Here is a 57,274-nt window from a genome sequence, read left to right as displayed (position 1 = left end):
AGGGAACGAACCGCATGATGGCCGCCAGCACCCCCCAGAGAATGGCGCCCGGCACGCCGATGAACCACAGCCCCGCCGCCATGGGCAGTCCATAGGTGATGTTGACCACGAACTGCATGCGCAGGTACTTGCCTATGCGCTGCGAGGCCTCGTCCAGCGCGTCGGTGGCCACATGCAGGTTGCCGCCCATCAGGCGCAGCAGCCGGTCGCGCAGGTCATCGCGGTCCAGCAGGATGAGGATCACGAACAGCAGCACGATGCCGGCCGTGGTCACGGGCTCGGCCACTCGGCCCAGCCACTGCAGCATGCGCGCCGTGGGCTTTTGCTCGGGCGACTGGATCTCCACCTTCTGCACGCGGGGCGTGGTGGCGCCGCGGGAGATCTCACGCTCCACCGTGTCATAGGTGCGCAGGGCGCCGTCCCAGGCGCTGGGCATGTTGGCATTCCTGCGCAGGCTGCGCAGCTTGTCGCGGATGGTGCTCTGGTAGGTGGGCAGGTCGGCGCTGAGCTGCTGCACCTGGCTGCCCAGATAGGTACCCATTCCGGCCAGCGTTGCCAGTGCCATGACCACCACCAGCAGCGTCGCCGCCATGCGCGGCAGGCCCCAGCGCCTGAGCCGGGAGACCGCAGGATCGAGCAAAAAGCCGAACAGCAGCGCCAGGGCCAGCGGAATCAGCAGTCCCTGCCCGAAATACAGACCCGCGATGATGATGCTGGCCACCAGCAGGCCGGTGAGCAGGCGCAGCGCAGGCACCATGTCGGCCAGCTGTGCCAGGCCCGGCAGGGCCGAACGCACGCTGCGTGCGAAAGCCGCGTCGGCAGCGGCCGCGTTGCCGGCCGCATCGGCTGCGGCGTTCTCAGCGCCTGGTTTTCTGGAAGGCGCTGGTGTGAGGTCGGGATGTGGATTCATGGGGGGACAGGCATCAGGGCTTGGATACGTGCGTGGATGCTGCCGCACTTGCGCCCATCGTGGGATTGCACAGCGCGCTGCGGGCCGGCCCTGTCAGCGGGCACCGCAATCGCTGGAACTCCGCCGCCGTCGCTGCCACAGCGCGCCAGCTCACCAGCGCACACGCACCACCGTGCCGCCGCCAGCACGCGGCGCCAGGTCCAGCGTAGCCCCTATGGCGTGGGCACGGCGGTGCATGCCTGCCAGGCCCATGCCCTGCGCCTCATCGGGTGTACGCGGCGGCAGGCCGCGGCCGTCGTCTTCCACGCGCAACTCCCAGCGCAGCTCGCGGCGCGCGCCGGGATGGGCGCCGTTCGCCCGCGCAATACCCGGCTCCAGGGGCTGCAGCACCAGCCACAGCGTGCTGGCCTGTGCGTGCTGCAGCACATTGCTCACGGCCTCCTGGGTGATGGCAAGCAGGTGCTGGGACGACTGGCCTCGAGGAAGATCGGGCAGATCGGGCAGATCGGGCAGGCCCGGCTCGGACTGCGGATCGGCCACGCTCCAGCGGATCTGCATGCCACGGCGGTCCAGCACGGGCTGCAGCCGGTGGCGCAGGCGCGCCAGGCGCACGGGCAAGGCGTCCTCCACGGCGTCCATGGCGTCCACCAGCAGGCGCAGGTCCAGCAAGGCCTGCTCCAGCAACTCCTGCGCCTGGCGCTGCCGGGTTTCGCTCGGCTCCAGCAAGGCCATGGCATTCACCAGAAGGCCGCCCACGCCGTCGTGCAGATCGGCGGCAATGCGCCGGCGCTCGGCCTGCACCTCACGCGAGGGCCGGGGGCTGCGCCTGCGCCGCCACAGCAGCAGCCTGCGCAGGCGCGAGGCACCCATCGCACACAGCAAGGCCGTCAAGACCAGCAGGGACAGGCTGCACAGGCGAAGCCACAGCGGAGCCTGGTCGCCCTGCTGCCAAAGCCAGGCGCAAAGCGCCAGCATCTGCAGCAGGCCCAGTGCCAGGCAGACTGCCAATGCGCGAAGGGAGTCCTTCATGGCCATGCGGTGGGAAGCGGCGGCGGGGCGGTCCGCACGGGCCCCTGCGCCGCCAGCCAATCAGAACAGGCCGCGCAGCGATGCAAAGCGCACCGCCTGGGCGCGTGTGCGCACCTGCAGCTTGCGGTAGATGTTCTTGATGTGCGTGTTGACCGTCATGGCGCTGATCATCAGGCGCGAGCCGATCTCGGCGCTGGTGTAGCCGCTGGCGACCATGCGCAGCACCTCGCGCTCGCGGGTGGACAGGCGGTCCGCCTCGTCGGGCGAGCGGCGCTTGGGCTCGGCGCCCTGGGTCTTGTCGAAGCGCTGCAGCAACCTGCGCGCCAGGCTGGGAGTGACGGATGCGCCGCCATTGGCCACCTGCAGCACGGCCTGCGGGTAGTTGCCGAACCAGGAGTTCTTGACGAGGTAGCCCGTGGCACCCAGCTCGAAGGCGCGCAGCACCTGCTCGTCGTTTTCCATCACGGAGATGATGACGGCCTCGGCCGTGGGCCGCACGGTCTTCATCATGTCCAGCAGCTCGAAGCCCTCGCCGTCGCCCAGGTTCAGGTCGACCAGCATCACGTCGAACTCGTGCTGGCGAATGGCCTTGCGCCCCTCTCGAACACTTCCGGCCTGGGCCACGACCAGGGTGCGCGGGTCGTTCATGATTTCCTGGGCAATGACCATGCGGATGTGGGCATCGTCATCGACCAGCAGCACGCGCACGGGCTTGTCGGGCTGGCCGGCCAGATAGTCTGGCCACATGGCGGAACTCAGGCCCGTGCCCAGCATGGCCTGGGCGCGCGAGGAATCGGCGATCAGGGGACGGGCATCGGCGGGAACGTCGGATGGATTCATGCTGTTCTCCTCAAATGTCACGTCATGTATATGACGCAACCGATCACATACGCGCCTTTCACATTAAGAGAAATCGCCACCGATATCCACAATCTTTGACGAAGTTTGTGAAAGATTGCGTAGCTTGCAAATTAACACATTTGTGTGAGAAGCCGGGTCCGTACTTTCTTGATCACCTGACCGGCAGGCCTGTCGGGCCTGGCAGGCCATGCCCTTGCCGATGCCCGCCATCCTCCCCTGGATCCGGGCCCATGACAGCCGCCGGTCCAACGCCTTCCTCCTGCGCCTGCACCGAGCGTATGCAATTCGATACACCAGGTTGTCTGGATGGCCCCATGCCCGCCGGATCAACGGCCTGAAGCGAAGCTGCAACTGCAAATTTTCTGTCGTTACACCTTGAAACTACCCAACTCCATTCACCTCCCCATGCCGCTGCTTTAACGCGATGCAGCCCGCCAGCCAAAGGTTTGGACGGGTAAGTACCCGCCAGGTGGCTCAGCGCTCACGGCTACCCCGTACAAGAGATGGAACGGCAGGGGCACCCCAAGCACATTGGAGTCCAGACAACGAGCTGGGGTCCAGGGAGACAAGGCCGGAAACCTCCGCAAAGTGTCTGAAAAACGGGTGCTTACACACCTCTTCCTGATAGTCCGATCCTTCCAAGGAGCCATCATGAAATCGCTTGCAATTCTTTCCCTGTGCCTGATCGCAACCGCCGCCATGGCAGATCAAGACAACCGCTACAGCAGCAGCTCCAAGATCGAAATCGACGGACCCAGCGTCCAGGTCACGGTGCTGAACAGAAGCGGGGTGCTGAACATGGCAACGGGTGGCGGCAAGGCCTCCCAGAATCTGGCCAGCAATGCGGGCAATGTGTCCATCGACAACGGCGGCAGCTCTCTGCAGATCGTGGCAGCCTCGGGAACCGGCATCATGAACGTCGCCAATGGCTGGGGCGCCGTGGCCGTCAACAACCTCGCCTCCAACTACGGCGAAGTCGACGTGAATGACCTGTCGATTCAGGTCGTGGCGGCCAAGAACTCTGGCATCGTCAACTATGCCGGCAACGGCTCCACCGCAGTGCAGAACATCTCCAGCAACAACGGCTGCGTGACCTGCTACAACAATCGCTGAGCCTGGCTGCCGGGTGAAGGCAACTGCCGGACGGCCCCCAGCCAACCGGCATAGCCTTCCCGGCACCGACCCAGCCCTCCGCACCAGGAGAGCCCACCATGCATAACGCCGCCATTCTCTGCTCGGCTGCCCTGTTGGCCTGGCTCGCCCTCGGAGCGTCCTCCATCCACGCAGCCGCTCCGGGCGAAGACCCGGTGGTACTGAACAAGCCCGTGGACTATCTGAGGCTGCCGACGGCCAAGCCCACGACATCGACGGGGCTGGAAACCGTGACCGACATACCCATCAACATCAAGGCCAAGATAGCGCGCTATGAAGCCATGTCGATGAACAATGCTCCGGGCGTCGCCACAGATGCCGACGTGGTGACCACCACCACGATGAGCAGTGCCGGCATGAAGCGCACCTGCACGCAGGACATTGCCAGCAATACCAACGCAAGCGCATTCAATCGCTACGGGCCACAGACCACCAAGGACCAGATCGTGGTTCTCAAGGGTGATCTGGTCAACGTCTGCCGATAGCGCGGCCGGCGGCCAGCCATCGGGCTGTGGGCCGCCCCGCCACTCTCGTCCCATATTTCCGGCGCCGGCGCCTGTGCGCGCCTGTGCCCTGGCTCGCCGTTTTCCAGCAGAGGTCCATCATGCGCAACAGCCTCCCATCGCCAGGACTTCCCCGCCACGATGCCGCGCCCCGGCCGGCAGACAGCGGCCACGCGGACTACCGAGGGGCTTGGCGCCAGCGATGGTCTGGCAGACAGGGCTGCATGCGTGTTGTCGCCAGCGCCGTTTCAGCCTCCATCGTGCTGCTGTCGGGTTGCGCGCCGCTGGATGCGCGCAAGGATTCCAAATACCTGGAAAAAGTCTATGCAGCCGACCGCCCGGTGGTGCGGCCGGTGCGCTCCATATCGAGCTTCTCCGATTCGCTGATGTGCATGGACAGGATGTTCCGCAACAGTCACATGCCCACGGTGCTGATCACCAGCAAGCAGTTGCCCGACTACACGGGCCGCGTGGCCGTGGCCGCCAAGGAGATGGTGGTCACCGCCCTGTCCCAGATGTCGCGCGTCAGCAGCGCCTTCCGCTACGTGGACTATGAGGTGGACATCGCCCGCCAGGACACGGTGCAGAACCTCACCACCATCTTGCTCAACAACAACCAGATCCAGCTGCAGCGCCCGGCCCTGTATGTGTCGGGCGCCGTGTCCTTCATGGACCAGAACGTGCTGCGCAACAACGTGGACATAGGCACCAGCGCCTCGCGCCTGGAAACCGGCTACAGCGCCAACCGCAGCGGCGCCGTGCTGGGCATGGAGCTGCACCTGGGCGACTTCCGCACGCGCACCATCATTCCGGGCCTGGATTCGGCCAACGAAGTCGTCATCGGCAACGGCAGCCAGGGTCTGGATCTGGCCGGCCGCATCGGCTCCTACGGCGTGCAGTTCAGCGTGGGCCGCGACTATGCCCAGGGCTCGGGCCCGGCCGTGCGCACGCTGGTCGAGCTGGGCATGATCGAACTGCTGGGCAAATGGTCACGCCTGCCCTACTGGCAGTGCCTGACGCTGGACCAGACCCATCCCGACTTCCAGCGCCAGCTGCGCGATTGGTATGAGGAGGGCGGGGCCGGCATCCACCAGGAGCTGGTGCGCCAGTCGCTGATCAGCAAGGGCTATCTGCCTCCCGACGCACCGGCCTTCACCGCAGGCAACCCGCAGTGGCGCGAGGCCATAGGGCGCTTCCAGGCCGACAGCGGCATGGTGGTCAATGGCGTGGTGGACTTCAGCACCTACGAGCGCGCACTGCGAGACTTCGTGGCCGTCAGCGCCGATGGACACATGACGCGCATCGGCTGGAACACCAAGAGCGCGGCACCGGTCACCACCGCCGCCGAGAACGTGGCCGTGGCCACGGGCGACTACCGCTACGGCGCCCCCGCGCCCGACCGCAAGCTGGACCTGTGGCTGGAGAACATCACGCCCACGCGCACCTCCTTCGAGACGGGTGAGCAACTGTTCCTGTCCGCCACCGTGTCGCGCGCCTCTTATCTGTCGTGCTTCATGGCGGGTGCCGACGGCGAGGTGGTAAGGCTCTTGCCCAACGATGTGAACCGCTCGGGCTGGATCACGGCCGCCCAGTCCGTGCGCCTGCCCGACTGGATGAGCCCCAACCCCGGCTATGTGATCAATGCCGGCCCGGCAGGCAAGGAAGGCGTGGCCTGCTTTGCCACCGAGCAGAACATGAGCGACAAGCTGCCCCAACTGCTGCAGAACAAGGCCTTCATCGCCATCCCGGGCATGCGCACACTGGAGGATGTCAACCAGGCCATGGCTAGCGGACTGGGCGCCGACCAGTACACAGGCATGGCCCGCTTCTGGCAAGTGGTTCCGGCCCAGGCCAAGCGCTGATGCGCCTGACAACCGCCCCGTCCACGAACCCACCGGAGGCACACGCCATGCCGTCCCACGCCCACGAACCGCTGTGCGCCGCCCGTGCGCAGCGGCTCGCAACTGCGCTGCGGTTGTCCGTCAGGCTCGTGCTGGCGGGCCTGCTGGTCCTGCCGCCCGGCGTGACGCCCGCCATGCCGGCGCATGTGCAGGCTGCCGCACGCTTCACGCCGGTGGCCCCCATCCGGGTGGCAACCACCGGCCTGTTCAGCGCACAGCCCGGCACCAGCAATATCTCATCCACCTCCGACACCGCCCAGCAACGGGCCCTGTCCCAGCTGCGCAGCCGCGCCGAAGGCAAGGGCGTGAGCCTGGCCACGCAGCGCGAGGCGCAATGGGTGATGGGCCTGCTGGCACTGCATGGCATTGCCATGGCGCAGGACGGGCCGCAGGCCAGGCAATGGTTCGAGCGCGCGCAGCGCGCCGGCCATCCGCTGGCCAGCGCAGGACTGGCCTGGTGCGCCATGGACGGCTGCGGCCAGCCGCCCGACCCACCGGCCGCAAGACCCTGGATCGCCCAGCTGGCCAAGACCGACCCGGCCCGCGCCCAGTACCTGGAATGGCTGCTGGCGCGGCGCCTGGCACCGCTGTCCACGGCCGAACCCGTGGGCGAGGCCTTGGCCGTGGCAGGCACGCCCGACCAGGAACTGCTGCAGCGCGCAGCGCGCTCCGGCAGCCCCGGCGCCCAATTGGAATGGGGCCTGGCCCTGCTCGCGCAGGACGAGCCCGAGGCAGCGCTGCGCCAGTTCCGCGCGGCAGCGGCGCGCTCATCCAGCGCCGCGACCAATGCACAGATGCTGGGCGAGCGCCTGCGGCCCGCAGGCCAGCTGGTGTCGGCGCAGGGCAGCTCCACGCCTGCAGCGCAGGGGCCGCAGGCCATGCAGCGCACGCCGCAGCTGAGTGGAGCGCCCAGCGAGCAGGACATCCAGGTGCGCCAGCCCGTCACGGCCCAGCAGCAATGGGAGCAGGCGCAGCGCTACCACCGCGGCGACGGGGTGCCGGCCAACTACACCGAGGCGCTGCGCCTGTACCAGCAGGCCGCATCCCACGGCCATGTGGCATCGCGTCGCATGCTGGAGCTGATCTACTCGCGCCCCGCACCGGGCGGCGGCGTGGACATCGGATGGATGCAGCAGCTGGCGCGCATAGACCCCATGACCATGCAGCCCATGGCGCCCGTCAGCCCCGCGCCCTACCGGCGCGATCCCACGCCGCTGTTCGACATGGTGCCGGCGCCCTGGCACAGGCACTGAGGCAGGAGCGAGGCGCTACAGCACCACGTCCAGGCCGGTGTCGGCCATCCAGTCCACCGGGTCCTGGCGCAGGACCATGTCGATGTCCAGGCCCAGGGCCACGCCCACTTCGCCGGGAAAGCTCACGGCCAGGGCACGCTCGTCCCACTGCGCCTCGCGCGAGCGGGCGCGCCAGGCAGCGATGTGCAGCACGCAGGCCAGCGGATCGAAGCCCGGCTGGGCCAGCGGCGCGTACAGGTGCTGCAGCGCATCGGCCAGCAGCGGCGGAAGGTTCCAGCGGCGGGCCAGGCCCGCACTGACATGGCTGTATGTGTAGCCGCACAGCCGCATTTCCAGCTCGGCGCGACGCGGGTCCAGCGGGCCGACCAGTTCGGTGATGGTGGCGGCGCGGCCGGGGTCGATCATGTGCATGGCCAGCTCCCCCAGGCCGTGCATCAGCCCTGCGGCATAGGCCGCCGTGGGGCTGGCCTGCACGGTGCCGGCCAGCGCGCGCGCCACGCGGGCGGCTTCCACGCTGTAGCGCCAGAAGGCCGGCATGGCCATGCCCGGCACGGCATGGGCGCCCACGCCCAGCGGTATGCCCCGCACGATCTGGCGCAGCTGCGCGGGCGCCAGCAGGGCCAGCGCCTCGGGAATGCCGGTGACACGTCCCGCCATGCCGAACACCGGGCCGTTGGCCTGTGCCAGCAGCCCGGCGGCCAGCGCAGGGTCGGCTGCGAAGAGCTGGCTCAGCCGGCGCAGGCTGGGCTGCTCGGGCACCAGCTCGCGCAGCAGCAAGGCCACGATGCGCGGCTGCGCCGGCAGGGCCAGGGCCTGTGCCAACAGCGTCTGCAGGTCCAGTGCATGCGCAGCCATCGCGTTTCCTGCCTTGCCGTGCGCGGGACTACTTGCGAGTCTGCAGCTTGGCGAAGGCCGAGGCCATGGCCGATTGCTGCACCGGCTCGGGCGCACGGCGCTGCCCGCCCTGGCTGCCGCGGCCTGCGCTCTCGAAGCGGTTGTCACGGGGGCCGTCGCGCCGCGCCGGTGCCGCATCGAGCTTCATGGTCAGGCTGATGCGCTTGCGCGCCACATCGACCTCCAGCACCTTGACCTTGACGATCTGGCCGGTCTTGACCACCTCGCGCGCGTCCTCGACGAACTTGTGGCTCATCTGGCTGACGTGGACCAGGCCGTCCTGGTGCACGCCCAGGTCCACGAAGGCGCCGAACTGGGCCACGTTGCTGACCGTGCCCTCCAGCGTCATGCCTTCCTTGAGGTCCTTGATGTCCTCCACCCCGTCATTGAAACGGGCCACGACGAAGTCCGGACGCGGATCGCGGCCGGGCTTTTCCAGCTCGCCCAGGATGTCCTTGACGGTGATGGCACCGAACTGCTCGCTCACGAACTGCTCGGCCTTCAGGCCCTTGAGCACTTCGGAGCGGCCCATGAGCTGGTCCACGCTCTTGCCCGTGGTGGCAATGATGCGTTCGACCACCGGGTAGGTTTCCGGGTGCACGCCCGTCATGTCCAGCGGATTGTCGCCGCCGCGGATGCGCAGAAAGCCCGCCGCCTGCTCGAAGGTCTTGGCGCCCAGGCCGGCCACGTCCATCAGCTGCTTGCGGCTCCTGAAGGAGCCGTTGGCATCGCGCCAGCGCACCACGGACTTGGCCACGCTGCCCGACAGGCCCGAGACGCGCGACAGCAGCGGCGCCGAGGCCGTGTTCAGGTCCACGCCCACGGAGTTCACGCAGTCCTCGACCACGGCGTCGAGCTGGCGCGCCAGCTCGCTCTGGTTCACGTCGTGCTGGTACTGGCCCACGCCGATGCTCTTGGGGTCGATCTTGACCAGCTCGGCCAGCGGGTCCTGCAGGCGGCGCGCAATGCTGGCGGCGCCGCGCAGGCTCACGTCCACGTCGGGCATTTCCTGCGAGGCGAACTCGCTGGCGGAATATACGGAAGCGCCGGCCTCGCTGACCACGACCTTCTCGATCTGGCGGTCGGCCTTGCTGGCGATCTTGATCAGGTCGGAGGCCAGCTTGTCGGTCTCGCGGCTGGCCGTGCCGTTGCCGATGGCGATCAGGTTGACCTGGTGCTTTTCGACCAGGCGGGCCAGCACGGCCAGGGAGCCGTCCCAGTCGCGGCGCGGCTCGTGCGGGTAGATGGTGGTGGTGTCCACCAGCTTGCCCGTGCTGTCCACCACGGCCACCTTGACGCCCGTGCGGATGCCCGGGTCCAGGCCGATCACGGCGCGCTGCCCCGCAGGGGCGGCCAGCAGCAGGTCGCGCAGGTTGTCGCCAAAGACCTTGATGGCCACCTTCTCGGCGTCTTCGCGCAGGCGCGAGAACAGGTCGCGCTCGGTGGACAGGCTGAGCTTGACGCGCCAGGTCCAGGCCACGCACTTGCGGATCAGGTCATCGCTGGCGCGCTTGGCGTGGCTCCAGCCCAGGTGCAGGGCAATCTTGCCTTCGGCCAGGCTGGGCTGGCCGGGCTCGGGCTCCACGGGCTGGACCAGCTTGGCCTCGAGGATTTCCAGCGCGCGGCCGCGGAACACCGCCAGCGCGCGGTGCGAAGGCACGCGGCCAATGGGCTCGTCGTATTCGAAATAGTCGCGGAACTTGGCGACCTCGGGGTCGTTCTCGTTCTTGGATTCGACCTTCTTGGAGCGCAGCAGGCCGTCTTCCCACAGCCATTCGCGCAGCTTCTGCACCAGGGCCGGGTCTTCGGCCCAGCGCTCCGACAGGATGTCGCGCACACCATCGAGCACGGCCAACGTGGTCGAGAAATCGGGGCCCGGCTTGCCGTCGTCCAGGGTGGTGGCCGGCTTGCAGAAGGCCTCGGCCTCCTTGTGCGGGTCCAGCGTGGGGTCGGCAAACAGCTTGTCGGCCAGCGGCTCGATGCCGAATTCCTTGGCGATCTGTCCCTTGGTGCGGCGCTTTTGCTTGAAAGGCAGGTAGATGTCCTCCAGCTCCTGCTTGGTGGGCGCATTGGCAATGGCCAGGCGCAGCGCGTCGGTCAGCTTGCCCTGCTCGTCGATGGCCTTGAGCACCGCGCCCCGGCGGTCCTCCAGCTCGCGCAGGTAGCCCAGGCGTTCGTCGAGCTGGCGCAGCTGCGCGTCGTCCAGTCCGCCCGTGACTTCCTTGCGGTAGCGCGCGACGAACGGAACCGTGGCTCCGCCATCAAGCAATTCGACCGCGGCACCCACCTGCTGCGGCTTGACATTCAGTTCTGCGGCGATTTGGGCAATGATTTTTTGCATTCGAGAGGCGCCCCGTGGCGTGGAATCCGGAAAAGCGGCCAAGTGTGCCACACGCGATTCGGGCCGGGCCGCTAGCGGCCGCCCCGCAAATGCAAGCATTTCTTGCAGGCCAATGAATTCAAGGGCTTGCAAAATCAATCCACTGCCTGCTTTTGCCGGGGCCCTGCGGCAGGCAGGCGCCCTCTGCCACAATCACCAGCTTCGAATGCAAGACGATCTGTTCGGTTCTCCCCCACCATCGGCCCCTGCCCCGCCGCCCGCGCCTGCCGGCCGCACACCGGCACCGCGCAAGGCCGCCGGCTCCGTGCAGCTGGCGCCCCAGGCCCTGCAATGGCAGGCGCTGGCGGACCAGCTTGCGCAGGGCCTGCGCATGGGGGTCTCCACCTGGTCCTACCCGGGCTGGGAAGGCTTGATCTGGGATGGCGCCTATGACAAAAGCGTGCTGGCCAAGAAGGGACTGGAGGCCTATGGCCGGCATCCGTTGATGCGAACGGTCTGCGTGGACCGCAGCTTCTGGAGGCCGTTGACGGCCAGCCAGTACCTGGCCTTCGCGGGCCAGGTGCCGGCCGATTTCCGCTTCGTGGTCAAGTGCCCATCCGTGGTTACCGACGCGCAGGTGCGTGACGAGGACGGCAAGGGCATGTCGCTGAACCCGGTGTTCCTTCAACCCGATCTGGCCGTCACCAGCTTCGTCGAGCCCACGCTCGAAGGGCTGGGCGAGCGGCTGGGCGTGCTGGTGTTCCAGCTCAGCCCGATGACCTGGGGCCTGCTCAGCCGCCCCACCGAACTGCTGGCGCGGCTGCAGGCCATGCTGGAGGCGGTGCGCGCGGCGCTGGCCGCCCATCCGCTGGGCGCGCAGATCATCGTGGCGGTGGAGGTGCGCGACCCGGATCTGCTGACGCCGCAGTTGGCAGATACCCTGCGCGCCAGTGGCGCCACCTTCTGCCTGGGACTGCACGGCAAGATGCCCCCCATCGAGGAGCAACTGGTTTTTCTGCGCGGGCTGTGGCCCACCCCGCTGGTCTGCCGCTGGAACCTGAACCGCGAGTTCGGTGCCTACGGCTATCCCGATGCGCAAAAGAAGCACGACCCCTTCGACGAGATCCGCACGCCCGATGCGCACACGCGCGCCATCCTCGCCAAGACCATCGATGGCATCACCAGCCGCGGGCTGCCCGCCTTCGTGACGGTGAGCAACGATGCCGAAGGCTGCGCGCCGCGCTCCATCGCGTTGCTGGCCGAGGCCGTGGTCCAGGCGGAGGCGGCCCGGGTTCAGCGCTTGCCGTAGGCGCGCTCCACGCGGGCCACGCGCAATTCATAGTGCTCGTACCAGGCGTCCTTGCCCAGTTGCTGGGCGACCAGGTGCTCGGCATCCTGCTTCCAGCGCGCGATGGATTCGGCCGTGGACCAGTAGGACACGGTGATGCCGAAACCGTCCTCGCCGCGCGTGCTTTCCGCACCCAGGAAACCCTGCTGCTGCGCGGCCAGGTCCACCATGCGCTGGGCCATGAGGCCGTAGCCATCATCGTCGTCCGGCGTTCTGCGCGACGAGAAGATGACGGCGTAGTAAGGCGGCTCGGGGGTGTTGGCAAAGGGGCTCATCGTGGTCGGGCGGCAAGTTCTGCGGGCCCGCAGAATACACCGCCCGCGCTCAGGAATTCGCCGGCTCAGAGGCGGACGGCGCCTGCACCTGCTCGCCGCCCAGCACCTTCCACAGCGTGACGCGGTTGAGCTGCTCGGACAGGCGCAGGCCGATCAGGGTCTGCTGGGCCGTGTAGAGGCTGCGCTGCGCATCCAGCACGGTGAGGTAGTTGTCCACGCCGGCCTTGAAGCGTGCCTCGGACAGGTCGAAGGCCTTCTGCGTGGCCGCGACCATGCTGGTCTGGGCGGCCAGGCGCTCGTCCCACTGCGCGCGGTCGGCCAGCACGTCGGCGGTCTCGCGGAAGGCCGTCTGCACGGCCTTCTCGTACTGGGCGATGGCGATGCGCTGGTTGGCCTCGGCCACCTGCACGCCCGCACGGTTGCGGCCACCGTCGAAGATGGGCAGGCGCACCAGGGGGATGAAGCTCCAGGTGCTGCTGCTGCCGCCAAAGAGGCCATCGAGCTCGCGGCTGCCCGATCCCACGCTGGCCGTGAGGCTGATGGTGGGGAACATGGCTGCGCGGGCGGCGCCGATGTTGGCCTCCATGGCGCGCAGGTTGTTCTCGGCGGCCTGGATATCGGGGCGCACCAGCAGCACGCTGGAGGGCAGCGGTGCAGGCACGGGCTGCAGCGCCGCCGCAGGCTGGGCGCCGGCGCGCAGCGTGGCGGCGCCGGGCAGCAGGCTGTCGGGCAGCGGACCGCCCACCAGCAACTGCAGGGCGTTGCGGTCACGCTCCACCTGGGAGGTGAAGCTGGCCACGTCGCCGCGCGCCGTGTCCACCGTGGTCTGGTTCTGGGCCAGCACCAGGCCCGAGGTCGAACCTATCTCATGCATGCGCCGCGTCAGTTCGTAGGCCTTCTCGCGGCTGGCCAGGGTGTCGCGTGCCAGCTGCAGGCGGGCCTGGTCGGCGGCCAGCGTGAGCCAGGCGTTGGCCACGTCGGCCACCAGGCCGATCTGCACATTGCGCCGGTTCTGCTCGCTTTGCAGGAACTGCTGCAGCGCGGCCTCGCTGAGGTTGCGCACGCGGCCCCAGAGGTCGATCTCGTAGCTGGCAAAGCCCAGCTGGGCCGTGTACTGGGTGCTGACCGATGCCGCCTGCGTGGCGCTGGTCATGCCGGCGGCCGTGCGCGCACGGCTGGCCTGGGCCTGGGCGTTGACGCTGGGCAGCAGGTCGGCGCGCGTGATGCCGTACTGGGCACGCGCGCGCTCGATGTTCTCCACGGCCACGCGCAGGTCGCGGTTGTTGGCCAGGGCCAGCGCAATGACCTCGCGCAGCTGCCGGGACTGCACCCAGTCCAGCGCGGCGGCCGCCTGCAGGCTGGCCTCGTCGGCCTGTGCCGGATTGGCTGCGGTGCTGCCCACCGTGTCGGGCACGGGCATGTCCGGCGTGCGGTGCTGCGGCGCAAGATTGCAGCCGGACAGCAGGGCCGCCAGCGCGGCCGCAGCGGCGAGGGTGGAACGGTGCATTCGGCGCCTCATGCTGCGCTCTCCTTGGTGGTATGGGGTGAGTCGGTTGCCTGCTGCGGGCTTTCTTCATCCGTGCGCGAGTGGCTCTTGAACCAGCTGCGGATCAGCAGGAAGAACACCGGCACCAGGAAGATGCCCAGCACCGTGGAGGCCAGCATGCCGCCGAGCACGGCCGTGCCGATGGCATTGCGCCCGCCCGCGCCGGCACCCGTGCCGATGGCCAGCGGAATGACGCCGAAGCCGAAGGCCAGCGAGGTCATCAAAATGGGCCGCAGGCGCAGGCGCACGGCCGAGACCACGGCGTCGAAGATGCTCTTGCCCTGCTCCTGCAGCTGCACGGCAAATTCCACGATCAGGATGGCGTTCTTGGATGCCAGGCCCACCGTGGTCAGCAGGCCCACCTGGAAGTACACGTCATTGGTCAGCCCGCGCGTATAGGTGGCGGCCAGCGCGCCCACCACGCCCAGCGGCACGGCCAGCATCACGGACAGCGGCACGGTCCAGCTCTCGTACAGCGCCGCCAGGCACAGGAACACGAAGAGGATGGAGATGGCGTACAGCAGCGGCGCCTGCGCGCCCGACTGGCGCTCCTGCAGCGAGGCCCCCGTCCACTCGTAGCCTATGCCGGCCGGCAGCGTGCGCAGGATGTCCTCGACGATCTGCATGGCCGTGCCCGAGCTGACGCCCGGCGCGGCGCGGCCTTCCATTTCGTAGGCCGGGTTGCCGTTGTAGCGCATGAGCTGGGGCGAACCGTAGGCCCAATAGCTGCTGGAGAAGGCGCTGAACGGCACCATCTCGCCCTTGCCGTTGCGCACCGTCCATTTGGCGATGTCCTGGGGCAGCATGCGGTGCGGCGCATCGCCCTGGATGTAGACGCGCTTGACGCGCTCGTTGTTCAGGAAGTCGTTGACATAGGTGCCGCCCATGGCGCTGGACAGCACGCTGTTGATGTCGGTGTACGACAGGCCGAGCGCGGCGGCCTTGCGGTCGTCGATGTCCAGGCGCAGCTCGCTGGCGTCCTCCAGGTTGGTCATGCGCAGATTGGTGAGCTCGGGGCGCTTGCGGGCCTCGGTCAGGAATTTTTCCTTGGCCTGCAGCAGCGCCTGGTGGCCCAGGCCGTTCATGTCCTTGATCATGAAGTTGAAGCCCGAGCTGGAGCCCAGGCCGCGCACGGCCGGCGGCAGCATGACCAGCACGCGCGCATCGCGGATGGAGGCCAGCTCCCGGGTCGCCCGGTGCGCGATCTCGGAGGCCGACTGGCCCGGCAGCGGGCGCTCCTCCCAGGTCTTCAGCCGCACGAAGGCGCGTGCCGAGGCCTGGTCGCCGTTCAGGCCAGAGACCTGGTAGAAGCTCAGCACGTCGGGCTGCCTGGCAAAGTAGTCGCGCACCTCGTCGAGCACGCCCTGCAGCCGCGTGTCGGCCGCGCCCGAGGGCAGGTTGATGTTGACGAAGACAAAGCCCTGGTCCTCGTCGGGCAGGAAGGACGTGGGCAGGCGCGCCATCAGCAGCCAGACCACGCCGCAGACGGCCAGGAAGATCAGCATCATGCGCTTGGCGCGGCGCAGCGAGTACGCCACCGTGCCCTGGTAGCGCGCGGCCGTGGCGTCGAAATGGTGGTTGAACCAGCGGAAGAACCGGTCGTTCACCCCCAGGATGCCGCTGCGGATCGGGCGGTCATGCCCTGCCCCGCCCGCTGCGGGCGGCTTGAGCAGCGTGGCGCACAGCGCCGGCGTCAGCGTCAGCGCCACGAACACCGACAGCGCCATGGCCGCGACGATGGTGATGGAGAACTGCCGGTAGATCACGCCCGTGGAGCCGCCGAAGAAGGCCATGGGCACGAACACGGCCGACAGCGTCACGCCGATGCCCACCAGGGCCGGCGTGATCTCGCGCATGGACTGGCGCGTGGCCTGCTTGGGCGACATGCCCGTCTCGTGCATCACGCGCTCGACGTTCTCCACCACGACGATGGCATCGTCCACCAGCAGGCCGATGGCCAGCACCATGGCGAACATGGTCAGCGTATTGATCGAGTACCCGGCCAGCGACAGCACGCCGAAGGTGCCCAGCAGCACCACGGGCACGGCGATGGCGGGGATCATCGTGGCGCGGAAGTTCTGCAGGAAGATGAACATCACGATGACCACGAGGATCATGGCCTCGCCCAGCGCGCTGACCACTTCCTTGATGGAGGCGCGCACGAAGGGCGTGGAGTCCGAGCTGACGAAGTAGTCGATCTCGTTGGGGAAGAACGGCTTGAGCTCGGCCAGCTTGGCGGCGATGGTGTCGGCCACCTGCATGGCATTGGCGCCATCGGCCAGCACGATGCCCATGCCCGCGCCGGGCAGGCCGTTGAGCTTGGCCTTGATGGTCAGGTTGTCGGCGCCCAGCTCCACGCGGGCCACGTCCTTCATGAGCACCACCGAGCCGTCCAGCGAGGACTTGAGCACGATATCTTCGAACTGCTCCACCGTCTTGAGCTTGGTGCGCGCCGTGATGGTGGCGTTGAGCTGCTGGTCGGAGACGGCGGGCAGCGCGCCCAGCTGGCCGGCCGAGACCTGGGCGTTCTGCGAGTTCAGCGCATTGACCAGGTCCGACGGCATCAGCGCGTACTTCTCCATCTTGGCCGGGTCCATCCAGATGCGCATCGCATAGTTGGTGCCGAAGACGTTGACATCGCCCACGCCGTCGAGGCGGCCGATCACATCGACCAGGTTGCTGGTCAGGTAGTCGCCGATGTCGACCGCGGTCATGGCCGGGTCCTTGGAGAAGAAGCTGTAGGTGACCAGGAAGTCCTGGCCGCCCTTGTTCACGAACACACCCCGGCTCTTGACCGCGTCGGGCAGGCGGTTCACGGCGGACTGCAGCTTGTTTTGCACCTGCACCTGGGCCACGTCGATGTTGGTGCCCGGCGCAAAGGTCAGCGTGGTGCGCGCGCGGCCCGAGGCGTCGGACGTGGAGCTCATGTAGAGCATGTTGTCGATGCCCTTGAGCTGCTGCTCGATGATCTGGGTCACCGAGTTCTCGACCGTCTCGGCCGAGGCACCCGTGTACTGCGCGCCGATGGTCACGCGCGGCGGCGCGATGTCGGGGTATTGCTCCAGCGGCAGCGTGAAGATGGACAGCGCGCCGCCCAGCATGATGACGATGGCGATGACCCACGCGAAGATGGGCCGGTTGATGAAGAACTGAGCCATGTGACGGGTTCCTGCGGCTTAGCCGGCGGCCGGAGCAGGAGCCGCTGCCGGTGCAGGAGCTGTAGCAGGCGCCTTGTCCGCAGCGCCAGGTGCTGCCGGCCCGTCGGCCGGCTTGCCCTTGCGGGCCTGGGCCTTGGCGCGCAGGTCCACTTCCACGGCGCGCACCTTGTCGCCGGGCTTGATACGCTGGAAGCCATCGACCACCACGCGTTCGCCGGCCGACAGGCCGTCCTGCAGCAGCCACATATTGCCCACGGCGCGGTCGATGTTCACGGGCCGGCGCTCGATCACGTCGTCGGCCTTGGCCACCAGCACGCTGGCCTTGCCGGTCAGGTCGCGCGTCACCGACTGCTGGGGCACCAGCAGCGCCTCGGGCGCCAGGCCCGTGGGCAGCAGCGCCTGCACATACATGCCCGGCATGAGAACGCCCTGCGGGTTGGGCACCACGGCGCGCAGCGTCACGCTGCCCGTGGTGGCATTGACGATCACGCCGGCAAACTGCAGCTTGCCCTGGTGGCTGTAGTCCGTGCCATCGTCCAGGCGGATGCGCACGGCGACCTTGTCGCCCTCCACCTTCTGGAAGCGCCCGGCATCCCAGTCGCGCTTGAGCTGCAGCAGCTCGCTGGTGGACTGGGTGAAGTCCACATACATGGGGTCCAGCTGCACGATGGAGGTCAGCGCCTCGGTCTGGTTGGCCGTCACCAGCGCGCCCGGCGTCACGGTGGACAGGCTGATGCGCCCGCTGATGGGCGCCTCGATGCGGCTGTACTTGAGGTTGATGCGCGCGGTCTCCAGATTGGCCTTGGCCACGGCCACGTCAGAGCGCGACTGGGCGGCAGCGGCCTGGCTTTCTTCAAACGCCTGCTGGCTGATGGCATCGATCTTGACCAGCTCGGCATTGCGCCGCGCTGTGGCCTCCAGCGTGCGGGCGCTGGCCTCGGCCTTGGCCAGGGCCGCCTGGGCGCTGGCCTCGGTGGCGCGCAGCGAGGCCGCGTCGATCTGGTAGAGCTGCTGGCCCTGGCGCACCAGGGCGCCTTCGGTGAACAGGCGCTTTTGCACGATGCCCGAGACCTGGGGCCGCACCTCGGCGGTCAGCGAGGCGCGTGTGCGGCCCGGCAGCGTGGCCTCCAGCTGCTGGCTCTGCTTTTGCAGCGTGACCACGCCCACCTCGGGCGCAGCCTTGGCTGCGGCGGCGGGCGCTGCATCCTGCCTGGAGCAGGCGGCCAGGCTGGCGGCCAGTGCCAGCGCGCACAGCACGGCAGCACCGGGGCGCTTGCTGCGTGCAAGCGAGGCAGAAGGTTGTGCGTGCCCTGCGCCGGGCTGGGAATCGGAAGGCGCCGCAAGGCGCGTACTCGGCGAAAGAGGCACGTCAAAATTCATAGGAACAGCGAAGTCGTTGGGGGCATCGCACGATTGTGCAGTGCCCATATTTCTTGTTTGTAAAGTGGATGGCATGCCACCGCAGTCTCGTGGCAAGACCATCCAGGATGATGCAGGTGTCGGAGCGCGCCGACACATGCAAGTTCAATGCCATTTGCCGGTCTGTTCAGTGCCTGGCGGCGGGCGCCGTGCGCACGCGCAGCATGCTGAACACGCCCGCCATGGCCGCAAAGCAGCCCGCCACGGCCAGGGCCACGATTTCGGCATGGCCGCCATGCCCGCCCGCGAAGGTGAAGATGGTGGCCAGCACCACGGCGCCCAGGGTCTGCCCCGTGAGCCGCGCCGAACTCAGCATGCCGCCGGCCGCGCCGCTGCGCGCCAGGGGCGCCGTGGTCACGATGGTGTGGTTGTTGGGCGACTGGTACAGCGCAAAGCCGCTGCCCGCCAGCAGCATGCGCCAGACCATGTCCACGGTCGAAGGCGCATCGGGCATGGCCGCCAGCGCCCACAGCCCGCAGGCGAACATGGCCATGCCGATGCCGCCCAGCAGCCCGTCCGCATAGCGGCCGATGAGCCGGCCCGCGATGGGCGCCGTCAGCACCGTGGCCAGCGGCCAGGCCGTGATCAGCAGCCCGGCCTCGATGGGCGACATGCCGTGCGACTCCAGCAGCAGGAACGGCAGCGCCAGGTAGGCCAGCATCTGCGCGCAAAAGGCGCTGACCGATCCGCACATGGACAGCGCAAACACCGGAATACGCAGCAGGTCCACCGGCAGCAGCGGCGCGGGCAGGCGCCACTGGCGGCGCACATACCAGGCACCCACCAGCAGGCCCGCGCCCAACAGCCACCAGCCCGAAGGCAGGGAGGAATCGGCACCGCCGGCGCGCACGCCCAGCTGCTCGCCGCCCAGGAAGATCAGGCTGAACATGAGGATGTTGAGCAGCACATCCAGCGGCGACAGCCGCGCCCCTGCATGGCCGGCCACGGCATTGACCGGCAGCGCGCGGCGCCCCAGCCACAGCGTGAACAGGCCCAGCGGCAGATTGGCCGCAAACAGCCAGGGCCAGCTGGCCACCGACAGAATCGCTGCCGCCACCGAGGGCCCGGCCATGGATGCCGTGGCCACCACCAGCGAATTCACGGCCATGCCCCGCCCCAGCAGGGCACGCGGATAGATCAGCCGCACCAGGGCGGCGTTGACGCTCATCACACCCGCAGCGCCCAGGCCCTGCAGCGCCCGCGCCGCCACCAGCGTGGGCAGCGACGTGGCCAGCATGGCCGCCAGCGAGGCCACGGAAAACACCAGCATGCCCACCAGATACACGCGGCGGTAGCCCAGGCGTTCGCCCAGGGCCGCCAGCGGCAGCAGCAGCACCAGGCTGGCAAGCTGGTAGGAATTGACCACCCACAGCGTATGGGCCGAGCTGGCCTGCAGCTCGCGCGCCATGGCCGGCAGTGCCAGATTGACCAGGGTGCTGTCCAGCACCGACAGCGTCAGCCCCAGGATGATGACCAGCATCGCCTGGCCGCGAGGGCCTGACGGAAGTCCATCGTGGACAGGCGCAGCCTCTGCCGCGGGTGCCAGGCTCATGAATGGTCCTTTGCGCCCACGCGATGGGCACGCGCACCGCCCAGCGTGATCCAGGCCAGGGCCACACCGATCAGCGCGCCCGTGGCCATGCCCACCACCATGGGCAGGGGCTTGCCCGTGGAGAACAGGCCCACGATCTGCATGGCCGCGGCGCCCGACAGCATCTGCAGCGTACCCAGCAGCGCCGAGGCCGTGCCGGCAATGGCGCCGTGCTCCTCCAGCGCCAGCACCGAGGTCGTCGGAATCACCAGCCCCATCAGCGCGCTGGCCACAAAGTACAGGCCGATCAGCACGGCCAGCCGCTCACCACCCAGCAGGTAGTACGACAGCAGCGACAGCATCACCAGGCCCGAGCCGGTGGCCGCCACCTTGACCACGCGCACCAGCCCGAAGCGCTGGCCCAGCCAGCCCGTGAACTGCGCCGCGCCGATGAAGGCGATGGCGTTCAGCCCGAAGGCCAGGCTGTACTGGGTGGAGCTCAGTCCGTAGTAATTGATCAGCACAAAGGGGGAGCCAGCCAGGTAGACGAAAAAGCCCGCCATGGCGCAGCCGCCGATGAAGACCAGGCCCAGGTAATGCCAGTCGCGCAGCAGCACGCCGTAGGCGCGCAGTGCGCCGGCCACGCTGCTGTCCAGCCGCGCGGCGGCCCCGCGCGTTTCCTTCAGGCCCATGAACACGGCCACCAGGCCGATCACGGCCGCCACGGCCACGGCCCAGAACACGCCGCGCCAGCTGCTCACGGCGATCACGCCGCTGCCGGCCAGCGGCGCCAGGATGGGAGAGACGCTGAACACCAGCATCAGCAGCGACATCATGCGGGCCGCCGCGTGGCCGGTGTGCAGGTCGCGCACCACGGCGCGCGGCACGGCCATTCCGGCGGCCGCGCCCAGGCCCTGGATGAAGCGCAGCACCACCAGCGTCTCGATGCTGGTGGCCATGGCGCAGCCCACGCTGGCCAGCGCGAACACGGTCAGGCCGAAGTACAGCGGCGGCTTGCGCCCCACCATGTCCGAGACCGGCCCGTACAGCAGCTGGCCCACGCCCAGCGAGAGGAAGAAGGCCGTCAGGCTGGCCTGCACCGCGCCCACCTGGGCACCCAGGCTGCTGCCGATCTGGGGCAGCGCGGGCAGGTACATGTCGATGGCAAACGGACCGATGGCCGAGAGCAGGCCCAGGATCAGCACCAGGCGCAGTGTGTGGGAATCAGGGGAAGCGGGAGAAGAGGAAGGCATAGACGCAGACATAGACGCGCCATTGTGGCGGCAAGCGCGCGGGGCTGCAGGAGGCTGCTCACATTTCCTGGGCATGCAGCCCCGCGCACCTGACGGTGGCAGCTTGCCGTGGCACAAATTCAGAAGCCCGCAATCCTGTTACGCTCTGAAACGAGATTGCCACCCGAGAGGCCAACACACCTTTTCATCGCTGCATCTGCCATCGCCACTGCAACACACCATGCGCCCATCCCTGCCTTCCCTTCCACCGGCCCTGAATGCATTGCCAGGGCCCCTGCTCGCCGCCCTGCTGCTGGGTGTCTGCACGCTGGGTTCTGCCCAGGCAGCGCAGCGAGAGACACAGCAGGAGGCACAACAGGATGCACAGCGCGGCCCCAGGCCCGGCGCCGCTCCTGTGCTGGAAGTATCCGAAGACGGCCGCGACGTGATCGACCGGCGCGCCCGCCTGCTGTGGCCGCGCTGCGTGGAAGGCATGCAGTGGAATGGCAAGACCTGCACGGGCCTGCCTGAGCTGTTCACGCACAAGCAGGCGCAGGCCCTGGCCGCCGAGCGGGCCAAGCAGGACGGCGTGCGCTGGCGGCTGCCGCGCGTCAACGAGATGCGCCGGCTGATCTCGCGCGATATACGGCCGCAAGGCCTGTCGCCCGAGCTGTTTCCGGGCGCGCCGCGCGGCTGGCACTGGACGGGCACGGCAGCCGTGAACGCGCGGCCCGTCAATCCCTACAACTACAGCAACATCTCGGGCAGTGCCGGTACGCAGCTGTCGGCCCAGCAGGCCTGGGCGATTGACCTCGACAGCCTGGAGACGCGGCCCGACATGGGGCGCGGCAACCAGCTCATGGTGCGGCTGGTGCGGCCCCTGCCCTCCGCGCCGCCCGATGAAAAGGCCGAGGCTCCCGCCAGGCCGGCCCCCCACAGGCCGGACCCGGACGAGGAGGACTGACGCTCAGGCCGCGCGCAGCGAGGCCTTCAAGCTGGCGCCCAGTTCGGGCTTGTGCGCGAACGGATCGGTGGGATTGCGCCCTTGCACCACATCCTCCATGCGGGTCTGGACCGAGCCCAGCGCCTGCGGATGGCTGTAGATGTAGAACTGGTTGGCCGCAATGGCGTCGAAAACCTTCTGCGCCACATCGGGGGCCGTGACCTTGCCCGAGCCCACGGCCTTCTCGCTCATGGCCTGGCCGATCTTCTGGCTGGCCGTCAGCGGCTGGGCGGCCAGATGGCTGGGCCGGTTGCGCTCGCTGTGGCTGATGCCCGTAGGCACGAAGAAGGGGCACAGCACGCTGGCGCTGATCTGGTCGGAGACCAGGGCCAGGTCCTGGTACAGCGTCTCGGTCAGGCTCACTACCGCATGCTTGCTGACGTTGTAGATGCCCATGTTGGGAGGCGCCAGCAGGCCGGCCATGCTGGCCGTGTTGACGATGTGGCCCTCGAAGGACGGGTCGGCCTTGGCCGCCTCCAGCATCATGGGCGTGAACAGCCGCACGCCGTGGATCACGCCCCAGAGGTTGACGCCCAGCACCCACTGCCAATCTTCCAGCGTGTTCTCCCAGACCAGCCCGCCCGCGCCCACGCCTGCGTTGTTGAACACGAAGTGCGGCGCGCCGAACTGCTGGCGCACCTCATCGGCCAGGGCCTGCATCTGGGCTGCGTCGGACACATCCACGCGGCGTGCCAGCACGCGCACGCCCTGCCCTTCGAACTCGGCGGCAGCCCTGTCCAGCGCTTCCTGCTGCACATCGACCAGCACCAGGTTCATGCCCAGCTTCGCGCCGATGCGCGCGCACTCCAGGCCGAAGCCCGAGCCTGCGCCCGTCAGCACCGCCGTCTTGCCCTTGAAGTTCTTGATCATTCCCTTGTCTCCTGGTTTTTGTGGTGGTTCAGATCAATTTGACGAGTTGCTTTCCAAAGTTCTTGCCCTTGAGCAGACCCAGGAAAGCGGAAGGTGCGGAGGCAATGCCTTCGGCAATGCTCTCGCGCGGGCGCAGCTTGCCGGTGCCCACCAGGCGGCCCAGTTCCTGCAGCGCCTCGGGCCATACTTCCATGTGCTCGCTGACGATGAAGCCTTCGATGCGGATGCGGTTGATCAGGATGAGCGCGGGATTGGTCATGGGCAGCGGCGTGCCGTCGTAGCCGGCGATCATTCCGCACAGCGCGATGCGCGCAAAGGCGTTGGTGCGCAGCAGCACGGCGTCGAGGATGTAGCCGCCCACGTTCTCGAAGTAGCCGTCGATGCCCTGCGGGCAGGCGTCCTTGAGCGCCTTGGCCATGGTCTTGGTGTCGGGGTGCTCGCGGTAGTCGATGCAGGCGTCGAAGCCCAGCTCCTCGGTGGCGTAGCGGCACTTCTCGGGGCCGCCCGCAATGCCCACCACGCGGCAGCCGCGCGCCTTGGCCAGGGCCGCAAACGCGCTGCCCACGGCGCCCGTGGCGGCGCTGACCACCACGGTCTCGCCGGCCTTGGGGGCGATGATCTTGACCAGGCCGTACCAGGCCGTCACGCCGGGCATGCCCACGGCGCCCAGGTAGTGCGACAGCGGCACATGGGTGGTGTCCACCTTGCGCAGCATGCCGGGCGCATCGCCATCGACCACGCTGTATTCCTGCCAGCCGCCCATGCCCACGACCTTGTCGCCAACGGCAAACTTGGGATGGCGGCTTTCCACCACCTCGCCCACGGTGCCGCCGATCATGACCTCGCCCAGCGGCTGGGGCTGGGCATAGCTCTTGCTGTCATTCATGCGGCCGCGCATGTAGGGGTCCAGGCTCAGGTAGTGGTGGCGCACCAGCACCTGGCCTTCGGCCAGCGCCGGGGTCTCGGTACTGACAAGGCGGAAATTGCTTTCCACGGCTTCGCCCTCGGGGCGGTTGTCGAGCAGTATCTGCTGGTTCACGGGCATGGGAAAACCTCCGGTGGCATCACAAACAATGGAACCAGTTCCCGGTGCTGCCGGGGCTGGCGTGTGGCATTGGGTATCTGGCAGATTCGCCGTTCGGATCAGTCCGTGGCGAGGGTTGTCTCGGCGGCGGCCGGCTTGGCCACGCGCGGCATGTACTTGAACGTTCCGGTCGCATGGCTGCACAGCCGGCCCGAGGCATCGAACACGCGCGCCTCGGTATAGGCCATGGAACGCGTGCGGTGCAGCACCACGCCCTTGGCCACCAGGGGGCCGCGCGCCGGCTGCATGAAGCTGGTCTTCATCTCTATGGTCACGCAGCCCATGTCGCGCTGCAGGCTGCGCGCGGCCACGGCCATGGTCACGTCCAGCAGGGTCATGGTGGCGCCGCCGTGGGTCACGTCAAAGGTGTTCAGGTGCTCGGGACGCGCCTCGAAGCGCAGTTCGGACTCCCCGTCCTCCATGCGGTGCAGGGTGAAACCCAGGTGGTCGACGAAGGGGATGGGGTGGCCAAAATCCAGCACGAAATTCTCCAGTTCAGATCGCAATGCAGGCGAGCATAAGGGCGCCCGAAGGCACCATGGCGCGCGGCGGCACGATCTGCGGGAAAAACTGTCACCTCGGCATCAGCGCCGCCGCGTTCAGCCGCCCACCAGGGCGCTGACGCCGCCGTCCACGGCCATCCACTGGCCCGTGATGTGCTTGCCCGCGTCGCTGGCGTACAGCAGGGTCAGGCCCTTGAGGTCCTCGTCGTCGCCCAGGCGGCGCAGCGGGGCATGGGATTTCATCTCGTCCTCGCCCAGGGTCTCGATCAGCACGCTGGCCATCTTGGTCTTGAAAAAGCCCGGGCAGATGGCGTTGACGGTGATGCCATGCACGCCCCACTCGCCGGCCAGCGCGCGCGTGAAGTTGATGACGGCTCCCTTGGAGGTGTTGTAGGCAATGGTCTTCATGCCCAGCGGGTTGCCGCCCAGGCCTGCGATGGAGGCCAGGTTGATGATGCGCCCGGTCTTGCGCGGGATCATGCTGCGCCGCGCGATCTGCTGGCTCAGCAGGAAGTAGCCGCGCACGTTGAGGTTCATCACCTTGTCCCAGGCGGCCACGGGGTGCTCCTCGGCCGGCGCGCCCCAGCTGGCGCCCGCGTTGTTGATGAGGATGTCCACCTGGCCCAGGCGCTCCAGCGTCTCGGCGGCCAGGCGCTCGATATCGGCCTCGTTGGCGCAGTCGGCGGCAATCCAGCGGGCGTCGATGCCGGCGGCCTGCAGCTCGGCGGCGGCTTCCTCCAGGTCGGCGGCCTTGCGCGAACTCAGCATGATCCTGGCGCCCGCCTCGCCCAACGCATGGGCCATCTGCAGGCCCAGGCCGCGCGAGCCGCCGGTCACCAGGGCCGTCTTGCCGGTGAGGTCGAAAAGTTGCTGCACATTGCGAGTCATTCGTCTGTCTCCTGGTCCGGGTCTTGTGTGCCGGTCATGGGTGGAATGGAGGGCGGCCCTCCCTTGCCGGGACGGCCTGCAGCGGCGATTGTGCAAGCCGCCCCGCCGTGCCGCATGTCACATGCGTGTCCGGCCCGTCAATCCCCGAACAGCGAGCGCGTGCCGCCCCAGGCCGCACCCTCGATCTCCAGCATGCGCAGCTTGGTCAGCGCACCTGCGCCGCCCGAAAAACCGCCCGGCTGGGCGCCGGCGGCCAGCACGCGGTGGCAGGGAATCACGGGCGCGAAGGGGTTGAGGCCCAGCGCCTGTCCCACGGCGCGCGACAGGCCCACCTCGCCCAGCTCGCGCGCGATCTCGCCATAGGTGCGCGTATGGCCGGGAGCAATGGCACGCGTCAGCTCATAGACGCGGCGGTGAAATTCCGACACGCCGTGCCAGTCCAGCGCCAGCTCGGCCAGATCCGGCAATGCCTGGCCTGCGGGCAGCATGCGCCGTGCCCGCAGGTCGGGCAGCACCGGGCCGTCACGCAACTGCTGCGCGCTGGGCGCGGAAGGCTCCACGGTCCATTCGCCATGGCCCGCCATGAGCACCTGCACGCCGGCGATGGCCTGTGCCACGCTGGCCGGCAGGTCCTCGGCGCGCACCGCTGCCGCATAGCTGCCGGGCCTGCGCGATTGCACGCCGCGCAGCATGCGCGTGCGCGTGGCAGCCGGGCCGTCCACCTCGGGCAACTGAAAGGCCGCAAGGCCGCATTCGCCCCAGGCCACGCCGCAGGGTCCCAAGCGCGTGGCAAACAGCGCATGGCCCGTGGCTTCGGGGTCCCAGGCCGGGCTGCCCGTGGTCGATTCGTTCGTCATGGCGGTGGTTTTCTCCTTGCAGGCGATTGTGGCCGCATGGCTGCCGCCGCTGCCCGCAGCGACCCCACCGGCACGACACTGTAAAAAAACACTGGATAAATACTGGATGTGCAGCCAGTTATTACTGTATATTTCGCCAGTCATCATCCTCATCTCATGAACCATGGACATGCAAGAAGCCGCCTTCACCGTCACCTTGTGTGACTACCCCAACCTGCCCGAGCAGGAACGCAACAAGGCCGAGGCACGCTATGCCCGCGTGCTGGAACGCCAGCTCGGCAGTGCCGAGCAGGTCAGCGAAACCCTGTCGCTTGTACAGGGGCTGGAGGACATGCCTCCAGAGGAAATCAGCGAAGACGCCAAGCTCGCCTTCACCCGCTGGATGAAAGCCGCCCGCGCCGCCACCGAGGCCGGCATGCAGGGACTGGGCGATGGCGAGTGCAGCTTCTTCGAGGTGCGCCGCGGCTGGCGGCATTGAGCCTGCCCGCAGCACGGCTGAATGGGGCCTGAAACCAGGTTTGCCCGGGTTTGCCTGGGCTGGGCCCCAAACTGCATACACTGGCAGACCTTTTCGTCGGCCCCTGCCTGGTTCCAAGCGGTTCCACCGGGCATGCCCGGCGCCCCTGCCAGATCCAGCCTTTCCCATGCAAGCCCTGCTCGACGCCATCGCCCGGATGGCCCTGCCCTCCGACGCCCAACGCATCTTCCACGGCCGTGGCGGCCTGTACCCGGGCTGCGAGCATCTGGTGCTCGATGCCTTCCCGCCCGTACTGGTGCTCACCAGCTTCCAGCCGCTGGACGATGACGCCCTGGCCGCCATCGGCACAGCGCTGTCACTGCGCTGGAGCGAACTGGCACCGGACCAGCCCCTGAACTGGGTCTACCAGCTGCGCCAGCCCGCCGCGCCCGCCGAAACCCGGCTCATGGCCGGCGAAGTGCCAGACCCGCACATCGTCACCGAGGCCGGCACGCGCTACCGCGTGCAGGTGCTGCGCGGCCAGAACCACGGCCTGTTTCTGGACATGGCCGAAGGCCGGCGCTGGGTGCACGCGCATGTGGCCAACCATCCCGAGCACCGCCATGGCATCAAGGTGCTCAACCTGTTCGCCTACACCTGCGCCTTTTCGGTGGTGGCCCTGCAGGCCGGGGCGCGCCATGTGATGAACATGGACATGGCCCAGGGCGCGCTGGCCACGGGCCAGCAGAACCACCGGCTCAACGATCTGTCGGGCGCCAGCTTCCTGGCCCACGACATCTTCAGCAGCTGGGGCAAGATCACGCGCGGCGGGCCGTACCACCTGATCGTGGTGGACCCGCCCAGCTACCAGAAGGGCAGCTTCGTCGCCACCAAGGACTATGCCCGCCTGATGCGCCGCCTGCCCGACCTGCTGCGCCCCGGCGGCCATGTGCTGCTGTGCCTGAACGCGCCCGAGATGGGCACGCAGTTCCTGACATCGCAGATGCAGGAAGTGGCCCCCGAGCTGGAGTTCGTCGAGCGCCTGGCCAATCCGGCCACCTTCGCCGACATCGACGCCGAGCGCAGCCTCAAGGTGCTGGTCTACAGGGCGCCCGCAACACCCGCAGCGGCCGACACGGCTTCCTGACCCGCCCGGCCCTTGAGCGCACGGCGCCCCGCATAGACGGCGGCCGGGCCCAGTTCGCGCTCGATGCGCAGCAGCCGGTTGTACTTGGCCGTGCGGTCGGCGCGCGATAGCGAGCCGGTCTTGATCATCGCGCACTGGGCGGCCACGGCCAGGTCGGCAATGCTGGTGTCCTCGGTCTCGCCCGAGCGGTGCGACATCACCACGCCGTAGCCTGCGCCATGCGCCAGGCGCAGCACGTCCCAGGTCTCGGTCAGCGTGCCGATCTGGTTGATCTTGACCAGGATGGCGTTGCCCACGCCCCGGGCAATGCCGCCCTCGAACAGGCCGGGGTTCGTGCAGAACACATCGTCGCCCACCAGCTGGCAGCGTCCGCCCAGGCGTCGGCCCAGGGCCTGCCAGCCCTCGATATCGTCCTCGGCCATGCCGTCCTCGATGGAGACGATGGGGTAGTGCTCCACCAGTTGCGCCAGGTAGTCCACCTGCTGCTGGCGGCTGCGCACCAGGCCCTCGCCCGCGTAGCGGTAGCCGTCCTCGCCATGGAATTCACTGGCGGCCGGGTCCAGGGCCAGGGCGATGTCCCTGCCGGGGCGCAGGCCGGCGCGCTCGATGGCGGCCATCAGTTGGTCCAGCGCCTCGGGCGCGCTGCGCAGGGCGGGCGCAAAGCCGCCCTCGTCGCCCACGTTGACGCTGTGGCCTGCGGCCTTGAGCGCATGGCGCAGCGTGTGGAAGACCTCGGCGCCCATGCGCAGCGCCTCACCGAAGCTGTCCGCCCCCACCGGCAGCAGCATGAACTCCTGGAAGTCCAGCGGATTGTCGGCATGGGCGCCACCGTTGATGACATTGATCATGGGCACGGGCAGCACGCGCGCCTGGGCACCGCCCATGTGCCGCCACAGCGGCATGCGCTGGCTGGCCGCCGCCGCGCGGGCCACGGCCAGCGACACGCCCAGCAGCGCGTTGGCGCCCAGCCGGCTTTTGCCGGGCGTGCCGTCCAGCGCCATCATGGCCGTGTCGATACGGCCCTGGGCGTCTGCCTGCATGCCGATCAGCAGATCGCGCAGCTCGGTGTTGACGGCCTGCACCGCCCCCAGCACGCCCTTGCCCAGGTGGCGCGAGGCATCGCCGTCGCGCCGCTCCAGCGCCTCGTGCCGCCCCGTGGAGGCGCCCGAGGGCACCAGGGCCAGGCCGCGCGCGCCGTCCTCCAGTTCGACCTCGACCTCCACGGTGGGGTGGCCCCGGCTGTCCAGCGCCTCATGGGCCGCGATATCGGTGATCTGCATGGAAACTCCTTTTCGTCAATAAATTGAACTGTGCAAAGGAGTTGGCAAGCCTGCACAACTCCAATGAACAGGCCTCCATGCTAGAAATCACGGCGATGCGGGACAATGCAGTTTTTCTGCCCATGCGTCAGCTTTTCTGACGAATTGATTGCCATGAGACAACTGCCACCGCTGGCCGCCCTGCGCGCCTTCGAGGCCATTGCCCGTACCGGCTCGGTGACCCGCGCGGCCGAGGAACTGTGCCGCAGCCACGGTGCCATCAGCCGCCACCTGCGCCTGCTGCAGGAGCATGCGGGCGCGGCGCTGTTCGAGAAAGAAGGCACGGGCCTGCGCCTGACCGAGGCGGGTGCCGCCTTCCATGCCTCGGTGCGCACGGCCTTCGACCAGCTGGAGGCCGCCTATGCCCAGCTGGCGCGCGACGCCCAGGCACCGGGGCTGCATGTAGCCTGCAGCGCCACCTTTGCCATGCGCTGGCTGGTGCCGCAGCTGGCGGTGTTCTACCGCTGCCACCCGCATATCCGCATCCGTCTGTCCATGACCTCGGCGCGCGAGATGCGCAATGAAGGCGCCGACCTGATCATTGCCTGGGACCTGTCCACCTACGGCGAGGCAGACCGCCGCCGCGCCATCGAACTGGCGCCCGTGCACTTCGGCGCAGTCTGCACGCCGGCCTATGCCCGGCGCCGGCCCGCCAACCGCGCGCGCATTGCACATGAGTACACGGCCAGCGCCTGGAACCAGTGGGAAGCCCTGACGGGCCAGCCCGTGGCCCTGGGCGAGACGCTGGCGTTCCCGCACACCCACCTGTGCATAGAGGCAGCACTGTCGGGCCTGGGCGTTGCCCTCGTGGAGCAGCGGCTGATCGCACGCGAGCTCCAGGAGGGGCTGCTGGTGGCGCCCCATGGCTTCGTGCCCTTCGAGGGCGGCCTGCGCGCCGTGCCCGCCGCAGGGCGTGCGCTGCCCGCCCAGGCAGGGGTCTTCATCGAATGGATGCGCAGCGCGCTGGCCAGCTAAAGCCGCCCCCACTCCCGCAGGCGCCGGTACAGCAGCCCGCGGGAGACGCCCAGCATGCGGGCGGCCTGCGAGATATTGCCCTGGCAGCGGGCCAGGGCCTGCTCGATCAGCTCGCGGCTGGCCTCGCCCAGGGAGGACGGTGCCTCGGACGGCGCCTCGGCGGGCGGCGGCAGGGCCTCGATGGCCGGTAGTACCTCCTCGACCTGGGAAGATGCCTCATCCAGCTGCACCTGCATCCACAGCGTCAGCCCGGTGGGCAGCATCTGCGGGCGCGCCTGGCCGTGGTGGGCCAGCTCCAGCAACTGGTTCAGGCCCAGGCCGAAGACTTCCTCTGCCGCCATCCCCTCGGCGGGCCGGCGCGGGCTATCGAACAGTTGGGCACCCACGCCGTTGAACCAGCGCACCATGCCGTCGCCATCCACAGCGGCCAGCCCTTCCAGCGGCGTGCCGAACATGCTGCGGCTGGACTGGAAGCGCAGCAGCAGGTGCCTGCGGGCGGCACCCACCAGCAGCCGGTTCTCGATGCAGGTGGCGTACATGTGGGCCATGGCGCCCGCATCGAAGCGAAAGGGGCCCGCCTCGCTGCTCAGGTCCAGCATGGCCACGGTACGCCCGCTGGCGTCGCGCACGGGCGCGGCCGCGCAGTGCAGCGAGGCCAGGCAGCGAAAGAAATGCTCGCCGCCACGCACATGGCAGACCTCGCCCGTGCGCACGGCCACGCCGGGTGCGCCCGTGCCCACGGCATCCTCGGCAATGTTCACGCCCACGCGAGCCGCAGTGAGCAGCAGCGGGCCATCGCCCGGCGTGGGGCGCGAGGCGATCAGCACCACGCCCTCGCTGCAGGTGAGCATGGCGCGCGCTTGGCTGCCCGCGATCACGGTTTCGAGTTCGGCGATGGGGTCGCGCGCCGCCTCGATCAGCGCGCGGTTGTGGGTCAGCAAGGTGGCCGTGCGGATCTTGCTGACCGGGTCGAAGCTGATCTTCTCGTCGGGGCTGCGGCTGGCGCCCAGGCAGCGCGTCCAGGACTGCAGCACGGGCTCGGACACCAGGCCCGATGGGCGCTCGCCGCGCTCGAAATAGCGCTCGCGCGCCAGCGCCACCCGGTCCTGGCGCGAGGCATAGAAGGGGTTGGAGGGCAGTGGGGCGGGAGGCGGCTGTTGCATGACGGACATCAAAACTGCCGCGATTGTTGTTCCGCCACGGCACAGGACAGCACTAGGGAAATCACCCGTGTTGGAACGGATTGCTGGGCTCGGTAACCTCGGGCATCGCCACAGGCCCGCCCGCAATGACACGCTCCCCACACAGCACAAGACACCCCCGGCCCGCCCTGCCCACCCTGGGCGCCGCACTGGCCTGCACGCTGCACGCCCTGCCCGCCCAGGCGGCAAACGCAGCGCAGGACTCCAGCGAGGCCCTGCTCGCCCCCGTGGTCATCACGGCCAGCCAGCCCGGCGCCGGCCCCGACCTGTGGCGCGCCACCGCCGCCATCGACAGCGTGGACGGCACGGTGCTGCGCGAGGGGCAGATGCAGGTCAACCTGTCCGAAAGCCTGGCGCGCGTGCCGGGCCTGGTGGTGCTGAACCGCCAGAACTTCGCCCAGGACCTGCAGATCTCGGTGCGCGGCTTCGGTGCGCGCTCCACCTTTGGCGTGCGCGGGCTGCGCCTGTACGTGGACGGCATCCCGGCCGGCGCGCCCGACGGCCAGGGCCAAGCCGCCAACTTCACGCTGGGCAACGCCGCGCGCCTGGACGTGGTGCGCGGCCCGGCCGCCGTGCTCTACGGCAACAGCGCAGGCGGTGCACTGCTGCTGTACACCGAAGACGGCGAGGAACCGGGCCTGTGGCGCAGCGGCATGGCCATGGGGCCGGACGGGCTGTGGCGCCTGTCCACCCAGCTGCGCGGCACGATCGGTGGCGGAAAGCCGGACCAGGCGGATGGCGGCTCCGCCCCATGGCGCTATGCCATCCACATCGAGCGCTTCGCCACCGACGGCATGCGCCCCCAGTCGGCCGCCGACCGCAGCACGGCCCACATGAAGCTGTCACGCAAACAGGGCGACGACCAGTGGCTGCTGCAGTACCAGGAGCAGCGCGCCAGCGCCCAGGACCCGCTGGGCCTGACGCGCGCCGAGTTCGAGGCCGACCCCGGCCAGACCACGGCCAGCGCGCTGCGCTTCAACACGCGCAAAAGCGTGCGCCAGCGCCAGTTGGGTGCCGCCTGGCAGCACCAGTTCGGCGCGGGCCAGCGCCTGGAACTCATGGCCTATGCGGGTACGCGCTCCGTGCTGCAGTACCAGTCCATTCCCGTGGCCACGCAGGCACCGCCCTCGCATTCAGGCGGCGTGATCGACCTGGACCGCGACTACGCGGGCATGAACCTGCGCTGGCGCAGCACCCATGAGGACGTGGCCGGCGGCCGGCTGGACTGGTCGGCAGGCCTGGCCTACGACTGGCAGGGCGAAACCCGGCGCGGCTACGAGAACTTCATCGGCAGCCAGCTCGGCGTGCAGGGCCGGCTGCGCCGCGACGAACGCAACCAGGCGCGCTCCGCCGACCCCTACCTGCAGGCCGAGTGGAGCACGCAGAGCCTGGCCCTGAGCGCCGGCCTGCGCCAGGCGCGCGTGCGCTACCGCTCCGAGGACCACTACATCACAGCCGGCAATGGCGACGACAGCGGCAGCATGGCCTGGCGCGGCTGGCTGCCCTCGCTGGGCCTGCGCGTGAACCTGCTGCCGGACCTGGTGGCGCACGCATCGGTGGGCCGGGGCATGGAAACGCCCACGCTCAACGAAGTGGCCTACCGGCCCGGCGGCCAAAATGGCATGAACACCGGCCTGGCCGCCAGCGCCCACAACACCGTCGAGGTCGGCCTGCGCGGGCGCCACGGCAACGCGGGCTGGAACCTCACGCTGTTCGAGACCCATACCCAGCGCGAACTCACCGTACTGTCCAACACGGGCGGGCGCGCCACCTACCAGAACGCAGGCCGCACGCTGCGCCGGGGGCTGGAATTCTCGGGCAACGCCCAGTGGGGGCCGCTCACGGCCAGCACCGCCCTGACCCTGCTGCAGGCCCGCTACCGCGACAGCTTCCTGACCTGCGAGGCCACGCCCTGCACCACGCCCACCGCCCCGGTGGACGCCGGCGCACGCCTGGCCGGCACCGCGCCGCGCCGCCTGTGGAGCGAGCTGGCCTGGCAGCTGTCGCCGCAATGGACCTGGACCGTGGACATGCTGCACAGCGGCCCCGTGGCCGTGAACGACCGCAACACCGACCGCGCGGCCGGCTACACCGTCTGGGGTTCCAGCCTGCGCTGGTCACGGCAATGGCAGCAGTGGAGCGCCCAGACCTTTGTGCGGCTGGACAACCTGTTCGACCGGCGCTTTGCAGGGTCGGTCATCGTCAACGAGGGCAACCAGCGGTACTTCGAGCCGGGCGCAGGACACGGGCTGTCGGCCGGGGTGACGGTCAGCCGGACGTTCTGAGCTGTTCCACGGCGGTACACATCCGCCCCCGGGAAAGTCCGAATGTTGTGACCGAAGGCCGCTTTTTTTATCGTCTCCCACATGGTGCCCTTGCCCCCAGCGCCATGCACGCAAAAACAAACCACACAGGAGACGAGACAACATGAAGACCCACGTGCTTTCCTCCACGCTGCTGGCCGCCGGCCTGGCGCTGGCCCTTCCCGGCGCCACGCTGGCACAGGCCGGCCTGCCAAGCAAAGGCTCGCCCGAGCACATACGCGCCGTCACCTCGCGCATCGACTCGCAGAGCATCCGCGACAACGCGCGCAGTTCCAAGGACTGGCCCAGCTACGGCATGGACTACAGCGAGACGCGCTTTTCCAAACTCAGGCAGCTGGACACGGCCAATGTGAAGCGGCTGGGCCTGGTCTGGTCGTATGACCTGGAATCCACGCGCGGCGTGGAGTCCACGCCCGTGGTGGTCGATGGAATCATGTACGTCACGGCCAGCTGGAGCGTGGTGCATGCGGTGGACGTGCGCACCGGCAAGCGCCTGTGGAGCTACGACCCCGGCGTGGACCGTGCCAACGGCTTCAAGGGCTGCTGCGACGTGGTCAACCGCGGCGTGGCGGTCTACAAGGGCAAGGTGTATGTGGGCGCCTTCGATGGCCGCCTGGTGGCGCTGGACGCGGCCACGGGCCAGAAGGTCTGGGAGCAGGACACCATCATCGACCGCGCCTACTCGTACACCATCACGGGCGCGCCGCGCGTCATCAAGGGCAAGGTGCTGATCGGCAACGGCGGCGCCGAGTACGGCGTGCGCGGCTATGTCACGGCCTATGACGCCGAGACCGGTGCCCAGCAGTGGCGCTGGTTCACCGTGCCCGGCGACCCGTCCAAGCCCTTCGAGAACGAGGCCATGGCCCGCGCCGCCAAGACCTGGGACCCGGCCGGCAAGTGGTGGGAGGCCGGTGGCGGCGGCACGGCCTGGGACACCATGGCCTATGACCCCGAGCTCAACCTCATGTACATCGGCACGGGCAACGGCTCGCCCTGGGCGCAAGCCAAGCGCAGCCCGGCCGGTGGCGACAACCTGTACCTGGCCAGCATCGTGGCGCTGAACCCCGATACGGGCGAGTACGTCTGGCACTACCAGGAGACGCCGGGCGACAGCTGGGACTTCACCTCCACCCAGCCCATGGTGCTGGCCGACATCAAGATCGGCGGCAAGCCGCGCAAGGTCATCCTGCATGCGCCCAAGAACGGCTTCTTCTTCGTCATCGACCGCACCAACGGCCAGTTCATCTCGGCCAAGAACTTCGTCGACGTGAACTGGGCCAGCGGCTACGACGCCAAGGGCCGCCCCATCGAGACACCGATTGCGCGCAGCGGCGACCGCGCCCGAGACGTGATCCCCAGCCCCTTCGGCGCGCACAACTGGCATTCCATGTCCTACAGCCCCGACACGGGCCTGGCCTACCTGCCGGCCCAGCATGTGCCTCTGACCCTGCAGGACAACAAGAACTGGAAGTTCAACGGCGGCTCCCTGCCCGAGCCGCACAGCAATATCGGCTGGAATACGGCCACGCTGGTCAACATGGAGCCACCCAAGAGCACGCCCTTCGGCCGCCTGATCGCCTGGGACCCGGTGGCACAGAAGGAGCGCTGGCGCGTGGAGCATGCCTCGCCCTGGAACGGCGGCACGCTGGCCACGGCGGGCAACCTGGTGTTCCAGGGCACGGCCGACGGCCGCTTCGTGGCCTATGACGCGCGCAACGGCAAGAAGCTCTGGGAAAAGCCCACGGGCACGGGCGTGGTGGCCGCACCCATCACCTATGAGGTCGATGGCCGGCAGTACGTCTCCATCGCCGTGGGCTGGGGCGGCGTCTACGGCCTGGCCGCGCGCCACACCGAGCGCAAGGGCCCGGGCACGGTCTACACCTTCGCGCTGGATGGCAAGGCCGAGGCGCCTGCCTTCGTCGCCTACCAGCAGGGCAAGCTGCTGCAGGGCGTGCCCTACGACAAGAGCCTGGTGGCCGAAGGCACGGCCCTGTATGTCAGCAACTGCGCCTTCTGCCACGGCGTGCCCGGCGTGGACCGGGGGGGCAACCTGCCCAACCTGGGCTACCTGGACCCGGCCTATATCGAGCACCTGGACAAGTTCATCTTCAAGGGCCCGGCCATGTCGCGCGGCATGCCCGACTTCACGGGCAAGCTGAGCATGGACGACGTGGAAAAGATCAAGGCCTTCATCCAGGGCACGGCTGACGCGGTGCGGCCCAAGTAGCCAACGCGAGCCGCCCTCCCCCTCCCCCTCCCCCAACCTCCCATCCCCCTCCCCGGCCCTGCTGTCCTGCAGCAGGCCTGGGCAGGGCTTTGCCTGAAAACAAAGGACCGGACTCTTCGCCATGCCATCCAAGCCCTTCACCCGCGCATCCCTGGCCCTGGCAGCCATGGCCGCATGCGCCACCTTCAATGCCCACGCCGTCGATATCGACGCGGGCGACTACACCGCCCTGCCGCCCGGCACCACGCTGGGCATGGTCTATTACCAGCACGCCACGCGGGACAGCCTCTATGCCAATGGCGACCAGGCGCCCATACGGCCGAGGCTGACCTCGGACATCGGCATAGCGCGCGGCGTGCACTTCATGAAGCTGGGCGACTACGTGATCGACCCGCAGTTCCTGCTGCCCTTCGGGCGCCTGTCGGCCTCGCGCGATATCGCGGCCATGGGCAGCAACACCGGCGTGGGCGACCTGATGCTGGCCGCCACCCTGTGGCTGACCAAGCCCGGCGACAAGGAGCACTTCGGCATCACCCCCTTTGTCTGGCTGCCCACGGGCCAGTACAACCGCAACGACCCGCTGAGCCTGGGCGAGAACCGCTGGAAGGCGGCCCTGCAGGCCGGCTGGATCAAGCCGCTGGGCAAGCGCGTGACCATGGACCTGGCGGCCGATGTCACCGTCTTCGGCAAGAACGACGACTTCGGCGCCCAAAGCGCCACGCTCAAGCAAAAGGCGCAGTTCCAGTTCCAGGGCCTGCTGCGCTACCACCTGTCGGAGACCTCGGACCTGCGCCTGGGCCTGTCGCACCTGACGGGCGGCGAGACCCAGGTCAACGGCGTGTCGCAAGGCGACCGCCAGTCCACCACCAAGGTCTCTTTCGGCGGCGCGGTCTTTGTCGCGCCGAAGACGCAGTTGCTGGCCACCGTGGGCCGCGATCTGCATGTGCGCCAGGGCTTCAAGGAGAACGCCCGCATCAACCTGCGCCTGCTGCAGGTTTTCTGATCCCACACCCCCCTTTCTCCCGTTCACCCCCAAGGAGCACACCATGAACCTCAGCGACATCCAGCACCAGATCACCGAGCGCGCCAGCGCCTTCCTCAACCGGGGCATGCATGACCTCTTCATCGACGGCCAATGGGTGGCGGCCCAGACCGGCCAGCGCCTGTCCACCGTCAACCCGGCCACCGAAGCCGTGCTCGCCGAAGTCGCCAGCGCCGGCCCGGCGGACGTGGACCTTGCAGTGCGCGCCGCGCACCGCGCGCTGCACCTGGGCCCCTGGGGCCGCATGCGCCCCGTGGAGCGCGAGCGCCTGATGCTGCGCCTGGCCGACCTCATGGAGACCCATGCCCAGGCCCTGGCCGAGGTCGAATCGCTGGACAACGGCAAGTCCGCCGCCATTGCGCGCGCCGTGGACATCGCCATGGCCATCGACTCCATCCGCTACATGGCCGGCTGGGCCACCAAGATCGAAGGCATGACGCACGAGCACTCCGTGCCCTTCGCGCCCGAGGCCCAGATGTTCACCTACACCCGGCGCGAGCCCGTGGGCGTGGTCGCCGCCGTCGTGCCCTGGAACTTCCCCCTGCTCATGGCCACCTGGAAGCTGGCGCCCGCGCTGGCCGCAGGCTGCACCCTGGTGCTCAAGCCCGCCGAGCAGACGCCGCTGACCGCGCTGATGCTGGCCGAGCTGATCCAGGAAGCGGGCTTTCCGCCCGGCGTGTTCAACGTGGTCACGGGCGACGGCCCCGGCACGGGTGCGCCCCTGGTCTCGCACCCGCTGGTCAACAAGGTCAGCTTCACGGGCTCGACCGAGGTGGGCAAGCTCATCGGCCATGCCTGCATGGACAACATGACGCGCATCACGCTGGAGCTGGGCGGCAAGTCCCCCGTCATCGTGCTGGACGACTGCGATCCCGCCACGGCGGCGGCGGGTGCGGCCAATGCCATCTTCTTCAACCATGGCCAGGTCTGCTGCGCGGGCTCGCGCCTGTACGTGCACAAGAGCATGTTCGACCGCGTGGTGGCCGACGTGGCCGACCAGGCCGCCCAACTCACCCTGGGCCATGGCCTGGACCCCCGCGCGCAGATGGGCCCGCTGGTCTCGCAGGAGCAGATGGAGCGCGTCTGCAGCTACATCGACATAGGCCGCAGCCAGGGCGCCGAGGTGGTGACGGGCGGCGCCCGCTCAGGCCAGCGCGGCTACTTCGTGCAGCCCACGGTGATGACCGGCGTGCAGCACGACCACCGCGTGGCCCGCGAGGAAATCTTCGGCCCCGTGCTCGTGGCCATGCCCTATGACGACCTCGACGAAGTCGCCGCCTGGGCCAACGACACGCCCTACGGCCTGGGCGCCAGCATCTGGTCCAACAACCTGTCCAAGGTCCACCGGCTGATCCCCAAGATCCAGTCCGGCACGGTCTGGGTCAACTGCCACAGCACCCTGGACCCGGGCATGCCCTTCGGCGGCTACAAGCAGTCCGGCATGGGCCGCGACATGGGCCGCACCGCGCTGGATGCCTACCTGGAGACCAAGTCGGTGTTCATCAATCTGTGAGGGGGTGCGGCGGGCTGCCCCCGGGCCCGCCTGCTCCTGCTCTACGGCGTTTCCGAATACCCCTTGGGCCATCCCCCCGGCCGGTCACAACACTCCTCCCAGCCCAGCTTGCGCGAGGTGTGGCCTATGCCGGGGTTGAAGGTGTTGGTGGGGTCCAGTTCGCGGTAGAAGCCCGCCAGGGCAGGCTTGGCCACGTAGAGGTGGCCCACGTTGTGCTCGGCCGGGTACTCGGCGCGGCGCGCGTCCAGCAGTTCCCACATGCGGTGCTCCATGGCCAGCGGGTCAACGCCCTTCTTGACGATGTAGTCCTGGTGGAAGACATGGCAGAAGAAGTGGCCGTAGTAGAGCTTGTGGACCATGTCGCGCTCGACCTCGGCGGGCAGCTGCTCCACCCATTCGCGGTCGTTGCGGCGCAGGGCCACGTCCAGGGCCACGATGTCCTCGACCTGGGCGCGGTGCACCTCGCGGTAGCGGATGGCCGCGCCCGCGATGGCGAAGCGGTGCAGGAAGGCCTTGCGCCCCTCGTCGGCATCGCACTCGAACCAGCCGCCCGTGGTGCTGCCGCTGAAGTGCCGCGTGAGGAATTCACGCGTGGCCTCGGCCGTGTCGTTGGACACGCGCACCAGCAGGTGGTGCTCATAGCGGTCGCGCCACTGGCACATGCGCGCGGGCAGGTGGCTGGGCAGCAGGTTGGTCAGCGCCTGGATCACGCGGTCGGTGACGCCGCGCAGGCCGAAGCGTTCGAAGAAGCCGTCCATGCGGCTCTTGAGGGCGAAGGCGGCCGGCACCCTGGCCGTGCCGAAGCGGTCGATCAGCAGGAAGGTGTCCTTGCCGTATTTCTCGCCGATGTCGTAGGCCGTGCGGTGGATGTACTCGCCGGCGATCGGCAGGCGCGGCAGCGCGGTCAGCAGCTCGCGGCGCACGGCCGTGAGGTCGTCGGGCGCATTGCTGCCTATATAGAAGACGGTGCTCGGCTCCTTGGGAAAGGTGTCCAGCCGCACGGCGAACAGGCACAGCTTGCCGGCCGAGCCCGAGGCCTCGAACAGGCGCGAGGGGTCGGCATTGAAGCGCGCGGGCGTGTCCTCGTCCACGGCGCGCACGGCATCGGCATAGCGCGGGTCGGAGGCGGCGCGCTGCGCATCGTGGGCGATGTCGGACTCGGTGTAGTCGCCGTTTTGCAGCCGCGTGAGGATTTCCTCGGGCGTGCGGCCCAGGGCGATGCCCAGGTGGTTGACGAGTTCCAGCGAGCCGTCGCCGCACACGCGCGCGTACAGCGCCAGTTCGGTATAGGCCGGGCCGCGCCGCACCAGGGCGCCGCCCGAGTTGTTGCAGATGCCGCCCAGCACCGAGGCGCCGATGCACGACGAGCCGATCACCGAATGCGGCTCGCGCCCCAGCGGCGCCAGCGCCTGCTCCAGCCGGTCCAGCGTGGCGCCGGGCAGGCAGACCACCTGGGCGCCGCCCCCGATGACCTGCACGCCGGTGATGCGCAAGGTGTTGATGAGCACGATCTCGCGGTCATAGTCCGCGCCGTCGGGCGTGGAGCCGCCCGTCAGGCCCGTGTTGGCGGCCTGCATGATGACGATGCGCCCGGCCGCCACGGCGGCCTGCACCACCTTCCACTGCTCCAGCAGCGTCGCGGGCCGCACTACAGCCAGCACCGGGCCCTCGCCCGTGCGGTGGCCCTTGCGGAAGCGGCGCGTGGCCTGGTCGTCGGTGAGCACATGGGCCGCGCCCACGGCCTGGCGCAGCTGCTGCAGCAGGGTTTCGCGGGACACCTGGGGCATGGCGGAGATGGACGGCGCGCTCATGCTTCGCGCACCAGCAGGTCACCGGTGATGTCTGCCACCTTGCTGACGCTGGTCAGCGTCATGGCCACGCGCATCTCCTTTTCCAGCAGCTCCAGCAGGTGCTTGACGCCGGCCTCGCCGGCAGCGGCCAGCGCGTAGATGAAAGCGCGGCCGATCATGGCGCAGTCGGCGCCCAGGGCGATGGCGCGCACCACGTCCAGGCCGTTGCGGATGCCGGAGTCGGCCAGAATCTTGATCTGGCCCTTGACCGCATCGGCAATGGCCGGCAGCGCGCGGGCCGAGGACAGCACGCCGTCGAGCTGGCGGCCGCCATGGTTGGAGACGATGATGCCGTCGGCGCCAAAGCGCACCGCGTCCTTGGCGTCCTCGGGGTCCAGGATGCCCTTGATGACCATGGGCCCCTTCCAGAAGGCGCGTATCCATTCGAGGTCCTTCCAGGAAATGGAGGGATCGAAGTTGGCGCCCAGCCAGCCGATGTAGTCGGCCAGGCCCGTGGGGCTGCCCCGGTAGGCCGAGATGTTGCCCAGGTCATGCGGGCGGCCCAGCAGGCCCACGTCCATGGACCAGGCCGGATGCGTGACCGACTGCCAGTAGCGGCGCATGGCGGCATTCGGGCCGCTCATGCCCGAATGCGCATCGCGGTAGCGCGCGCCGGGCACGGGCATGTCCACGGTGAAGACCAAGGTGGAGCAGCCGGCCGCCTGGGCACGCTCCAGCGCGTTCTGCATGAAGCCCCGGTCCTTGAGCACATAGAGCTGGAACCACATGGGGCGCTTGATCTTGGGCGCCACTTCTTCGATGGGGCAGACCGAGACCGTGGACATGGTGAACGGAATGCCATGGGCGTCGGCCGCGCGCGCGGCCTGCACTTCGCCGCGGCGGCGGTACATGCCCGTCAGGCCCACGGGCGACAGCGCCACGGGGATGGACAGTTTCTCGCCGAACAGCTCGATGCTGGTGTCCAGCCGGCTCATGTCCTTGAGCACGCGCTGGCGCAGCGCCACGGCGGCCATGTCCTCGACATTGCGGCGCAGCGTCTGCTCGGCATAGGCGCCGCCGTCGATGTAGTGGAACAGGAAAGGCGGCAGGCGCTTTTGCGCCGCCGCACGGTAGTCGGAGGTGGAGGAGATGATCATGATGGGTGTCTCATGTCTTTCGTATCAGGTCTGAAGTGGGCAGCAGCGCGGGCGCGGCGTCCAGAGGCAGCCGCATGGAGCGCTCGCGCCGCGCGCGGTCCTCGTCCAGGCGCTGGATGGTGGTGCGCACATGCTCCAGGTGCTCGCCGATGCATTCGCGGGCGCGCTGCGGGTCGCCGTCCAGGATGGCCTGCATGAGGCTCTGGTGCTGCACGGTCAGCTCCTGCAGGGTCTGGGGCGCGCTCAGGCGGAACATGTCGTGGCGGTTGCGTTCCACCGTGGACAGCACCACGGTGAACAGGCTGTGCATGACCTGCACCAGCACCAGGTTGTGCGAAGCCTCCGCAATGGCCAGGTGGAACTGCGCGTCGGCGCGCGCCGCCAGCTCGGCGTGGCCGCTTTGCTGGTGCTGGATCATCACCTCGAAGCAGCGCTGGATATGGTCCTTGTCCTGCGGCGTGGCGCGCTGGGCGGCCAGCCAGGCCGTGCTGGTCTCCAGCGCGTGGCGGGTTTCCAGCACGTCGTAGCGGTAGTGGGAGTCGGACTCCATCAGGCCGGCCAGCGGCCGCATGGCGTCCTTGAGCCAGTCCGCAGGCTCGGCAGCCGGCGCCGGCTCCTGCAGGTAGGTGCCATCGCCGCGCCGCGCCACCAGCACGCCCTGGCTGGTGAGTTTCTGTATCGCCTCGCGCACCGAGGTGCGCGAGACGCCCAGCTCGGCCGCCAGTTGCCGCTCCGCGGGCAGCCGCTGTCCGGGCTGCACTCCGCTGGCCTGCACCAGGGCAAGCAATTTCTCGACAACTTGATCGGCAACGCGCATGGGGATTCTCAGAATTGGTTTTCAGTGATTCACGGCGCTATGCGCCAGCCTCATCGCATGAAACCCGCACTGCCCAAGCCAGGGACACCGAGCAAGGGCCGCCCCGCCGCGAGGGTGTCGTCCCCCTCCCCCGCGAAGCGGGTAGAGAGGGGGAAGGCGCGCAGCGACTCAGGGGGTGTTTCATGTCAATACCCCGGAATCATCCACGTAAACACATAGGCTTGCAGCGTCGTGATCACCCCGATGATCACGGCGAACATCAGGCTGTGCTTGACCGTGAAGCGGAACAGGTCCGACTCGCGCCCTGCCAGGCCCACGGCCGCGCAGGCAATGGCGATGGACTGGGGCGAGATCATCTTGCCCGTCACGCCGCCCGTGGTGTTGGCCGCCACCGTGAGCACCTGGGGCAGGCCCAGCTGCTGCGCCGTGGTGGCCTGCAGCGCGGCGAACAGCGCGTTGGCCGAGGTGTCCGAGCCCGTCAGGAACACGCCGATCCAGCCCAGGAAGGGCGAGAAGAACGTGAACGCCTGGCCCGTGTGCGCCAGCGCCAGGGCCAGCGTGGCCGACAGGCCCGAGTAGTTGGCCACGAAGGCGAAGGCCAGCACCATGCCGATGGAGTAGATCGGCACGGCCAGTTCCCTGAAGGTCTCGCCCAGCGTGGCCACGGCCTTGGCCGGCGACAGGCGCGTGAAGGTGATGGTGATCAGCGCCGCGATCAGGATGGCCGTGCCGGTGGCCAGCAGCCAGTTGAAGGTGTAGACCGCGCCGTAGGGCGCAGCGGCGGCCACGACGGGGGGCGTCTTCTCCACCAGGTTGTGCAGGAAGGGAACGGGGATGTTGATGACGGTGGAGGCCAGCGGGCCGCCTGCGGCGAACAGCGCCTTGAAGGGCTTGATGCTCCAGATCGTCACCATAGCCGTGAGGATGATGAAGGGCGACCAGGCCTTGATGACGGCGCCGGCCGTCAGCGGTGCACCGGAAGCGGCGGCGGGAGCCTTGACCGCCGTGGCTGTCTTCGCAATGGCAGCAGCCTTGCCGCCCTCGCCTTCCGTGTCGAACCGGAAGATGCGCTTGGGCTGCCAGACCTTGAGGAACAGCGTCAGCGCCACCAGCGAGACGATGGCCGAGGTGATGTCCGGCAGCTCGGGGCCGATGTAGTTGGCCGTGAGGAACTGCACCACGGCGAAGGAGCCGCCGCCCACCAGCACGGCCGGCCAGGTTTCCTTGACGCCGCGCCAGCCGTCCATGATGGCCATCAGCCAGAACAGCACCAGCACCGTCATGAAGGGCAGTTGGCGTCCGGCCATCTGGCCGATGGCGAATGCATCCACGCCCGAGACCTGCCCCGCCACGATGATGGGAATGCCCATGGCGCCGAAGGCCACGGGCGCCGTGTTGGCGATCAGGCACAGGCCCGCCGCATACAGCGGCTTGAAGCCCAGGCCCACCAGCAGCGCGGCAGTGATGGCCACGGGCGCGCCGAAGCCGGCCGCGCCCTCCAGGAAGGCGCCGAAGCAAAAGCCCACCAGGATGAGCTGCAGCCGCTGGTCGGGAGTGACCGACAGGATGGACGAGCGGATCACGTCGAACTGCCCCGTCTTGACCGAGATCTTGTAGAGGAACACGGCCGCCACGATGATCCAGGCGATGGGCCACAGGCCGTAGAAGAAGCCGTACACGGCCGAGGCCAGTGCCGCGCTCACGGGCATCTTGTAGAACAGCAGCGCCACGCCCAGCGCCAGCGCCACGGTGACGGTGCCAGCCTGGTAGCCCTTGAGACGGAACCTGGTCAGCGCCAGGAAGAAAAAGATGATGGGAATCAGCGCGATCAGCGCCGAGATCCAGATGTTCCCGGCGGGATCGTAGTTCTGCTGCCAGATGGTTTGCATGACCGTGTCTCTAGATGATGGGGAGGGCGCGGTAAGCGCCCCTTGTCGGCCACTCCCTCTCGTTGCAGCGTTGGCACGCGGTGCGATCCGCACTGGATGTCTGCTGGATGGCTGCAACGGTGACCGGGAGTGTTCCCCGCGCTGGCGCCTTGTGGGCCATTGGCAAATTGGTCCAACCAATTAAGCCAAAATTCAGACCATTGCGCGAAGTGGTGCGATTCTCAGAGCTTTCAAGTGGGCAGATGAACAGGGTAAACACCTAAAATAGTGCAGATACTGCACCACTATGTTTATTGGTCAGACCAATTTACGGATTTGCTTTGGTGCAGCGCGCAGCAAGGCGCACCGCCAGGGCAGGCCCTGGCGGTGCGCAAAGCGGATGAAAATCTGAAGAAAAGCAGCGGTGAGGCGAGCGCGGGCGATCAGCGCCGCGCGGGCTCGGCGCTCATGCGCGGCTGGCTGCAGGCCACGGTCCACAGCGCCTCGGCTGCATCGGCCATGTCAGCGCGCTGGCGGTACAGGCGGATCTCCACGGGCACGGACCAGGCATGGCCGCCCGCCAGCACCAGCGCGCCGCTGCGCAGCTCGTCCACGATGAGGCTGCGCGGCAGCCAGGCCACGCCGCGCCCCTCCAGCGCCATGGCCTTGAGCAGGGCCGCATGGTGGGCGGTGAACACGGTCTGCGCGCCCTGGGGCAGCTCGGGCCGGCCATCGCCCTCGCCCGCCGTGCCGGCGCCGCCTGCGCCAAACAGCCCGCGCAGGCGCGAACGCATGATGCGCCCCAGGCCCGAGGCCTCGCTGTAGGCGAGCACGGCCAGCGGCAGAGGCTGGCCGCCACCCGTTGCGGACCCGGCGTCTATGGCATGCAGCGCGCGGCCCGGCGCGTCCGGCCAGGGCGCGGACACGGGCAGCAGCATGTCTTCGGACAGCTGCAGCATGGGGTAGCCGGCCTCGTCCAGACGGCCCGGCACCTCGGCATGGCCGTGGCACAGCACGAACTGCACGCGCCGCTGCAGCGCCTGGTCCTCGCAGGCGTGAAAGCTGTCCGAGATGGTCTGTATCGGCCCCAGCCGCAACTGCGACTCCAGCGTGCCCAGCCAGCGCGGGAAAAAGGTCAGTGACAGCACATGGGTGGCCGCAAAGCGCAGGCTGGCGGCGGCCTGGTCGTGCGCGGCGCGGGCCTTGATGCGCGCCGCCTCCAGCTTGGCCAGCACATCCTCCAGCAAGGGCTGGAAGCGCTGGCCTGCGGCGGTGAGCGCGGCCGGATGCGCGCTGCGGTCGAACAGCTCGGCGCCCACCCACTCCTCCAGCGCGCGGATGTGCCGGCTGAAGGCGGGCTGGGCGATGGAGCGGGCCTCTGCCGCGCGCGAGAAGTTGCCGCTTTCGGCCAGGGCCAGAAAGTCTTCCAGCCACTCCATGTCAAGGGGGCGATTGCCAGGTCCCATGGTCTCCAGTCGTTGTGGTTCTCGGATGGATAGATGTATGCGATTCGAGTATTGGACCGTACGGGCGCGGCGGGAAATGATCCATCCGTCGTTCACACCCATCCCAAAACGGAGACAAGCCACATGCCTTCCATCTCGAATTATCGCGGCATCATTCCCGCCATTTCCTGCCCCTTCACACCCGACCACCGCATAGACGAGCCCGCGCTGCGCAGCCTGGCATCGTGGCTGGCGGGCCATGAGGGCGTGGTCGCCGTGATGACCAACGGCCATACGGGCGAGGTGTTCGCGCTGACGCCGGCCGAGCGCGCCGAGGTCACGCGCATCGTGGCCGACGAGCTGCGGGGCCGGCTACCCGTGATCTCCTCCATCGTCTGCGAAGGCCTGGCCGATGCGGCCGAGCATGCGCGTGCCGCCCAGGCCGCAGGCGCGGTGGCGCTGGATGTGATGCCGCCCCACCACTGGCTGCGCTTCGGCTTTACGCCCGGCCATGCGCTGCAGTACTTCGAGGCCATCCACCGCGCCGCGCCGGACCTGGACCTGGTCTGCCACGTCTACCCGGCCTGGACGCGTGCCTCCTACTCCTCGCCGCTGCTTGCCGAGCTGGCGCGCCTGCCCTACGTGCAGGCCTTCAAGGTGGGCCAGCGCGACATGAACAAGTACGCCCGCGACATCCAGGCCATCCGCGAGGCCAATCCCGCAAAGGCCATCCTGACCTGCCATGACGAGTACCTGCTGGCCTCCATGGTCCAGGGCGTGGACGGCGCCCTGGTCGGCTTCGCCACCTTCATCCCCCAGCTCATCATCGACCTGTGGAATGCCGTCAAGGCCGGCGACCTGAAGAAGGCCATAGCGGTGCAGGCCGTGATCACGCCGCTCAAGGACGCCGTCTACGGCGGCGGCGAGCCCACGGGCGAGGCCCACGCCCGCATGAAGGGCGGCATGTACCTGGCCGGCGTGATCGACGACGCCACCGTGCGCCCGCCCACCGAGGCGCCCAACGCCCAGGAACTGCAGGCCCTGCGCGCTGCCGTGGCGCAGGCCGGGCTGCTCAAGCGCTGAACGCAGGCCGCAGGCCATACACAGACACAGGCTCTTGCCGCGCAACCAGCCTGGCCCGGCCCGAGCTGCGCGGCCCCTTCGGACAACAACAAAAGCACGACAGGAGACAAGACACCATGCAACGCCATCATTTCCTCCGCGCGGCCCTGGGCGCTGCCGCAGGCGCCGCCCTGCTGGCGCTGGCCGGCCCGGCCGGTGCCCAGGCCTGGCCCGCCAAGCCCGTGCGCGTGGTCATTCCCTTCCCACCCGGCGGCACGCTGGACGCCGTGGGCCGGCAACTGGCGCAGAAGCTGGGCGAGCAGACGGGCCAGCAATTCATCATCGACAACCGGCCCGGCGGCAACGGCGTGATCGGCGGCGACATCGTGGCCAAGGCCCCGGCGGACGGCTACACGCTGCTGTTCAATGCCTCCACCTTCACCACGGCGCCCATGACCATGAAGACCGTGCCCTACCAGGTCAACCGGGACTTCGCACCCGTGGCCCTGGTGGCCAAGGCGCCGCTGTCGGTGGCCATCAACAAGAACCTGCCCATCACCGACATCAAGTCGCTGATGGCCTATGCCAAGTCCCATCCGGGCAAGATGACCTTTGCCGTGGGCTCCATCGGCTCGGCAGGCCACCTGTCCACCGAACTGCTCAAGCGCGCGGGCCAGTTGGACTACCTCATCGTCCCCTACAAGGGCACGGCCCCCGCCTTCCAGGACCTGATCGGCGGCCAGATCGACGGCTTCATCGACCCCATCCTGGGCTCCCTGCAGTACCACAAGGGCGGCATGCTGCGCGTGGTGGCGGTCACCTCGGCCCAGCGCGCGCCCAGCCTGCCCGATGTGCCCACGGTGGGCGAGACCATTGCCGGCTACGAGTTCTACAGCTGGTACGGCCTGTGGGCGCCGGCCAAGGTGCCGGCCGACATCATCAAAAGGCTCAACACCGAGGTCAACAAGGCGCTGGCGGGCGATCTCAAGGACAAGCTGCGCGAGCAGGGCCTGCTGCTGTCGCCGGGCAGCGTGGAGGACTTCGCCAGGTTCCAGGCCAGCGACATGGAGCGCGCCCAGAAGATCGTGACCGAGGGGAACATCCGTGTCGAATGAACTGCGCCACGCCGTGGTCACCGGCAGCAGCAGCGGCATAGGCCGCGCCATTGCGCAGGCGCTGCTGGATGCAGGCTGGCGCGTGACCGGACTGGACCTGGCGCCGGCCAGCCTGGCGCATGAAGCCTTCCACCCGCTGCGCGTGGACCTGTGCGACGGCCTTGCAATTACCCAGGCGGCCCAGGCCAACCGGGACCGGCCCGCCCCCGATGCCCTGGTCCATGCCGCAGGCGTGCTGCGCGTGGGGCCGCTGGGCCTGCTGGACCACGCGGGCGGCGAGCTCATGTGGCGCCTGCATGTGGATGCCGCCACGCGGCTGGCCGACGCCATCGTGCCCGGCATGGCCGCGCGCGGCGGCGGACGCGTGGTCTTCATCGGCAGCCGCGTGGCCCAGGGCATGCCCGGGCGCGGGCAGTACGCGGCCACCAAGGCCGCGCTGGTTGCGCTGGCACGCAGCTGGGCCGCCGAAGTCGCTGGCCAGGGCGTGACGGTGAACGTGGTCTCCCCGGCTGCCACGGCCACCACCATGCTGGGCGACCCCGCCCGTGCCGGCAGCGCGCCGCGCCTGCCGCCGCTGGGCCGGCTGATAGAGCCGGCCGAGATCGCCGCCCTGGTCGGCTACCTGCTGTCGCCGCAAGCCGCCGCCATCACGGGGCAGGACATCGCCATCTGCGGCGGCTCGTCGCTGCCGCGCTGAGCCCACTCCGACACCCATCCTTCATCCGTAAGCACCATGAAAATCGTCAACATCCTCGAATCCACCCGTCCCATCAAATCGGACATCCGCAACGCCTACATCGATTTCTCGAAGATGACGCTCAGCCTGGTGGCCGTGGTCACGGACGTGATCCGCGACGGCCGCCCCGTCATCGGCTACGGCTTCAACTCCAACGGCCGCTACGGCCAGGGCGCGCTGATGCGCGAGCGCTTCATCCCGCGCGTGCTGGAGGCCGAGCCTGGCAGCCTGCTGGACGACAGCGGCGACAACCTGGACCCGCACAGGATCTGGGCGCGCATGATGATCAATGAAAAACCCGGCGGCCACGGCGAGCGATCGGTGGCCGTGGGCACCATCGACATGGCCGTCTGGGACGCCACGGCAAAAATAGCGGGCAAGCCCCTGTACCAGCTGCTGGCCGAGCGCTACGGCAGCGGCACGCCCAACCCGCGCGTCTTCGTCTACGCCGCTGGCGGCTACTACTACCCCGGCAAGGGCCTGGATGGCCTGCGCCGCGAGATGGAAAGCTACCTGGAGCGCGGCTACTCGGTGGTGAAGATGAAGATCGGCGGCGCCACGCTGGCCGAGGACTGCGAGCGCATCGAGTCCGTGCTCAAAATTCTGGGCCCGGGCCAGCAGCTGGCCGTGGATGCCAACGGCCGCTTCGACCTGGCCACCGCGCTCGACTATGGCCGCGCCCTTGGCCAGTACCCGCTGTTCTGGTACGAGGAAGCTGGCGACCCGCTGGACTACGAACTGCAGGCCCGCCTGGGCGAGGTCTACCAGGGCCCCATGGCCACGGGCGAGAACCTGTTTTCCATGCAGGACGCGCGCAACCTGATCCGCCACGGCGGCATGCGCCCGGACCGCGACTGGCTGCAGTTCGACTGCGCACTCAGCTACGGCCTGGTCGAGTACCTGCGCACGCTGGACATGCTCAAGGCCCATGGCTGGTCGCCCAGCCGCTGCATTCCGCACGGCGGCCACCAGATGTCGCTGGCCATTGCCGCCGGCCTGGGCCTGGGCGGCAACGAAAGCTACCCCGACCTGTTCCAACCCTATGGCGGCTTCCCCGACGGCGTGAAGGTTGACAACGGCCACGTCACCCTGCCGCCGCTGCCGGGCATAGGCTTCGAGGGCAAGGCCGACCTGATCGCCGAGATGCGCGCGCTGGCGGTTTGATCAGCTGTTGAAAAAAGCGGGAGAAGGCTGTTGCTTTCTCCACTGGGCCGCTCCACGGGGCCAGCCTGTAACCAGCACCCTCTGCTAACGTACTGGCATGACACCCGCACTGAGTCTCCGAACGCGCTGGATAGCTGCCACGCTGTTGCTCCTCGCCTTCTTCCTGGCGTTCTATCGGACGGCATGGGTTGCCGAAGACGCCTTCATCACGTTTCGCGTCATCGACAACTGGATTGCCGGCCATGGCCTGAGGTGGAACATCGATGAAAGAGTTCAGGTCTTCACCCATCCCTTGTGGATGTTTCTCCTGAGCCCCCTGGTATGGCTCAGCAGTGATCCATATTGGTCTTCGATCGGGCTGAGTGCCGCGCTCCTGCTGCTCTTCTGTCTCTTGTGCCTCAAGGCCATGGGCGGTCCCCATCTGCGCAGCCTGCTCGCGCTTTCGACCTTGCTGTGGTGCCAGGCATTTGTCGACTACTCGTCCTCAGGGCTGGAAAATCCGCTGACACATGTTCTGCTGGTTCTTTTCTTCATCGCCTGGAAAACCGAACATCCGCACCGCGTGCTGCTTCTGAGCGCGCTGTCGGCGCTGCTTTTTCTGAACCGTCCCGATGCCGTCGTTCTTGTGGCGCCTGCGCTTGTCGCCAGCCTGGCCGCCAGCCGCGACAAGCCTGCTGTTCTGGTAAGGCAGTTTTTGCCTGGCCTGTTACCGGCCGTTTTGTGGACGTTGTTCTCCCTCTTCTATTTCGGTTCACCAGTACCCAACACCGCCATCGCCAAGGTGTTAAATGGTCTGACGGCTGCCCAGTCAGCACAGCAGGCCTGGAATCTTGTAGTCCATGCGTATGAATACGACCTACCTACCTTGGTCACCATTCTGGCTGGGCTGGGTTTTGGCCTCACGCGTGCCGCCCTGCGCCCCATCGCAGCAGGCATTGCGCTCTGGTTTGGCTATCTCGTTTATGTGGGCGGCGACTACATGGCCGGACGCTTCTTGGCAGGACCATTGGTTTTCTCGATTCTTGTGCTCGGCACGGTGGGGCTGTCTTCTCTCTACACCGTCACATGGGCCCTGTTGCTGGTGGCGTCCACGGGCGCCCTGCATGCCACCGTCCTCTCGCCGATCAGCTATCAGCAACGGTTCGTCATGCCCTCTGGAATTGCCAATGAGCGAGGGTTCTACTACCAGGAGCTTGGTATGCGCCGCGTCTTGGAGCATCACTCTTGGAAGCTTCATCCATGGTTTGTCGAAGGTGACAAGCTGCGCAAACAGCCCCCCGCCGTCTACGCAAAATGCAACATAGGAATGACAGCCTTCGCTGCGGGGTCCCAGGCGACCTGGATTGACCCTCTAGCACTGGCAGAACCCTTTCTTGCCCGTCTTCCCGCTCGATCAAACAGCCGGGTTGGACACTACGAACGAGCGTTTCCCGAGGGATTTCTGACGGCGCGCGCCACCGGCAACAACACCTTGGCAGAGCCTGCCCTGCAGCGGCTCTGGACCGATATCAGACTTGCCACGAGCGCCAACCTGTTTTCGCTGGAGCGTCTTGCTTCGATCAAGCGGCTCAATCTCGATAAAAAACTCTATGTGCCGGAGCATTTCGACAGGGACGCCGTTGGCATTCCAAGCCACCCTGTCACCAGCCGGTCGCAAACGTCCTGCATGGGGTATCCAGGAGAAGTCCAGTTCACTCTGCGCCTACAGTAGACAGAACTGCGGAGCCGCTGAAGCTTGCTGCGGTCCCATATCTGACGCTCCCCAACGGAAAAGCCCGCTCCCTACAATGCAGCCTCAGCGGTCGGTGTACCGCCCTTGTACCTTCGGCGCCCGTGTCAACCCCGGGCGCCTTATTAAACCGCCGTGTATCCGGACGGCGGTGGCTGATTGAACGGAGCCCATCCATGAACCACATTCCTGCGCGCCGCTCGGCGCTGCGCCAGGCGGCTGCCTGCGTGCTGGCCGCCTCCACCCTGTCCAGCCTGCCTGCGCTGGCCGCCGAACCCGCCGTGCTGCGCGTCTCGGCCATCCCGGATGAAGCTCCCACCGAGCTGCAGCGCAAGTTCGAGCCGCTGGGCAAGTACCTCTCGGCACAGACCGGCATGAAGGTGGTGTTCACGCCCGTGACCGACTACGCCGCCGTGGTCGAGTCGCTGGCCACACGCAAGCTGGACCTGGCCTGGCTGGGCGGCTTCACCTTCGTGCAGGCCAAGATCCGCACCAACGGCACGGCCATTCCCATCGTGCAGCGCGAGGAAGACGCCAGGTTCACCTCCAAGTTCATCACGGCCAACCCCGCCATCAAGACCCTGGCCGACCTCAAGGGCAAGAGCTTTGCCTTTGGCGCGCCCTCGTCCACCTCGGGCAGCCTGATGCCGCGCTTTTTCCTGCAGCAGGACGGCATCAACCCCGAGAAGGACTTCAAGACCGTGGCCTTCTCCGGCGCGCATGACGCCACCGTGGCCTTTGTGGCCGCAGGCAAGGCCGAGGCCGGCGTGCTCAACGCATCGGTCTGGGACAAGCTGGTGGAGAGCAAGAAGGTCGATACCAGCAAGGTGCGCGTGTTCGCCACTACGCCGCCCTACTTCGACTACAACTGGACCGTGCGCGGCGACCTGGACCCGGCCCTGGTCAAGAAGCTGACCGACGCCTTCCTGGCGCTGGACCCGGCCAAGCCAGAGCACAAGGCCATCCTGGAGCTGCAGCGTGCCGCGCGCTTCATTCCCACCCAGGCCTCGAACTACGAAGGCATCGAGGCCGCCGCCAAGTCGGCCGGCCTGCTCAAGTAAGCCGCAGCAGGCGCAATCCATGAGCTTTGAACTGCAAGGCGTGGGCCTGACCCACGCCGGCGGCGGCACTGCGCTGCGCGGCGTGACGCTGGCCGCACGCCAGGGCGAAGCCATTGCGCTGATCGGCCCCTCGGGCGCGGGCAAGACCACGTTGCTGTCCGTCATCGGCACGGCGCTGGCGCCCAGCCAGGGCCGGCGCAGCGTGCTGGGCAACGAGGTGCCTGCGTCCAGCGCGGGCGCTCCCCGGCTGCTGCGCGCGCGCATCGGCACGGTGCACCAGGCGCCGCCCATACCGCCGCGCCAGCGCGTGGTCACGGCCGTGCTGGCCGGGCGCCTGGGCCGGTGGCCGGCGTGGAAGGCGCTGGCCTCGCTGCTGTACCCACAGGACACCGCTGGCGCGCGCGAGGCCCTGGCCCGCGTGCAGCTGGCAGACAAGCTGTTCGCGCGCTGCGACCAGCTCTCGGGCGGGCAACTGCAGCGCGTGGGCATTGCCCGCGTGCTCTACCAGCAGGCCGAGCTCATCCTGGCCGACGAGCCCGTGGCCGCGCTGGACCCGGCCCTGGCCCTGTCCACCGTGCAACTGCTGGTGCACGAAGCCGCCGCGCGCGGCGCCACCCTGGTGGCCAGCCTGCATGCCGTGGACCTGGCGCTGGCCTGCTTTGCGCGCATCGTGGCCATCCGCGATGGCGCCATCGCCTTCGACCTGCCGGCGGCAGAAGTCACGCAGGAACACCTGCGTGCGCTGTATGGGTCCGAGCATCCTGGCGATGATCCCTCCCGCCCCGCGTGGACACCCGCGCCCGCCGCCTTTGCCGCACCGCTGTCCGCATCCGCATGCCGTTGAGTTCCGATCTGCACGCGCTGCGTGACCCCGCCGCGCCCCGCCGCCTCGGCGCCCTGGTGCTGGCCGCCGTCGTGCTGTGGCCGCTGTTCCAGGGCGCGGGCTTCAGCCTGGGCGCGCTGTTCGATCCCGGCAACCTGCAGGTCATCGGCCGCTTTCTGGCCACGTTTCTGCCGCCCGAGACCGGGCGCGACTTCCTGGGCTACCTGGGCCGCGCCACGCTGGAGACCCTGGCCATTGCCACGGCCGGCATGGCCCTGGCCTTTGTGCTGGCCGTGCCGCTGGCCTACCTGGTCACGGGCGCCGCGCGCGAGCGGCGGGCGCTCAATCCCGTCACGCGCGGCCTGCTCACCATCCTGCGCGGCGTGCCCGAGCTGGTCTGGGCCCTGGTCTTCGTGCGCGTCTTCGGCCTGGGGCCGGCCGCTGGCGTGCTGGCCCTGGGCCTGACCTATGGCGGCATGCTGGCCAAGGTCTATGCGGAAATCCTGGAATCGGCCGACCCCGCACCCGCGCGTGCCCTGGCGCAGGCCGGCGCGCGCCGGCCGCTGGCCATGCTCTACGGCCTGCTGCCCCAGGCCGCGCGCGAACTGACCTCGTACACCGTCTACCGCTGGGAGTGCGCCATACGCGCCTCGGTGGTCATGGGCTTTGTGGGCGCGGGCGGCCTGGGCCAGCTCATGGACCAGGCCATGAAGATGCTCAACGGCGGCGAGGCCTCCACCATCTTGCTGACCTTCATGCTGCTGGTCTGGGGTGCCGACCTGCTCTCGCGCGGCCTGCGCCGCGCGCTGGACACGCCACCCGCCGCGCGTGCCAGCGCCTGGGGCTGGCGCAGCGCCCTCACCTGCGCCGCCCTGGCGCTCGGCGTGGCCGCCAGCTTTGCCATGCTGGAGATGGACCTGCCCTCGCTGTTCACCGGCGCGGCGGGCCGGTCCATGCTGGAATTCGTCATCAGCTTCTTCCCGCCCGACACCAGCGCCGAATGGCTGCGCAAGGTGGCCGTGGGCGTGTGGGAGACGCTGGCCATCTCCGTGGTCGGCACCCTGCTGGCGGCCGTGCTGGGCCTGCTGCTGGCGCTGCCGCGCTGGCGCGCTCCCTGGAGCCTGGTGCTCAACGTGCTGCGCTCCGTGCCCGAGCTGGTCTGGGCCACCATCACCGCCCTGGCCGTGGGCCTGGGCCCGTTCGCAGGCGCGCTGGCGCTGGCGCTGCACACGGCCGGCGTGCTGGGGCGCCTGTATGCCGAGGCCCTGCAGAACCAGCCCGCCGCCCCCACCCAAGCGCTGCGCCTGTCCGGCAGCGGCCGCACCATGGCATTCCTCTACGCGACGCTGCCCGGCGCCGCGCCGCAGTTGCTGGCCTACACGCTGTACCGCTGGGAGATGAACATCCGCATGGCCGCCATCCTGGGCTTCGTGGGCGCGGGCGGGCTGGGGCAGCTGCTGTACTTCGAGCTGTCGCTGTTCCACTACGCCCAGGCCAGCACCGTCATCATCGCCATGCTGGCGCTGTCCGTGGCTGTGGACTGGGCCAGCGCGGCGCTGCGCAGGCGCATGGGTTAGGTGGTGGAGGCCGCGGCGCCCTCGCCTTCCACCTCGACCAGGTAGTCGATCAGCGCCCGCAGCTTCAGCGGCACATGGCGCGTGGGCGCATAGACCGCATGCACCACGCGCGGCGCGTACTTGCCGCACAGCGCCCAGCCCGGCAGCACGGGCGCCAGCTGCCCGGCCTGCAGCGCCGCCTGCGCCGCAAAGTCCGCTACCACGCCGATGCCTGGCCCCTGCTGCAGCGCCTGGATGATGCCCAGGCTGCTGGCAATGGTGATGGGCGTATTCACCAGCAGACGCGTAGCGGGCGCGGCCGGCTGATGCCCAGCGCGCTGCGGACGCAATTCGACCTCGTTCTGGAACTGGCCGTAGCCCAGGCTGATGAAGGGATGCGCCAGCAACTGCTCGGGCGCACCGATGGCCTCATGCCGCGCCAGGTAGCCGGGCGTGGAGACCAGCACATAGCGGATGGTCTTGAGCGGCCGCGCCACCAGCCCCGGCGCGATCTGGCCCGGCATGCTGATGCGCAGGCCCAGGTCCAGCCCCTCGGCCACCAGGTCCACCATGCGGTCCGTCATGTCCACCTGCACCTGTACCTCGGGCCAGCGCGCGCAAAAGCCCGGCAGCAGTGGTGACAGCCAGAGATCGCCCAGCACGGCCGGCGCGCTGATCTTCAGCAGTCCGCGCGGCTGCTGGCGCAGCTGGCCGGCCAGCGCCTGCACGGCCTGGGCATCCTCCACCAGCCGCAGGCAGGCCTGATGGATCTCTGCCCCCGCCTCGGTCAGCGACAGCGAGCGCGTGGTGCGCTGCAGCAGCCGCAGCCCGAAATGCGCCTCCAGCCGCCCCACGCTGCGGCTCACGGCCGAGGTCGTCAGCCCCAGCTGCCGGGCCGCGCCCGCAAAGCTCTGGTGCTCCACCACACGGGCGAAGACCAGCATTTCATCCAGGGGCATGGCGGTATCGGGCAAGGCGCTACTCCGGTCTTTGTTGCATGGCAGGCAATATTAATTTGAATGACTCATGGATTGTTGATTGATTGCAAGGTCCGCAAGATACGGCCATGCGCTCCATACCGAAGCGCGCCCAGGAATCGACACCATGTCCCACAGCCCCAGCCTCACCTCTGCAACCTCAACCACACGGCCCCGAACCAGCCAGGGCGGCACCTGGCGCATGCTGCTGGCCATGGCGCTGTCGGGCACCATCGGCCTGCTCGTCGTGGAAAGCGCGCTGCCGCCGCTGCTGGTCGTATTCGCCCGCTGCGTGCTGGGCGCACTGGGCCTGGGCCTGTGGCTGGCCTGGCGGCGCGAATGGGTCGCCCCTCAAGGCCGGGAATGGCTGTGGCTGGCCGGCGGCGGCATCGCCCTGGTGCTCAACTGGGTCGCCCTCTTCAGCGCCTACCACTACAGCTCCATCGCCGTGGCCACCGTGGTCTACCACGTGCAGCCCTTCATGCTGCTGGCTCTGTCGGCGCTGCAGGGCGAGCCCGTTGAACGCCGCAAGCTGCCCTGGCTGCTGCTGGCCCTGTTGGGCGTGGCACTGAGCAGCGGCCTGGTCGGACTGGATGGCATGGATGCATCGCATGCTGGAACAGGCGCGTGGATAGGCGTGGCCCTGGCCCTGCTGGCCGCCGCACTCTACGCAGGCACCACGGTCGCCACGCGCCGCCTGGGCCACATGCCCTCGGCCCAGATCGCCATGCTGCAGATGCTGGCGGGCGGACTGGTGCTGAGCCTGTGGGCCCTGCCGCTGCTCACCCATATCGCCGCAGCCAGCCCTCAATTGCTGTCAGCGCGCGCCGCCTCCATGGTGCTGACCCTGGGACTGGTCCATACGGCCTTCATGTACACGGTGATGTATGCCGCATTCCAGCGGCTGCCGGCGCCCGCCATTGCGGCACTGTCCTTCGTCTACCCCGCCATGGCCTTGCTGGTGGACTTGGCCTGGTTTGGCGCCGTGCCGTCGGCGGCGCAGTGGGTGGGAATGGGCTGCATTGTGGTGGCGGTGCTGGGGCACCGGCTCACGGGCCAGTCGTGAATTGCCGGTCCAAGCCACTTCTCACTGACTTCACAGAGGGCAAATACGATGGCCACTCCTTTCAGCCATTCCCCACTGTGAATCCACCGTTACATCATGGAAAAAATGATTCCGCAACGGATCAATTCCGTCAGGCCAGACGCCCATGAGCTGCAGACTCAATCA

Annotated in this window: 46 protein-coding genes (1 of these 46 cut by a window edge); 22 read left to right on the top strand and 24 right to left on the bottom strand. The window is 68.5% G+C overall.

Features of this window, described 5'->3' with window-relative positions; translation table 11 throughout:
• From ACF8ML_RS21420 to ACF8ML_RS21410, 3 genes are all read right to left on the bottom strand, one after another.
• Positions 1-910: the start of an AI-2E family transporter gene (locus ACF8ML_RS21420; protein WP_017405540.1), read on the bottom strand. It extends 1,664 nt beyond the left edge of the window; 910 of the gene's 2,574 nt are visible here — the first part of the coding sequence; the start codon lies at positions 908-910; its stop codon lies beyond the left edge, outside the window.
• A 150-nt stretch (positions 911-1,060) separates the two neighbouring features.
• Positions 1,061-1,939, bottom strand: coding sequence for a sensor histidine kinase (locus ACF8ML_RS21415; RefSeq protein ID WP_235434665.1), 879 nt, complete (start codon positions 1,937-1,939; stop codon positions 1,061-1,063).
• Positions 1,940-1,999: 60 nt separating this feature from the next.
• Positions 2,000-2,779, bottom strand: coding sequence for a response regulator transcription factor (locus tag ACF8ML_RS21410; RefSeq protein ID WP_016446810.1), 780 nt, complete (start codon positions 2,777-2,779; stop codon positions 2,000-2,002).
• A 672-nt stretch (positions 2,780-3,451) separates the two neighbouring features.
• On the opposite strand from ACF8ML_RS21410, the gene ACF8ML_RS21405 reads away from it, so the two are divergent.
• The 4 genes from ACF8ML_RS21405 to ACF8ML_RS21390 all read left to right on the top strand — a co-directional run bounded on the left by ACF8ML_RS21405 (position 3,452) and on the right by ACF8ML_RS21390 (position 7,609).
• Positions 3,452-3,913, top strand: coding sequence for a hypothetical protein (locus ACF8ML_RS21405; protein ID WP_016446809.1), 462 nt, complete (start codon positions 3,452-3,454; stop codon positions 3,911-3,913).
• Between the two features lie 98 nt (positions 3,914-4,011).
• Positions 4,012-4,437 (top strand): hypothetical protein, encoded by a 426-nt coding sequence (locus tag ACF8ML_RS21400; RefSeq protein ID WP_016446808.1) that lies wholly within the window; start codon positions 4,012-4,014, stop codon positions 4,435-4,437.
• Between the two features lie 242 nt (positions 4,438-4,679).
• Positions 4,680-6,317, top strand: coding sequence for a DUF4384 domain-containing protein (locus tag ACF8ML_RS21395; protein ID WP_016446807.1), 1,638 nt, complete (start codon positions 4,680-4,682; stop codon positions 6,315-6,317).
• 47 nt (positions 6,318-6,364) lie between these two features.
• Positions 6,365-7,609 carry an SEL1-like repeat protein gene (locus ACF8ML_RS21390; RefSeq protein ID WP_016446806.1) on the top strand — a complete coding sequence of 415 codons (1,245 nt, stop codon included), beginning with the start codon at positions 6,365-6,367 and terminating at the stop codon, positions 7,607-7,609.
• 15 nt (positions 7,610-7,624) lie between these two features.
• Here the strand turns inward: ACF8ML_RS21390 and ACF8ML_RS21385 are convergent, their stop codons facing one another.
• Both ACF8ML_RS21385 and ACF8ML_RS21380 read right to left on the bottom strand, forming a co-directional pair.
• On the bottom strand, positions 7,625-8,464 hold the full coding sequence (locus ACF8ML_RS21385) for an HDOD domain-containing protein (protein WP_016446805.1): 840 nt from the start codon (positions 8,462-8,464) through the stop codon (positions 7,625-7,627).
• 28 nt (positions 8,465-8,492) lie between these two features.
• Complete coding sequence (locus tag ACF8ML_RS21380; protein WP_047327664.1) at positions 8,493-10,844, bottom strand: Tex family protein; 2,352 nt, start codon at positions 10,842-10,844, stop codon at positions 8,493-8,495.
• A gap of 205 nt (positions 10,845-11,049) precedes the next feature.
• On the opposite strand from ACF8ML_RS21380, the gene ACF8ML_RS21375 reads away from it, so the two are divergent.
• Positions 11,050-12,132 carry a DUF72 domain-containing protein gene (locus tag ACF8ML_RS21375; protein ID WP_047327663.1) on the top strand — a complete coding sequence of 361 codons (1,083 nt, stop codon included), beginning with the start codon at positions 11,050-11,052 and terminating at the stop codon, positions 12,130-12,132.
• On the opposite strand, the gene ACF8ML_RS21370 is transcribed toward ACF8ML_RS21375, so the two are convergent.
• The 6 genes from ACF8ML_RS21370 to ACF8ML_RS21345 form a co-directional block, all read right to left on the bottom strand.
• The gene (locus ACF8ML_RS21370) at positions 12,117-12,446 is read right to left on the bottom strand and encodes an antibiotic biosynthesis monooxygenase (protein WP_016446802.1); all 330 of its coding nucleotides are present in this window, start codon (positions 12,444-12,446) and stop codon (positions 12,117-12,119) included. The genes ACF8ML_RS21375 and ACF8ML_RS21370 overlap by 16 nt on opposite strands.
• 49 nt (positions 12,447-12,495) lie before the next feature.
• On the bottom strand, positions 12,496-13,953 hold the full coding sequence (locus ACF8ML_RS21365) for an efflux transporter outer membrane subunit (RefSeq protein WP_017407319.1): 1,458 nt from the start codon (positions 13,951-13,953) through the stop codon (positions 12,496-12,498).
• An 8-nt stretch (positions 13,954-13,961) separates the two neighbouring features.
• On the bottom strand, positions 13,962-17,150 hold the full coding sequence (locus ACF8ML_RS21360; protein WP_392407898.1) for an efflux RND transporter permease subunit: 3,189 nt from the start codon (positions 17,148-17,150) through the stop codon (positions 13,962-13,964).
• A gap of 18 nt (positions 17,151-17,168) precedes the next feature.
• Complete coding sequence (locus ACF8ML_RS21355; protein WP_392407897.1) at positions 17,169-18,530, bottom strand: efflux RND transporter periplasmic adaptor subunit; 1,362 nt, start codon at positions 18,528-18,530, stop codon at positions 17,169-17,171.
• 166 nt (positions 18,531-18,696) lie between these two features.
• Positions 18,697-20,121 carry an MFS transporter gene (locus ACF8ML_RS21350; RefSeq protein WP_392407896.1) on the bottom strand — a complete coding sequence of 475 codons (1,425 nt, stop codon included), beginning with the start codon at positions 20,119-20,121 and terminating at the stop codon, positions 18,697-18,699.
• A complete protein-coding gene (locus ACF8ML_RS21345) occupies positions 20,118-21,353 on the bottom strand; it encodes a multidrug effflux MFS transporter (RefSeq protein ID WP_013802722.1) in 1,236 nt (411 codons plus the stop codon). Before ACF8ML_RS21345 ends, ACF8ML_RS21350 begins: the two co-directional genes overlap by 4 nt.
• A 220-nt stretch (positions 21,354-21,573) precedes the next feature.
• On the opposite strand from ACF8ML_RS21345, the gene ACF8ML_RS21340 reads away from it, so the two are divergent.
• Positions 21,574-22,296 (top strand): DUF1566 domain-containing protein, encoded by a 723-nt coding sequence (locus tag ACF8ML_RS21340; protein WP_392407895.1) that lies wholly within the window; start codon positions 21,574-21,576, stop codon positions 22,294-22,296.
• Positions 22,297-22,299: 3 nt separating this feature from the next.
• Here the strand turns inward: ACF8ML_RS21340 and ACF8ML_RS21335 are convergent, their stop codons facing one another.
• The 5 genes from ACF8ML_RS21335 to ACF8ML_RS21315 all read right to left on the bottom strand — a co-directional run bounded on the left by ACF8ML_RS21335 (position 22,300) and on the right by ACF8ML_RS21315 (position 26,537).
• Positions 22,300-23,205: an SDR family oxidoreductase gene (locus ACF8ML_RS21335; RefSeq protein WP_013802724.1), complete on the bottom strand. Its 906-nt coding sequence runs from the start codon at positions 23,203-23,205 to the stop codon at positions 22,300-22,302.
• A 28-nt stretch (positions 23,206-23,233) separates the two neighbouring features.
• Entirely contained in the window at positions 23,234-24,250 is a 1,017-nt protein-coding gene (locus ACF8ML_RS21330) for an NADP-dependent oxidoreductase (protein WP_207442709.1), read from the bottom strand.
• A 98-nt stretch (positions 24,251-24,348) separates the two neighbouring features.
• The gene (locus ACF8ML_RS21325; RefSeq protein WP_016446794.1) at positions 24,349-24,771 is read right to left on the bottom strand and encodes a PaaI family thioesterase; all 423 of its coding nucleotides are present in this window, start codon (positions 24,769-24,771) and stop codon (positions 24,349-24,351) included.
• Between the two features lie 117 nt (positions 24,772-24,888).
• Positions 24,889-25,680: an SDR family oxidoreductase gene (locus tag ACF8ML_RS21320; RefSeq protein ID WP_016452876.1), complete on the bottom strand. Its 792-nt coding sequence runs from the start codon at positions 25,678-25,680 to the stop codon at positions 24,889-24,891.
• A gap of 137 nt (positions 25,681-25,817) precedes the next feature.
• Positions 25,818-26,537, bottom strand: coding sequence for an MGMT family protein (locus tag ACF8ML_RS21315; protein WP_338496349.1), 720 nt, complete (start codon positions 26,535-26,537; stop codon positions 25,818-25,820).
• A gap of 163 nt (positions 26,538-26,700) precedes the next feature.
• On the opposite strand from ACF8ML_RS21315, the gene ACF8ML_RS21310 reads away from it, so the two are divergent.
• Positions 26,701-27,015: a hypothetical protein gene (locus ACF8ML_RS21310; protein ID WP_016446792.1), complete on the top strand. Its 315-nt coding sequence runs from the start codon at positions 26,701-26,703 to the stop codon at positions 27,013-27,015.
• A gap of 166 nt (positions 27,016-27,181) precedes the next feature.
• Positions 27,182-28,141, top strand: a complete 960-nt coding sequence (locus tag ACF8ML_RS21305; protein ID WP_071955499.1) for a class I SAM-dependent methyltransferase — start codon at positions 27,182-27,184, stop codon at positions 28,139-28,141.
• Here the strand turns inward: ACF8ML_RS21305 and eno are convergent.
• Entirely contained in the window at positions 28,096-29,421 is a 1,326-nt protein-coding gene (gene eno, locus ACF8ML_RS21300; protein ID WP_392407894.1) for a phosphopyruvate hydratase, read from the bottom strand. The two genes, ACF8ML_RS21305 and eno, sit on opposite strands and share 46 nt — an antisense overlap.
• Before the next feature lie 105 nt (positions 29,422-29,526).
• Here eno and ACF8ML_RS21295 point away from each other — a divergent pair, with 105 nt between their 5' ends.
• Positions 29,527-30,435, top strand: coding sequence for a LysR substrate-binding domain-containing protein (locus tag ACF8ML_RS21295; RefSeq protein ID WP_392407893.1), 909 nt, complete (start codon positions 29,527-29,529; stop codon positions 30,433-30,435).
• Here the strand turns inward: ACF8ML_RS21295 and ACF8ML_RS21290 are convergent.
• Positions 30,432-31,598 carry a helix-turn-helix domain-containing protein gene (locus ACF8ML_RS21290; RefSeq protein ID WP_392407892.1) on the bottom strand — a complete coding sequence of 389 codons (1,167 nt, stop codon included), beginning with the start codon at positions 31,596-31,598 and terminating at the stop codon, positions 30,432-30,434. The two genes, ACF8ML_RS21295 and ACF8ML_RS21290, sit on opposite strands and share 4 nt — an antisense overlap.
• Before the next feature lie 125 nt (positions 31,599-31,723).
• On the opposite strand from ACF8ML_RS21290, the gene ACF8ML_RS21285 reads away from it, so the two are divergent.
• The 4 genes from ACF8ML_RS21285 (at position 31,724) to ACF8ML_RS21270 (ending at position 38,743) form a co-directional block, all read left to right on the top strand.
• On the top strand, positions 31,724-33,922 hold the full coding sequence (locus tag ACF8ML_RS21285; protein ID WP_392407891.1) for a TonB-dependent receptor domain-containing protein: 2,199 nt from the start codon (positions 31,724-31,726) through the stop codon (positions 33,920-33,922).
• Positions 33,923-34,064: 142 nt separating this feature from the next.
• A complete protein-coding gene (locus tag ACF8ML_RS21280; protein WP_310039845.1) occupies positions 34,065-36,188 on the top strand; it encodes a PQQ-dependent dehydrogenase, methanol/ethanol family in 2,124 nt (707 codons plus the stop codon).
• 121 nt (positions 36,189-36,309) lie between these two features.
• A complete protein-coding gene (locus tag ACF8ML_RS21275; protein WP_154834490.1) occupies positions 36,310-37,191 on the top strand; it encodes a transporter in 882 nt (293 codons plus the stop codon).
• A 43-nt stretch (positions 37,192-37,234) separates the two neighbouring features.
• Positions 37,235-38,743 carry an aldehyde dehydrogenase family protein gene (locus ACF8ML_RS21270; protein ID WP_392407890.1) on the top strand — a complete coding sequence of 503 codons (1,509 nt, stop codon included), beginning with the start codon at positions 37,235-37,237 and terminating at the stop codon, positions 38,741-38,743.
• Positions 38,744-38,784: 41 nt separating this feature from the next.
• Here ACF8ML_RS21270 and dld read toward each other — a convergent pair whose 3' ends face one another.
• From dld to ACF8ML_RS21245, 5 genes are all read right to left on the bottom strand, one after another.
• Positions 38,785-40,554, bottom strand: coding sequence for a D-lactate dehydrogenase (gene dld / locus ACF8ML_RS21265; RefSeq protein WP_392407889.1), 1,770 nt, complete (start codon positions 40,552-40,554; stop codon positions 38,785-38,787).
• Positions 40,551-41,690, bottom strand: a complete 1,140-nt coding sequence (gene lldD, locus ACF8ML_RS21260) for an FMN-dependent L-lactate dehydrogenase LldD (RefSeq protein ID WP_016452885.1) — start codon at positions 41,688-41,690, stop codon at positions 40,551-40,553. The genes dld and lldD overlap by 4 nt, the downstream gene beginning before the upstream one ends.
• 10 nt (positions 41,691-41,700) lie before the next feature.
• Positions 41,701-42,507 carry a transcriptional regulator LldR gene (gene lldR, locus ACF8ML_RS21255; RefSeq protein ID WP_016446781.1) on the bottom strand — a complete coding sequence of 269 codons (807 nt, stop codon included), beginning with the start codon at positions 42,505-42,507 and terminating at the stop codon, positions 41,701-41,703.
• A gap of 185 nt (positions 42,508-42,692) precedes the next feature.
• A complete protein-coding gene (gene lldP, locus ACF8ML_RS21250) occupies positions 42,693-44,396 on the bottom strand; it encodes an L-lactate permease (RefSeq protein WP_047218252.1) in 1,704 nt (567 codons plus the stop codon).
• Between the two features lie 422 nt (positions 44,397-44,818).
• Positions 44,819-45,841 carry a LysR family transcriptional regulator gene (locus tag ACF8ML_RS21245; protein WP_013802740.1) on the bottom strand — a complete coding sequence of 341 codons (1,023 nt, stop codon included), beginning with the start codon at positions 45,839-45,841 and terminating at the stop codon, positions 44,819-44,821.
• A 123-nt stretch (positions 45,842-45,964) separates the two neighbouring features.
• On the opposite strand from ACF8ML_RS21245, the gene ACF8ML_RS21240 reads away from it, so the two are divergent.
• The 8 genes from ACF8ML_RS21240 (at position 45,965) to ACF8ML_RS21205 (ending at position 55,087) form a co-directional block, all read left to right on the top strand.
• Positions 45,965-46,903 carry a dihydrodipicolinate synthase family protein gene (locus ACF8ML_RS21240; RefSeq protein WP_047327647.1) on the top strand — a complete coding sequence of 313 codons (939 nt, stop codon included), beginning with the start codon at positions 45,965-45,967 and terminating at the stop codon, positions 46,901-46,903.
• A 116-nt stretch (positions 46,904-47,019) separates the two neighbouring features.
• The gene (locus ACF8ML_RS21235; RefSeq protein ID WP_012205179.1) at positions 47,020-47,997 is read left to right on the top strand and encodes a tripartite tricarboxylate transporter substrate binding protein; all 978 of its coding nucleotides are present in this window, start codon (positions 47,020-47,022) and stop codon (positions 47,995-47,997) included.
• A complete protein-coding gene (locus ACF8ML_RS21230; RefSeq protein ID WP_047327646.1) occupies positions 47,987-48,694 on the top strand; it encodes an SDR family NAD(P)-dependent oxidoreductase in 708 nt (235 codons plus the stop codon). The genes ACF8ML_RS21235 and ACF8ML_RS21230 overlap by 11 nt, the downstream gene beginning before the upstream one ends.
• Before the next feature lie 36 nt (positions 48,695-48,730).
• Complete coding sequence (locus ACF8ML_RS21225) at positions 48,731-49,897, top strand: mandelate racemase/muconate lactonizing enzyme family protein (RefSeq protein ID WP_047327645.1); 1,167 nt, start codon at positions 48,731-48,733, stop codon at positions 49,895-49,897.
• A 97-nt stretch (positions 49,898-49,994) separates the two neighbouring features.
• Positions 49,995-51,608: a hypothetical protein gene (locus tag ACF8ML_RS21220; RefSeq protein WP_047327644.1), complete on the top strand. Its 1,614-nt coding sequence runs from the start codon at positions 49,995-49,997 to the stop codon at positions 51,606-51,608.
• 194 nt (positions 51,609-51,802) lie between these two features.
• A complete protein-coding gene (locus ACF8ML_RS21215; RefSeq protein ID WP_016446779.1) occupies positions 51,803-52,687 on the top strand; it encodes a putative selenate ABC transporter substrate-binding protein in 885 nt (294 codons plus the stop codon).
• A 19-nt stretch (positions 52,688-52,706) separates the two neighbouring features.
• A complete protein-coding gene (locus ACF8ML_RS21210) occupies positions 52,707-53,531 on the top strand; it encodes a phosphonate ABC transporter ATP-binding protein (protein ID WP_392407888.1) in 825 nt (274 codons plus the stop codon).
• Entirely contained in the window at positions 53,522-55,087 is a 1,566-nt protein-coding gene (locus ACF8ML_RS21205) for an ABC transporter permease (RefSeq protein WP_154834494.1), read from the top strand. The genes ACF8ML_RS21210 and ACF8ML_RS21205 overlap by 10 nt, the downstream gene beginning before the upstream one ends.
• On the opposite strand, the gene ACF8ML_RS21200 is transcribed toward ACF8ML_RS21205, so the two are convergent.
• The gene (locus tag ACF8ML_RS21200) at positions 55,084-56,025 is read right to left on the bottom strand and encodes a LysR family transcriptional regulator (protein WP_154836377.1); all 942 of its coding nucleotides are present in this window, start codon (positions 56,023-56,025) and stop codon (positions 55,084-55,086) included. The genes ACF8ML_RS21205 and ACF8ML_RS21200 overlap by 4 nt on opposite strands.
• Before the next feature lie 145 nt (positions 56,026-56,170).
• On the opposite strand from ACF8ML_RS21200, the gene ACF8ML_RS21195 reads away from it, so the two are divergent.
• On the top strand, positions 56,171-57,109 hold the full coding sequence (locus ACF8ML_RS21195; protein ID WP_154834495.1) for a DMT family transporter: 939 nt from the start codon (positions 56,171-56,173) through the stop codon (positions 57,107-57,109).
• The last annotated feature ends 165 nt before the right edge of the window (positions 57,110-57,274 follow it).

Origin of the sequence: Delftia sp. WSY_10 (assembly GCF_043104705.1) — a bacterium.
In the GTDB taxonomy this organism is placed as follows: Bacteria; Pseudomonadota; Gammaproteobacteria; order Burkholderiales; family Burkholderiaceae_C; genus Comamonas; species Comamonas tsuruhatensis.
Note: the sequence above shows the minus strand (reverse complement) of the source record. Positions and strands in the feature narration are given on the sequence as shown.

Bases quoted from the DNA above. Each gene is read 5' to 3' on its own strand.
- ACF8ML_RS21415 (WP_235434665.1), bottom strand. From the start codon at position 1,939: ATGAAGGACTCCCTTCGCGCATTGGCAGTCTGCCTGGCACTGGGCCTG.
- ACF8ML_RS21410 (WP_016446810.1), bottom strand. From the start codon at position 2,779: ATGAATCCATCCGACGTTCCCGCCGATGCCCGTCCCCTGATCGCCGAT.
- ACF8ML_RS21405 (WP_016446809.1), top strand. From the start codon at position 3,452: ATGAAATCGCTTGCAATTCTTTCCCTGTGCCTGATCGCAACCGCCGCC.
- ACF8ML_RS21400 (WP_016446808.1), top strand. From the start codon at position 4,012: ATGCATAACGCCGCCATTCTCTGCTCGGCTGCCCTGTTGGCCTGGCTC.
- ACF8ML_RS21395 (WP_016446807.1), top strand. From the start codon at position 4,680: ATGCGTGTTGTCGCCAGCGCCGTTTCAGCCTCCATCGTGCTGCTGTCG.
- ACF8ML_RS21390 (WP_016446806.1), top strand. From the start codon at position 6,365: ATGCCGTCCCACGCCCACGAACCGCTGTGCGCCGCCCGTGCGCAGCGG.
- ACF8ML_RS21385 (WP_016446805.1), bottom strand. From the start codon at position 8,464: ATGGCTGCGCATGCACTGGACCTGCAGACGCTGTTGGCACAGGCCCTG.
- ACF8ML_RS21380 (WP_047327664.1), bottom strand. From the start codon at position 10,844: ATGCAAAAAATCATTGCCCAAATCGCCGCAGAACTGAATGTCAAGCCG.
- ACF8ML_RS21375 (WP_047327663.1), top strand. From the start codon at position 11,050: ATGCAAGACGATCTGTTCGGTTCTCCCCCACCATCGGCCCCTGCCCCG.
- ACF8ML_RS21370 (WP_016446802.1), bottom strand. From the start codon at position 12,446: ATGAGCCCCTTTGCCAACACCCCCGAGCCGCCTTACTACGCCGTCATC.
- ACF8ML_RS21365 (WP_017407319.1), bottom strand. From the start codon at position 13,953: ATGCACCGTTCCACCCTCGCCGCTGCGGCCGCGCTGGCGGCCCTGCTG.
- ACF8ML_RS21360 (WP_392407898.1), bottom strand. From the start codon at position 17,150: ATGGCTCAGTTCTTCATCAACCGGCCCATCTTCGCGTGGGTCATCGCC.
- ACF8ML_RS21355 (WP_392407897.1), bottom strand. From the start codon at position 18,530: ATGAATTTTGACGTGCCTCTTTCGCCGAGTACGCGCCTTGCGGCGCCT.
- ACF8ML_RS21350 (WP_392407896.1), bottom strand. From the start codon at position 20,121: ATGAGCCTGGCACCCGCGGCAGAGGCTGCGCCTGTCCACGATGGACTT.
- ACF8ML_RS21345 (WP_013802722.1), bottom strand. From the start codon at position 21,353: ATGCCTTCCTCTTCTCCCGCTTCCCCTGATTCCCACACACTGCGCCTG.
- ACF8ML_RS21340 (WP_392407895.1), top strand. From the start codon at position 21,574: ATGCGCCCATCCCTGCCTTCCCTTCCACCGGCCCTGAATGCATTGCCA.
- ACF8ML_RS21335 (WP_013802724.1), bottom strand. From the start codon at position 23,205: ATGATCAAGAACTTCAAGGGCAAGACGGCGGTGCTGACGGGCGCAGGC.
- ACF8ML_RS21330 (WP_207442709.1), bottom strand. From the start codon at position 24,250: ATGCCCGTGAACCAGCAGATACTGCTCGACAACCGCCCCGAGGGCGAA.
- ACF8ML_RS21320 (WP_016452876.1), bottom strand. From the start codon at position 25,680: ATGACTCGCAATGTGCAGCAACTTTTCGACCTCACCGGCAAGACGGCC.
- ACF8ML_RS21315 (WP_338496349.1), bottom strand. From the start codon at position 26,537: ATGACGAACGAATCGACCACGGGCAGCCCGGCCTGGGACCCCGAAGCC.
- ACF8ML_RS21310 (WP_016446792.1), top strand. From the start codon at position 26,701: ATGGACATGCAAGAAGCCGCCTTCACCGTCACCTTGTGTGACTACCCC.
- ACF8ML_RS21305 (WP_071955499.1), top strand. From the start codon at position 27,182: ATGCAAGCCCTGCTCGACGCCATCGCCCGGATGGCCCTGCCCTCCGAC.
- eno (WP_392407894.1), bottom strand. From the start codon at position 29,421: ATGCAGATCACCGATATCGCGGCCCATGAGGCGCTGGACAGCCGGGGC.
- ACF8ML_RS21295 (WP_392407893.1), top strand. From the start codon at position 29,527: ATGCAGTTTTTCTGCCCATGCGTCAGCTTTTCTGACGAATTGATTGCC.
- ACF8ML_RS21290 (WP_392407892.1), bottom strand. From the start codon at position 31,598: ATGCAACAGCCGCCTCCCGCCCCACTGCCCTCCAACCCCTTCTATGCC.
- ACF8ML_RS21285 (WP_392407891.1), top strand. From the start codon at position 31,724: ATGACACGCTCCCCACACAGCACAAGACACCCCCGGCCCGCCCTGCCC.
- ACF8ML_RS21280 (WP_310039845.1), top strand. From the start codon at position 34,065: ATGAAGACCCACGTGCTTTCCTCCACGCTGCTGGCCGCCGGCCTGGCG.
- ACF8ML_RS21275 (WP_154834490.1), top strand. From the start codon at position 36,310: ATGCCATCCAAGCCCTTCACCCGCGCATCCCTGGCCCTGGCAGCCATG.
- ACF8ML_RS21270 (WP_392407890.1), top strand. From the start codon at position 37,235: ATGAACCTCAGCGACATCCAGCACCAGATCACCGAGCGCGCCAGCGCC.
- dld (WP_392407889.1), bottom strand. From the start codon at position 40,554: ATGAGCGCGCCGTCCATCTCCGCCATGCCCCAGGTGTCCCGCGAAACC.
- lldD (WP_016452885.1), bottom strand. From the start codon at position 41,690: ATGATCATCTCCTCCACCTCCGACTACCGTGCGGCGGCGCAAAAGCGC.
- lldR (WP_016446781.1), bottom strand. From the start codon at position 42,507: ATGCGCGTTGCCGATCAAGTTGTCGAGAAATTGCTTGCCCTGGTGCAG.
- lldP (WP_047218252.1), bottom strand. From the start codon at position 44,396: ATGCAAACCATCTGGCAGCAGAACTACGATCCCGCCGGGAACATCTGG.
- ACF8ML_RS21245 (WP_013802740.1), bottom strand. From the start codon at position 45,841: ATGGGACCTGGCAATCGCCCCCTTGACATGGAGTGGCTGGAAGACTTT.
- ACF8ML_RS21240 (WP_047327647.1), top strand. From the start codon at position 45,965: ATGCCTTCCATCTCGAATTATCGCGGCATCATTCCCGCCATTTCCTGC.
- ACF8ML_RS21235 (WP_012205179.1), top strand. From the start codon at position 47,020: ATGCAACGCCATCATTTCCTCCGCGCGGCCCTGGGCGCTGCCGCAGGC.
- ACF8ML_RS21225 (WP_047327645.1), top strand. From the start codon at position 48,731: ATGAAAATCGTCAACATCCTCGAATCCACCCGTCCCATCAAATCGGAC.
- ACF8ML_RS21220 (WP_047327644.1), top strand. From the start codon at position 49,995: ATGACACCCGCACTGAGTCTCCGAACGCGCTGGATAGCTGCCACGCTG.
- ACF8ML_RS21215 (WP_016446779.1), top strand. From the start codon at position 51,803: ATGAACCACATTCCTGCGCGCCGCTCGGCGCTGCGCCAGGCGGCTGCC.
- ACF8ML_RS21210 (WP_392407888.1), top strand. From the start codon at position 52,707: ATGAGCTTTGAACTGCAAGGCGTGGGCCTGACCCACGCCGGCGGCGGC.
- ACF8ML_RS21205 (WP_154834494.1), top strand. From the start codon at position 53,522: ATGCCGTTGAGTTCCGATCTGCACGCGCTGCGTGACCCCGCCGCGCCC.
- ACF8ML_RS21200 (WP_154836377.1), bottom strand. From the start codon at position 56,025: ATGCCCCTGGATGAAATGCTGGTCTTCGCCCGTGTGGTGGAGCACCAG.
- ACF8ML_RS21195 (WP_154834495.1), top strand. From the start codon at position 56,171: ATGTCCCACAGCCCCAGCCTCACCTCTGCAACCTCAACCACACGGCCC.